Source organism: Williamsia sp. Y712 (assembly GCF_059445525.1).
In genome coordinates this window covers 56,863-112,722 of sequence record NZ_JCAIUN010000001.1, presented here as the reverse complement: position 1 = coordinate 112,722, position 55,860 = coordinate 56,863, and the positions used below count along the sequence as shown (strand labels likewise).

Genomic DNA, 55,860 nt, shown 5'->3' with positions numbered 1-55,860 from the left:
TGACAAAGTCACTCGCGCGTGAGCTGGCCCGCAAGCAGATCCTCGTCAACGCGCTGGCGCCGCTGGCGGCGACGCCGATGACCAAGACGATCCGCACCAACGAGAAGTTCGCCGAGACCATGCTCAACCGGATCCCGCTGCGGCGCTGGGCGGAACCGGAAGAGATCGCAGGCGCATTCCTGTTCCTCGCCTCTGATGCCTCATCGTTTGTTACCGGCCAGGTCTTGCCGGTTGATGGCGGCATGGTGATGTGATGACAAACGCTGACCTTTCGGCGACACCTGACCAATCGGGGGCAGCTGACCAACCGGGCGCCGGTGAGTCGGTTGGCCCGCTCGCCGGTGTCACGGTGGTGACCCTCGAGCAGGCGATCTCGGCCCCGATGTGCACCAGGACCCTCGCAGATTTCGGGGCCCGGGTGATCAAGGTCGAGAACCCGAAGGGCGGTGACTTCGCCCGTCATTACGACGACGTGGTGAAAGGGCAGGCAGCCCACTTTGTCTGGGCCAATCGCGGTAAGGAATCGGTAACCCTCGACCTGAAGTCGGAGGCCGGGATCGATCTACTGCATCGGCTACTCGACCAAGCCGATGCGCTGGTGTCGAATCTGGCACCCGGAGCCACTGCACGGCTCGGGTTGTCGGGGGACGAGCTGGCGCAGCGCCATCCGAATCTGGTTGCGGTCGAGATCGATGGGTACGGCAGCGGTGGTCCGTTGTCGCACAAGCGGGCCTACGACCTGCTGGTGCAGGCGGAGGCAGGCGTCTGCGCCGTGACCGGTTTTCCGGGACAACCGGCGAAACCCGGTCCGCCGGTGGCGGATGTCTCGACCGGCCTCTATGCCGCGCTGTCGATCATCGCGCTGCTGTACTCGCGGGACCGGCGCATTGCGCAGGGCAAGGGTTCCGCCGAGGTCAAGGTGAGTCTCTTCGACACCGCGGCCGAGGTCATGGGCTATCAGCTGAACTACACCCGCCATTCGGGGATCGACCAGCAGCCGTTGGGCATGAGTTCGCCCGCGGTGTCGCCGTATGGTTCGTACGCCACCGCCGACGGGCAGACCGTGGTCCTGGGCACCACCAATGACAGTGAGTGGCAGCGTCTGGCGCGGGAGATCATCGGGCGCGACGATCTTGCGGACGACCCCCGTTTCGCCAACAACAGTGGCCGGGTGGCGAACCGGGAAATTCTCCAGGAGGCCGTCGGGGCGTGGTGCGGGAAGCACGATCTGGCCGAGATCCAGCAGATCGCGGACAAGGCCGGGATCGGTAACGCGCGGTATAACACGCCCAGTGAGGTGATCGCGCACCCGCAACTCTCCGAGCGCGACCGGTGGCGCGACATCGATACGCCGAACGGACCGATCGCGGCGTTGCTGCCACCGCCGATCATCTCCGGTTTCGATCCGCCGATGGGCGCGGTACCGGGTCTCGGTGAGCACACCGAGAAGATCCTGGCCGATGTGGGCGTCGGCGAGGCCGACCTGGTCGGATTACGAGCACAGGGTGCGGTTGGTCCGGCGTATGAACGCTGAGCCAGAACTGCTGTGCGCTGACCGCGACGGTGTCCGCACCCTCACCCTGAATCGACCGCATCGCAAGAATGCGATCAGCCGAGAACTCTGGATTGCGTTGCGTGAAGCGCTGATCGCCGCGGGTGATGATCGCAGCGTCCGGGCCCTGGTGATCACCGGTGCAGGCGGGGCGTTCTGCTCGGGCGCCGATATCGCCACCCCGGACCCGACGCATCCCACGTACAAACTGCGGAACCTCACCGCAGTTGCCGAGTTGTTGCACAACCTCCCGATGCCGACGATCGCCAAGGTCGACGGGGTGGCCGTGGGTGCGGGCTGGAATCTGGCGCTCGGCTGCGATTTCGTGGTCGCCACACCCGGATCGACGTTTTCGCAGATCTTCGTCAAACGCGGACTGTCGATGGATCTCGGCGGTTCCTGGCTGCTGCCCAAACTCGTCGGCCTGCAACAGGCCAAACGACTGACGATGCTTGCCGACACGATCGATGCAGAAGAGGCCCGCGCACTGAACCTCGTCACCTGGGTTGTCGCCGCATCCGAGCTCGACGGATTTGTCGACGATCTCACCGGCCGACTCGCCTCCGGCCCGCCGATTGCACTGGCACAGACCAAGGCTTTGCTCAACGAGGGCGCCGATCGCACATTGCACGACGCGTTGGCCAACGAGGCCCGGGCGCAGGCGGCCAACTTTGCCACCCGCGATGCCCAGGAGGCGTTTGCTGCCTTCAGTGCGCGGAGAACACCGGAATTCACCGGCCAGTGGGCTGTGCCCAGGCCGTCATCGTCAGAACACCGAAGTGGAGAAAAGTAGATGCGCGAAGTTGTCATCGTCGAGGCGGTTCGTACCGCTGTCGGAAAGCGGAACGGTGGGCTGGCCGGCGTCCACCCCGTGGATCTTTCGGCTCATGTACTCATTGCGCTGGCCGAGCGCAGCGGGGTGAACCCGGAGATCATCGATGATGTTGTCTGGGGCTGCGTTTCGCAGGTCGGCGACCAGTCCAGCAACGTCGGCCGGTACTCGGTTCTCGCGGCGGGATGGCCGGAATCGATCCCCGGCGTCACGATCAACCGGGCGTGCGGATCGAGCCAGCAGGCCCTCGACTTCGCGGTGCAGGCTGTGATGTCGGGCCAGCAGGACGTGGTCGTGGCAGGCGGAGTCGAGGTGATGAGCCGGGTGCCGCTGGGCGCGGCTCGATCCACCGGCGCACCGTACGGCCCCAAAGCCCTTGGCCGCTATGAGGGTTTTGCCTTCAATCAGGGGATCTCGGCAGAAAAGATCGCCCAGAAGTGGGGCTTCGACCGAACCTCGGTCGACGAGTTCTCGGTGCTCTCGCATGAGCGGGCCGCAGTGGCGCAGGATGCCGGTGCATTCGAAAGTCAGATCGTCGCGACCCCGACCGACGACGGTGTCGTCACCGTCGACGAAGGAATTCGCCGGGGGAGCACGGTCGAAAAGCTCGCGAACTTGAAGCCCGCGTTCTCCGAAGACGGAGTGATCCACGCCGGCAACTCTTCCCAGATCTCCGACGGCGCAGCCGCATTGCTGGTGATGACCCCGGAGAAGGCGCGCGAACTCGGCCTGAAGCCGTTGGTGCGGTACACCGCGGGCGCCGTTGTCGGCGACGATCCGGTGCTCATGCTCACCGGCCCGATCCCGGCCACCGCGAAGGTCCTCGCCAAGGCAGGCGTGAAGCTCTCCGAGGTCGGTGTGTTCGAGGTGAACGAGGCATTTGCCCCGGTCCCGATGGCCTGGCTCGCGGAGACCGGAGCCGATCCGGCCCTGCTCAACCCGCTGGGTGGCGCGATCGCTCTTGGCCACCCGCTCGGTGGCTCGGGCGCGATCCTGATGACCCGCATGATCAACCACATGCGCGACAACGGGATTCGGTACGGACTGCAGACCATGTGTGAGGGCGGCGGCACTGCCAACGCCACCCTCGTCGAATTGGTTTCGTGAGAGAGGAAGCGAAATGAGACGCGGAGTATTCACCGAGGACCACGAGGAGTTCCGGGCGCTGGCGCGCGACTTCATCGGCAAGCGCATCGTTCCGGAGTACGCGGCCTGGGAGAAGGTCGGTCAGATGCCGCGCGAGATCTTCGCCGAGCTCGGATCGCTGGGCCTGCTGGGTATCGCGATCCCCGAGGAGTTCGGGGGCGCAGGCCTTCGCGACTACCGTTACAACGTCATCCTCCAAGAGGAGGCGGCACGAGCGCTCGTCACCCTGAGCACCGTCCGGACCCAACTCGACGTGATCCTCCCGTACTTCCTCGAGTACGCCAACGAGGACCAGCGAGCTCGCTGGTTCCCTGGACTCGCCAAGGGCACCCTGTTGTCGGCGATCGCGATGACCGAACCGGGTACCGGCTCCGACCTCGCAGGCGTCACCACCAATGCCGTCCTCGAGGGCGACGAGTACGTGCTGAACGGGGCGAAGACATTCATCACCGGGGGTTTGCTCGCCGACCTGGTGATCGTCCTGGCCCGGACATCGACCGATCCGGACAACCGTCGCGGTGGATTGTCACTGTTGGTCGTGGAGGACGGCATGCCCGGATTCGAGCGCGGCCGGGTGCTCGACAAGATGGGCTGCAAAGTCCAGGACACCGTCGAACTGTCGTTCGACAACGTCCGGGTGCCGGTGGCGAACCTGCTCGGTGAGGAAGGCAAGGCGTTCGGATATCTCGGCCGGAATCTGCCACAGGAGCGCATCACGGTGGCCGTCGGATCGATTGCCCAAGCGCGGGCGGCCGTGGCGACCACCATCGAGTACGTGAAGGAACGCAAGGCCTTCGGTACGCCGGTTGCGTCGTTCCAGAACACCAAGTTCGAACTCGCGGCCATGTCGGCCGAGATCGAGGCCGGACAGGCGATGGTCGACCGGGCTGTCCTCGATCTCGTGGACGACGAACTGTCCGGTTCAGACGCCGCACGGGTGAAACTTTTCTGTACCGAAGTTCAGGCACGGGTCGTCGATCGTTGCCTGCAGCTCTTCGGTGGCTACGGATACATGACCGAATATCCGATCGCACGGCTCTACCTCGACGCCCGGGTCGCACGCATTTATGCAGGTACCAGCGAGGTCATGAAGGTGATAATCGCCAAGTCGCTCGGTCTGTGATCTGCAACCCAGATCAAATTTGATGAGACCCTTGTCACAAGGCGGAATCCAACCTACTATCTGTTCAGTTGGTTGGCTGTAGCGAAGGAGATCAGTGGCGCGCGATCGGCCGTATGAGGCACTTCTCGTCAAAGGCGAGGAGCGCAAGCGACAGATTCTCGAGGTCGCTCAGCGGTTGCTTGCCCGCAATGGGTGGCGAAACACGACTCTGTCGCAGATCGCCACCGAAGCCGGCGTCAGCTCCGCCGGTTTGCTCCACCATTTCGAGTCCAAAGCGCAGCTCTTGCATGCGGTACTCGAGATGCGTGATGCCGACGACGACCAACATGCTGATCGCGCAGGCGATCTGCTGGATGGGATCGTGAGGGTCGCCGAGCGATTCGAACGATCCCCGGAATTGATAGGAACGTTTGCGGTTCTCCAGATGGAGAACCTCGAACCTGATGCGCCGCTGCATGATCGCCTGCTCGCCAGGTATCACGCCGCAATTGACACCGTTGCCGCTGGTATCCGGCGCGGGCAGGTCGATGGTCGATACCGGACGGACTTCGATGCAGATTTGAAGGCCGTCGAAATAGTCGCCTTTCTCAACGGGATGGAAACATCATGGCTGCTGGATCAATCAATTCCACTGACGCAAGTGTTCAGGGAGTACGCACGATCGCTGGCGAAGGACTTCGAGCGGGTGACGAGTTCGTGAAGTACCGCCTGGTGGTCGTTGCGCCCACGGCGAACGAGGTCATCAAGTACGCGGGCGGTCTGGTGTTCGACCGCGGTATGGCCGGCTGGGACGTCACGGTGCTGGTGCAGGACGATCCGACCGCACGGGCCCTGCAGATCCTCGGCGCGCAGACGGTCGACTTCGAGGCGGCCTTCGAATGGCGTGGACTCGGCTTCCATCCGCAGGCCGTGGTCACCGCGGGTTCGCTCTACGAGCGCGATGATCGGGTGCGCCAGGGTGTGCAGCAGATCCTCGAAGACGGTGAGACCGAGGTGACCCTGTGGGGAGATAGCCTGCCATCGGAACTCGACAGCCGGATCGGAACGGTGCGGCACCGCCTCAGCGTCGCCGCCAGGGCCTTCAAGGCGCAGGCGCTCGCAGCAGCGTCTCTGCCTGCCGACGCCGTTGGACTCTCCGAGGTGTTCCGCTGCGGAAAGACCCATTCGTGGGAGGGTCTGTCGGATCTCGTTCCGGCCTGACAACCCCGAACTCTGACCTGGGCCCTGACACGTATGTGTTGGGGCCCAGGTTTTTTCGCGGTTTCAGTGCACTCTGTTCAGGCCAGATGTAGCGCCGGTGGCGCCTTGGTGCGTAACTTGTTGCCCAAGAAGGATTCTGAGTGCGCGACATCTGTTGCGGAGGCTGCCGTGGCCGAGAGCGCATGCCGCTTGAAAGCGCGGGCCGCGTTGCTGAGTTGATGTTCGACCGCAGTGACGTCGTCGCGGTCCACCGCGGGCCGAGCCGGACCCCACAACATGGTGTTGGTGTCACCCTCGTCGAAGGATTGACGAACGGCCTCGCGGAGCCGGGTGTTGCGGACGCACAGGTCGCCGGCGATCACGACCTTCTGGGGCCAAGGCGTGTGGCGACGTGACGCAAGTGCCGGCTCGAGATCCATCGCAAGGGCTGTGTCCACGTCGAGGATCCGGGTGCCGAGTATCTGCAGCGGTCGCGGATCGGCCTCCGGCGGAACCAGGACCGTGACAACCCAGCCCGCCATGATGTGGTCGAACAGCAGGCCGCCGGCATGCTCGACGAGATCGGCAGTGGTGGTGCCCAGGACGGCCAGCCGGTACGGCAGGTCGCGGCTTCGAGCTCGCAGGCGCTCCTGCTTCACCAGCCGGACAGCGTCGACGAGCTGATCGTTGGTGGCGAAGGCGGGCACCACCGTCATCGTTGCCCGTACGGGTGTCGACGACGGCGTGGGCCGCCCGGCTGCTCCGCTCACGAGAACATTGTGGCCACCGAACCGATTCGATGGTTGTGGTTTCGCCGATTCGATGTCCGATCGGCGTGAGGTGCCACCGCCATTACTTTCCGGCCTTCCGGAAGTCCCAGCTGACGATCTTCTCCGGGACAACTCGAAGCCAGGCATGCCGTCCGTCGTAACCGAACCTGCCGCCGGCGTACTTCGCGCCGAATGCTGCTTCTGGGGCGATGAGCTCTTCGACCGGCTCACCGGTCCTCGGCACTTCGCCGACCGGGGTTGCGTTGCCGATGATCTCCACGCCACACAGATCGGAGAAGTCGTCGCCCGAGTCCACGAGCACCGACACCCTCCGGTCGCGAACGATGTCGGTCCAGCGCTGACTTTTCACAAGAGAATTGAGCCACAGCACCTGGCCGTCCCAGACGTACCAGAGTGCTGAGATGTGCGGGGCGCCGTTCATGCCGCTCGTTGCCACCCGGCAGGTGCGGTTCTCGTTCAGGAACACCTCGCGTTCCTCCGGTGTCATGGCGATGCGTCGCCCGCGTTTCTGCTCCCGCAACTGGTCGCTCAAGGTTCGCCCTCTCGTGGATGTTCTTGTGGTGCAGCCGGTTCAAGGAAAGATGACAACCACTTTGTCGGCGGCACCCGGGGTGGATGCGGTGGACAGGGCCTGCTCGACATCGGTGAAGTCGAACTGGTCGCTGACGATCACCGCAAACTTTTCCCAGTGGTCGGCGATCTCCGCTGCGACCTGGAAAATCTCATCGGGGTAACCCATCGCGGTCACGATGTTGATCTCAGCGCCGAGGAGGAAACCGAAGTCGACCTCGACAGGCGCTTTGTGCACGGCGACGATGCCCACGGTGGCGTTCTGTTTGGCCGACTGCATCGCGATGTGCAGCACCTCGGGAACTCCGGCGGCATCGAGGTAGATGTCGGTGCCTGCGCGGGGTTTGCCGGTTGCGGTGGTGCCCGGACCATGTAGTTCGAGTAGTCGAGTTCCGACGTCTTCGGTGGCGGAGTTGATCACCGCATCGGCGCCAACCGCGAGCGCCTTCTCCAGTCGCGACGGGAGAATATCGGCCACCACAACGTGTTTCGCGCCGCTGAGTTTGTATCCGATCACCGCGCCGAGTCCGATGGGCCCGGCACCGAAGATCAGGACGGTGTCGCCGGGTTTGACGCCGGTGCGGTTCACGGCATGGCGGGCGACCGCCATCGGCTCATTGAGCGCGGCAACGTGGAACGGGACCTCGGGTGGCACGACCGCGAGATTGCCTCCGACTTCAGCCCGCTCGACCAGGACGTATTCCGACAGGGCGCCGACCGGTCCACCACCACCCATCATGCCGGTGCCGTCGGCCATCGGGTTGATCACGACATGGTCGCCGACCGTCAGACCGACCACCAGTTCTCCGACCTCGACGATCTCTCCGGCCGGTTCGTGCCCGAGCGGGGTTTTGCCCTGCAGCGGTGGGATACCGCCGATCTCGATGTAGAAGCCGTCCGAACCGCAGATTCCGCACGCCCGCATCTTGATCAGGACATCTTCGGGTCCTGGACTGGGGATGGGTATGTCGATGATCGCGGTGGTACCGACGCCGGAAACGATGACCGACTTCACCGGGTGACCTTGACGAGTACTTTGCCGATCGCCTGACCGTCGGCGACCAGACGCAATGCCGAGGCTGCCTCGTCAAGGGGGTAGGTCGCGCCGATGTGGGGGACCGCAGTGCCCTTGACCAGGAGTTCGGCGAGTTCGTCCTCATTGCGGCGGTACTCGTCCGGCGGCAGATCCTGGAACTGGAATCCCAGCACGTGCACCCCTTTGACGAGGATGAGGTTGAGCGGGATCCGCGGAATGGTGCCGGAGGCATAGCCGATCGTGACAAAACGTCCGCCTCGGCCCAGCGCCCGCAATGCGGGTTCGGACTGGTCGCCACCGACAGGGTCGATGACCGCGTCGGCGCCGCCGGGGACCAGTTCGCGTAGCGCGGTCCGCAGGTCGGCGTTTCGGTGGTTGATCACGGTGGTGGCGCCGTAATCCTTGGCAACGGCGAGCTTTTCGTCCGAGGACGCGACGGCGGTGACGGTGGCGCCGATCGCGACGGCGAGTTGCACCGCCGCCAGTCCGACGCCGCCCCCGGCACCGAGGACGATCACGTGGTCACCCGATTTCACACGGGCCACCGAGCGCAACGTGTGGTACGCCGTGCGGTGTGCGACACCGAAGGCGGCCGCCACCTCGTCGGAGATCGACTCCGGGATCTTCTTCAGTCCGGCGGCTTTTGCACACACCTCTTCGGCGAACGCACCCACGATGCCTGTCCCGGCCACCCGGTCGCCGACGGCCACCGATGTGACATCATCGGCGACCTCGGTGACCTCACCGGCGAATTCGCTGCCCGGTACAAACGGCGTGGGGACCTTGACCTGGTATTCCCCGGCGATCACGAGTACGTCCGGGAAGTTCGCCGCGGCGCAGGCAACTGCGACTCGGGCCTGGCCGGCTTGCAATGTCGGCGCGGGAATATCCTGCACCTCAACGATTTCCGGAGGACCAAGTTCCCGGCACACGGCGGCGCGCATCTGGTTCTACCGTCCCTGCCAGTTCGGTTCGCGCTTTTCGATGAACGCCATGGCGCCTTCTTTGGCGTCGTTGCTGCTGAAGACGATCTCCTGGTGCCGTGCCAGACGGACCTTTGCGGCCGCGGCGTCCGATACCGAGAGCCGGACCAGTTCCTTGCAGGCCGTCAGGCTCAGCGGAGCGTTGGCCGCGACACGCTCGGCATATCCGATCGCTACGTCGAGCACGTCTTCCTGCGGTGCAACAGCATTGACCAAACCGATCTCGTAAGCACGCTGCGCCGTGATCAGATCACCGGTCAGAGTCATCTCCAATGCGATGCCCATCGGGATGCGGGTTCCGATCGTGGTGCCACCGCCACCGGGGAAGAGGCCGCGCTTGACCTCGGGTAGCCCGAACTTCGCTGCCGTCGACGAGACGATGATGTCGCAACCCAGCAGCAGTTCGAGGCCACCACCGATCGCGGTGCCGTTGGCGGCGCCGATCACCGGGATGGCGAGGTCGCCGGAGGCGAGGCGGCTGAAGCCTTCGGATGTGAAGTCGCCACCTTCGGCGAATGCCCGCAGGTCCATACCGGCGCAGAAGGCGCGGTCGCCGGTGCCGGTCAGGACGATGGCGCGGATCTCCGGATCGGCCTCGGCTTCCAGCGCCGCCGTACCGATGCCGCGAAGTAGACTGCCGGTGAGTGCATTTCGGGCTTCGGGGCGGTTGAGCCGCAGGATCAGGACGGCGCCGCGCCGCTCTGAGATGAGCTCGTCGGTTGTTGTGCTCATGATTTGTAGTCGCTCGATTCTGCGAACTCGGCGGCCGAACGCATCAGGGTTTCGATGACCGGACCGTAGGCCTGCAGCTTGATGTCGTCACCGGCACGTTGGAAACCCTGCTCGAGGACGATGGCGAGCTTCCACTTCGCCAGCACCAGGTAGTAGTCCAGATCGTCGACCTGGCGGCCCGACACCTTGGAGTAGTGGTTGATCATCTCATCGCGCGACGGCATCCCGGACAGGTCGACATAGCTGGCCGTGGCGGCCTCAGGTGCATTGGTGTCCTCGGGCCAGCCCTGGACCATCCAGGCCAGATCCAGCTTCGGGTCGCCGACGGTACCCATCTCCCAGTCGACGATCGCGGCGAGCTGTGCCGGAGCGCCCTCTTTGTACATCACATTCGCAAATTGGTAGTCGCCGTGCATGATTCCGGGGATGAAGTCGAGCGGCTTGTGAGCGTTCAGCCAGGCGGTGGCCTCGCTCATACCCTCGAGTTCACGGGTTTTGATCCGGTCGAAGAACCGGGTCCACCGCGACACCTGGCGCTCATGGAAGCCGTCGGGCCGGCCCAGATCGCCGAGGCCCTGGGCCTTCCAATCGACCTTTGACAGCAGCGCGATACCCTCGGCCAGCTGATATGCCAGGCCTTTTCGCAATTCGAGGTCGGAGGTGAACGGTTCCTTCCACTGCTTGTTGTCCATCGGCGACCAGCCGTCGACGTAGCCCATCAGGTAGAACGAGCGCCCCAGGACCGAGGTGTCGGAGCAGGCAGCGATCGCCTTGGTGTGCGGAACCTCGGTGCCGTCAAGGGCTTCGATGATTCGCCATTCGCGCATGATGCCCTCATCGCGGTTGGCAGGCGCGGCGGGCGGCGGCATCCGGATCACCGAAACATGTTCTCCGCGAGTGAGCTTGTAGATTTCGTTCTGCGTTCCGCCGGACAGGAACTTGGCCTCGAGCGGTTCACCTTTGCCGAGTCCGGCCTGGTCCATCCAGTCCGCGAGCTTAGTCAGGTCCATCAGAGGTTCCCCACTTCGAGTTCGAGAAATTCGGCGTATTTGGCTTTGGCTGCAGCTTGTTTGCGAGGGATCCACTCGGTGGGCCACAGATCGTCGGTGGCCTTGTAGTCGCGCAATACCTGCTTGGCGACGGTCATCTTGTGGACCTCGGTGGGGCCGTCGGCCAGGCCCATCACAGCGGCGCCGTGCACCATGGTCAGGAAGGGCATCTCGTTGGTGACACCGAGGGCGCCGTGTACTTGCATTGCCCGCCAAGCGATGTCGTGCAGGACCGTGGGCATGACCACCTTGGCGGTGGCGATGTCTTTGCGGACCTTCTTGTAGTCGTTGTACTTGTCGATCTTCCAGGCCGTGTTGAGGACGAACAGCCGGAACTGTGCCAACTGTGCGTACGAGTCGGCGATGTAGCCCTGGATGAACTGCTTGTCGGCCAGAAGGCTGCCCGCGGTTTCGCGGCTGAGGACGCGTTCGCACATCATGTCGATTGCCTTCTGGGCCAACCCGATCGTGCGCATGGCGTGGTGGATCCGGCCACCGCCGAGGCGGGTTTGCGCCACTGCGAATGCCTGACCTTCGCCGCCGAGCAGTGCGCTGTCGGGGACGCGGACGTTGTCGTAGTGGATCAGGGCGTGGGTGCCTTCGTCCATCGGCTCGCCGAACAGTCCGACGTTGCGTTCGATGATCACGCCCGGGGTGTCGGTGGGGACCAGGAACATCGACATGCCCTTGTACGCGCTCACGTCGGGGTTGGTGACAACCATGACGATGAGGAACGACGCGGTCTTGGCGTTGGACGAGAAGTACTTGTAGCCGTTGATGATCCAGTGATCGCCGTCGCGGACCGCGCTGGTCTTGAACTGCGTCGGATCGGCGCCGGCCTGCGGCTCGGTCATCGAGTAGCTCGAGAAACATTCGCCGTCGAGCAGTGGCTGCAGGTACTGCTTCTTCTGGTCCGGGGTGCCGTAGTGGGCGATGATCTCGGCGTTGCCCGTGTCGGGGGCCTGGCAGCCGAAGACGATCGGAGCCCACGAGGAGCGGCCGAGGATCTCGTTGAGCAGGGCCAGCTGGAGCTGGCCGTAGCCCTGACCGCCGAGGTCTGGGCCGAGGTGGGTCGCCCACAAACCCTGATCGCGAACCTGCTGCTTGAGAGGGTCGATCGCCTTGCGACGTCCCCCGTCGAGCGGGACGAACTGCATATGTGGCCACGCGTGATCGAGTGGTTCGACTTCTTCGCGGACAAATTCATCGGCCCAGTCCAGTTTCGCCTGGTACTGCGGGTCGGTCTCAAAATCCCATGCCATGGAGGCCTCCTCGTTCCGTGTGAGAATATCATTCTGGCGAGACGGAACACAATTCTTATTAGTGTGAAGATCGTTCCGAATAGGGTGTCCAAACGGAAGGCGGTTACCACCAATGAAGGCTGAAGACCTGTTTCACGTCGGAATCGTGACGCACGATCTGGAGGCGACCCAGGCGCAGTTGTCGTCGCTCCTCGGCTATCAGTGGGGCCCGGAGATCGGGGCTCCCATCGAGGTCACGCTGCCCACCGGGGACGTGACGGTGGACGTCAGATGCGCCTACTCGATCACCACCCCGAGGCTGGAGGTGGTGCGCAGCATCCCGGGCACCTTCTGGGAACCGGCCGAAGGCGCAGGCATCCACCACGCCGGTTACTGGTCCGATGATGTGGACGCCGACGTCGCCGAACTGGTGGGACACGGCTACGTCACCGAGGTGACCCGCAAGGGTCCGGACGGTTCGACCTTCTTCGCATTCCTGCGCAGTGACACCGGTTTTCGGATGGAACTCGTGACCCGCCTGGCGGAGCCGTCGTTGCAGCAGTGCTGGGCGGTGCGCTGATGGGCACTGTTGGTGTGGTGACCGGTGCCGGACGGGGCATGGGCCTGGACTGTGCGCGCCGGTTGACCGGCGTGGTCGACACGCTGGTGCTCGTCGATCTCGATGAGGCAACGGTGAAGGCCGCGGCGCAGGAACTGTCATCGGCCCAGGGGGCTGTCGTCGAACCGCATGTCCTCGACATCACCGATGCCGACGGTGTGCAACGGCTTGCCGATCGCGTTGCCCAACTCGGGACCCTGCGGGCGGTGGCCCACGTCGCGGGCATTTCCCCGACGATGGCGGACTGGCGCCGGATCTTCACGGTCGATCTGGTTGCGACCGCAAGGCTTGCCGACGTGTTTCGGCCGCTGACCACGGCGGGGACGGCATGGGTCTACTTTGCGTCGATGGCCCCTGCCATCGGCGGGGTCGAGATCGATGCCGCCACCGCGGAGATCCTCGACCACCCGCTCGAGCACGACTTCCTGGATCGGATCCGGGAGAGCTTCGGGCCGACGATCGAGCATCCGGGCGCGGCGTACGCCGTGGCCAAACTAGGGGTGAAACGGTTTGCGCAACAGGAAGCGGTGCGTTTGGGGCCACTCGGCGGTCGCGTGAACTCGGTGTCCCCGGGGCTCATCGACACCCCGCAGGGCCGTCAGGAAGCGGCCGACAATCCCCGGATCACCGAGTGGATCGGGACGACGCCGGTGGGTCGACTCGGGCAGGCGGCCGAGCTCGCGTCGGTGGTCGCGTTCGCGCTGTCGGACGAGGCGAGCTTTCTCAGTGGTACCGACCTGCTTGTCGACGGCGGACTGTGTGCCGCCGTGCGCGGTCCCGGTTCGCGCTGACCGTCGCAGTCGAAAACAATTGAAAGGTAACAAGTTATGGCAAAGGGTATCTACTACGTCGAATCCCGGCCGGCATCGCAGGCGGTCGACGCCGAGTTCAACCATTGGTACGACGAGGTCCATCTGCCCGAGATGATCGCGATCGACGGAATCATCTCGGCCCGACGATTTGCGCCGGTCACCGATGACGGACCCTACGTTGCGATCTATGAGCTGGAAGGCGATGACCTGCCGACGATTCTCGAGGCGATGATGGCCGCGGCGCGGGCGGGTGCGCTCACGTTGTCGGACCTTTCGCAGAAAGACCCGACACCGACCAGGCGACTGCTCGAGGTCACCACCGAGTACCCACCGACGGATGGGCATTAATCTTGATGCTGTGGACAAACAGATGAGCGGGGACGCGGCCGACGATCTGGCGAGCCGGATCGCCGAGCGCAGCCTGGCCAAGCGGGGTGCCAACTATGCGGCCGAGGTGCGCCGGTTGCTCGATGCCGCGCTCAGCGTCATCCAGGAGCGGGGTACCGAGTCCCGGCCACGGGTTGCCGACATCGTCTCTGCCGCCGGTCTGTCGAATGAGGCCTTCTATCGGCACTTCTCGTCGAAGGATGCGCTCGTGGCGGCGTTGCTGGAGGACGGTACCGCACGCTTGCGCCAGTACGTCGCTCATCAGATGAGCAAGGAGCCGAGCCCCGAGGGCAAGGTCCATCGTTGGGTCGAAGGTGTGCTCGCGCAGGCGATCGGGGATACCGCCGATTCCACCCGCGCGGTCTCCTGGAATGCCAGTGGTCTGGCCGGTGACAGCATGGGGGGCGCGGTGTCGGCCAACGGCCCGATGGCGTCGTTGCTGACCGAACCGTTTGCCGAACTCGGCAGTACCGACCCCGATTTCGATGCGTTGCTCGCCGCCCATGCCACACTCGGCATGCTTGCCGACTACCTGTGGCGACGTGTCGAACCCACGCAGGCAGACATCGCCCGCATCTACGAGTTCTGTCTGAGGGCGGTCACCCCTGCGGCGTAGGTCGCAGGCTGCGCAGGAATAGTTCGACCGCGGCACGGATGTGCCGGTCCTGCTCGGTGGTGTCCCGGACGATGCCGAACGACGCCAGTCGCGACTGGCCGCCGACCATGCCGAGGAAGAGTTCGGCGAGCACACCCGGGTCGTCCGCTTCGATCGAACCGGTTGCGGTGTGCCGAACGAGTAGGTCGACGACGAACTGCTTGCGCGGCCAGAAGCCGCTTCCGTATGTGCGACGGGCGATTTCGGGATAGCGCGAGGCGTGGGCGATGGCTATCTGCTCCAGCTTGATCATCGACGGATTCGTCGCACGGCGGATGGCTGCACGGGCAACGGCCGTCAGTGCCGCTTCGAGGTCGTCCGGATCGGGCGCCGGAGGCTCGGGCTCCGGCCAATCGCGTTGCTGCAGTGCCCACCCGAGTACCGACCGGAAGACATCCTCCTTGGTGGGAAACCGGGCGTAGAGCGAGGGCTTGGTGGTTCCGGCCGCGGCGGCGATCGCGTTCATCGACGTGCCCTCGTAGCCGTGCTGCAGGAACTCCTCGAGTGCGCACTCGCGAATTTTGCGATCGAGTGCGCCTGCCTGGGCTTTTGTCGGACGGCCGCCGCGGCTGCGGGTTGGGCCGCCGGGTGGTGTGTCGGAGTTGGTCGACGTCACCAGGGAAAGTCTGCCACCTCTGGCCCTGGACAGAAAACTTTACCCGCAGGTATGGTTAATGAAACGGGTTCCCACACCCCCTCACTTTTCACATTCCACGGAGGCAGCAATGTCAGTGACCACGAGTCCGCGAGATGTCGTCGAGCAACTCGATGCCCGTTTCCAGGAGCGCCGCGAGCAGGTTCCGGTTCTGAGGCAGCGTGCTGACGCCGAAGGCATCACGCAGATCCGGGCCCGAGAAGACCTCATCCCGCTGCTGTTCCCGCACACGACGTACAAGAGCTACCCGGAATCGCTCATCGCGAAAGGTAAATGGTCGCAGATGAATCGGTGGCTCGACTCGCTGTCGACGCACCGGGTTGCAGATGTCGATGTCGACGGGGTCGAAGACGTCGATGGCTGGATCGGCCGCCTCGAAGCCGCCGGACACATGGTGTCGAGTTCCAGTGGCACCAGCGGCAAGGGTTCCTTCCTCAACAAGACCAAGACAGACCTCGACACAAACGCGACCAACATGCTCGACTGCCTGACCGATCTCGGGCTACCCCCGCAACAGATCTGGAACTTCATCCCGGTTGGTCCGGAGACCAGCCTCACCGCACACGTTGCGCTCAAGGACATGCTGGCCGCGGCCTACGGCAGGCCGGATGGTATCGCGATGCCGCCGAGCACCGCCCCGGCCGGACACCACAAGTACATGGCGCTGCTGCAGGCGATGCGCCGGGCCATGGCCGACGGCACCGCCGCGCCGGATGAGATCGCCGCATTCGAGGCGAAAGCCGCACAGCGCCAGCAGAAGAACGAAGACCGGTTGCACTACCTCGCCGAGCAGATTCTCGCCCGTCGCTCCGAACGCTTCTTCTTCAGCGCGCAGTTCCCGAATCTGTTCCGGCTGACCGAGATCCTGAAGGAGATCGGCGGCAAAGACGGTGACATCACCGGTGAGAATGCGCTGACCACCGGTGGTGGCCTCAAAGGGATGTCGTTGCCGGATGACTACCGCGAGCAGATCTACCGGATGCTCAACATCGATCCGAGCCGCTTCCTGCACTACTACTCCATGCAAGAACTCAATCAGCGTCTGCCGAAGTGCCTGTCCGGGCGATACCACGTGCCCGCCGAGGTGGTCCTGTTCGTGCTCGACAAGAACGGTGAGACCTTCGCGCCTGCCTCGGACGGGCAGGTCGAAGGGCGTGCGGCGTTCTTCGACACCACCGTCGACGGGCGCTGGGGCGGAACGATTTCCGGGGACAAGATCATCGCCGAACTCGATGGCTGTCCCTGTGGACGCGCCGGCACCACGGTCCTGGACCAGATCGCCCGCTACTCCGATCTCAAAGACGACGACAAGATCACCTGCGCCGGCACCATGGATGCCTACGTGCGCGGATTCATCGAGGACTGAGGACCGATCACGTGACCACCACATTGAGCCCGACCAAATCCAAGATCCGGGTACCGCACTTTGTTCGGGGCAAGCTGATCTGGGGTGAGGACAACGAGTATCTCTCCAGGGATTTCGGCGTTCCCTTCGTCACCCCGAAGATCGAGTTCAACGAACTGTTCGTGCCACGTACCGAGCAGGGACCGGCCTTTGACATGCCGGTGTCGGAGATCATCGACTTCCTGGTCGAGACGGCCTCCCACCTGTCGCTGGAGAAGAACGAGTACCTGCAGGAATCGCTGGAGATGACCCTGCAGGTCAGTGCCCTGCCCCGGCGCATCATCGAGAACACTTTTGCCAGGCCGGGACAGTTCCTCACCAGGGAGGCGATGGAATACCGGCTGAAGAAGACCTTCGGAAGCCTCGAGGTGCTCGACGGCTGGGTGGAGAACACCGATCCGAACGGAAGCGTCAGCCGGATAAGGGCTTTCCCGCCACGTCTGGTGCACATGTTGGCGGGCAACTCGCCGAGTGCGGCAATGACGTCGATCGCTGACGCCGCACTGACCAAGGCCGTCAACGTGTTCAAGATGCCGTCGGCCGATCCGTTCACCACCGTCGCGGTATTGCGCACCATGGCCGACATCGCCCCCGATCATCCAGTGCTCCAATCGATGTCGGCGGTGTACTGGAGGGGCGGTGACGAGAAGGTCGAAAGTGTCCTCTACCGGTCGCAGTACTTCGACAAGCTGGTCGCCTGGGGTGGCGGCGCCGCGATCGAGAACGCGGCGAAATATGTGGGTCCCGGTTTCGGGCTCATCTCTTTTGATCCCAAGGTGTCGATGTCCGTCATCGGCCGGGAGGCGTTCGAAACCGAGGAGACCCTGCTCGAGGTCGCGGAGCTGGCCGCCAAGGACGTCACGATCTTCAATCAGGATGCCTGCCTCGCCGCCCGGCACATCTGCGTCGAAGGGGACATCGAGCAGGTGGATCGCTTCTGCGAGCTGCTCCATGAACGTCTCGGTGTTGACCGCGATTTCGCGTCGGCCGTCGGACCGAAGCCGGCCTCCGATATCCGGGAGGCCGTGGAGGGGATGCGCTTCCTCGAGCCCGAATATCGGGTCTGGGGTGAATTCGACGGCCGCGGACTGGTTGTCCGATCGCCGGAGATGGTCGACTTCCATCCCACCAACAAGACTGTGAACGTCATCCCGGTGGACAGCATGCGCGACGCTGCGGCGTTGGCCACAGTGGCCACGCAGACCGTTGGCGTGTACCCGACGAATCGAAAGGCCGAGATCCGTGATGATCTGGCCACTGCTGGCGTGCAACGTCTGGTGAAGCTCGGAAGTGCCATGAAGGGCAGTATGGGTGGCCCCCATGACGGTATGTACCCGTTGCATCGATTCGTGAACTGGGTGGTGGACGACGATGCCTAGCGGGGTCGAGGGTTCCGGCGCTGCGATGCCCGTGCGGATCCTGGGCAGATCGGGCCTGCGGGTCAGTGAGCTGTGTCTGGGGGCAATGACATTCGGAACCGACTGGGGTTTCGGCTCCGAGGAGCAGGCCTGCGCCGAGATCTACAACGTCTTCCGGGAGGCAGGCGGCAACTTCGTCGACACCGCCAACGTCTACACCAACGGGGCCAGCGAAGAGATCCTCGGACGTCTGGTTGCCTCCGAACGAGACAACGTGGTGCTCAGCACCAAATACACGCTGCCGACGGACAAAGACGACCCGAACTCGGGTGGCAGCCATCGAAAGAGCCTGCGTCGCAGTGTCGAGACAAGTCTGCGACGCCTCGACACCGACTACATCGACCTGTTGTGGGTGCATGCCTGGGACCAGTGCACCCCGGTCGAGGAGACCCTGCGCGGGCTCGATGACCTGGTGCGGTCCGGCAAGGTCCTTTCCATCGGCGTGACCAACACCCCGGCCTGGGTGGTCGCTCGCTCGGCGGCGATCAGTGAACTGCGCGGGTGGACATCGTTCTGCGCCATGCAGGTCGAGTATTCGCTGGTTGCGCGGACTCCCGACCGGGAACTGATGCCCATGGCGCGTGAGCTGGACATCGCGGTCTGTGCGTGGAGTCCGCTGGCGCGTGGGTTGTTGGCGGGCAAATCCTCGGACGACGGTCCGGCGAAGTTGTCGCCGTCAGGTCAACGGGCCGTGTCGGTGGCGAAAGAGATCGCTGCCGAACTCGACACCACACCCGCACGGGTGGCGCTGGCGTGGGTGATGCGCCAGGGACTGATGCCGTCGATCGGGGCGAGAACCGTTGCGCAGCTGAGAGATAATCTGGGCGCCCTGGCGGTACGGTTGGAACAGACCCACCTCGATCGGCTGGAGACGGCCACCCGGGTGCGGCTCGGATATCCGCACGATTTTCTCAACAAACGGCGTGCGGTCTTCACCCCGACCAGTTAGAAGGACCTGACAGACGTGCAAAAACTCGACCACTGGATCGGCGGCGCCAACGCGGCGCCGTCGGCAGGCGAATACCTTGGTGTCACAGATCCGGCGAGCGGCAATGAGGTTCGCCGGATCGCAGCCGGGAACGCCGCAGACATCTCCCTCGCGGTCACCGCGGCCGAATCGGCTGCCGAGGCCTGGCGTCAGGTCCCGGGGCTGGCCCGCGCCCGGTTGTTCTCCGACCTCGCACGTGCGATGCGCGACAACGCAAAGGAGCTCGCGCAGCTGGAGATCAGCGAGACCGGCAAACCCGAGGCGGTGGCACTGGGCGAGGTCGAGGGCTCGGCCACCTACTTCGATTTCTATGGGGGCCTGATCGGGATGCCGGTCGGTGAGACGCTGGACGTGGCACCGGATCAGCATGTCTACACCCGGCGTGAGCCCTTCGGCGTGGTCGGTGTGATCACGCCGTGGAATGTGCCGCTCAACCAGGCGGCGCGAGCCTGCGCTCCTGCGCTGGCTGCCGGAAACACGGTGGTGGTCAAGCCGTCCGAGTACACATCGTCGACCACTGTGCGGCTGGCGCAGTTGGCGTCCGAAGTGGGTTTTGCGCCGGGAGTGTTCAATGTGGTGCTCGGCAACGGGCGTGATGCCGGTGCCGCGGTGGTAGAGCACCCGTCGGTGGCGAAAGTCGCTTTCACCGGGTCGGTTCCGACCGGCCGGGCGATCGGCAAGATCGCGGCCGAACGCATCATTCCGCTCACCCTCGAATTGGGTGGGAAGTCGGCCAACATCATCTTCTCCGATGCGGATCTCGATGCGGCCGTTGCCGGTTCGCTACAGGCCTTCACCGCCAACGCCGGCCAGGTCTGTTCGGCCGGCACCCGATTGCTTGTCCACCGCTCGGTCCATGACGAGGTGGTGCGCAGACTGGTCGACCGCGCTGCGAACGTGCGAGTGGGCCGCGATATCGGCCCGCTGATCACCCGAGATCAGTTCTCGCGGGTGCAGGAGTATTTCAAGGTCGCCGAAGCCGATGGGGCCCACACCGCATCCGGCGGCACGGTATCGACCGTTGCCGGCGAGACCGGCGGGTTCTACATCGACCCGACGATCTACACCGGTGTCGACAACTCGGCACGGATCGCCCGCGAAGAGATCTTCGGTCCCGTCGTCGTGGTGATTCCATTCGACGACGACGCCGAAGCCGTTGCGCTGGCCAATGATTCCGACTACGGACTGGTTGCCGGGGTGTGGACCACGGACGTCTCCCGCGCATTGACGGTGAGCGACCGTCTCCGGGTTGGTCAGGTGTTCGTGAACACCTGGTCTACGGCGTCGGTCCAGACTCCGTTCGGTGGCTGGAAAAACAGTGGCTACGGGCGCGAAAAAGGTGTTGAGGCGCTGCATCATTACAGTCAGGTCAAGTGTGTGACCATCAAACTCTGACCCCCTGCGCGCGTGCCGGTGATCATCGGCACGCGCGGCCCGAGGGGGTGGTGGCGAGAGGATCAGCGGAGAACGGTGCCGCCGTCGACGTTGACGACCTGGCCATTGATCCAGGAGCCGTCGTCGGACATCAGATAGGCCACCATGCTCGAGACGTCGCGAGCTTCACCCAACCGGGTGCTGCGGTTGCCACGCAGCATGCCCTCCAGCATCTTTGGGTCGGCCCCCTGCTTGATCTCGTCGGTCAGGATCAGGCCAGGGGTGATGGCGTTTGCCCGGATCCCGTCCTTGCCCCAACCCGAGGCGACGTGGCGGGCAAGGGCATTGATCCCGGCTTTGGTTGCGGAGTAGGCCGGTCTGCGCGCATCGCCGGTGAACGCGGCGATCGAGGACGTGTAGACAATCGAGCCGCCACCGCGTTTGAGAAGTTCCGGGATGCTGTGCCGACTGACCAACATGTGGCCACGGAGGTTCACGGAGATCGTCCGGTCCCAGACATCGAGATCGATGTCGACGACGTTGGAATCCTTGGTCACCGATGCCATGTCGCCGGCATTGATGTGTACGGCGTCGAGTCCGCCGAAGGTTGCCACCGCAAACGCGATGAGCTCCTTGACCGAAACGTCGTCGGCGATGTCGAACTGCGCGGCAACCGCCTGGCCGCCCGCGGCGTTGATCGCGGCGGCGGTCTTCTCGGCGCCGTCTGAGTTGAGGTCACCGACAACTACTTTCGCGCCTTCTCGGGCCAATCGCTGTGCCGAGTCGGCCCCGAGTCCGGTGGCGGCCCCGGCCACCACGACAACTTTGTCCTGCAGTCCCTGCATCAACTGGCTCCCTTGTGAACATGCGCATGAGAATAACGATCTAAGTAATCAGAATGCTATTCTCATGGCATGAATGCAACCCCGGAACCCGCTGCCGATCTCGCTGAATTGTTCTCGTTGAAGGGCAAAGTAGCCCTCGTGACAGGTGGCAGTCGCGGTCTCGGCCGAGAAATGGTGCTGGCCTTTGCCTGGGCCGGGGCCGACGTCGTCATCGCCAGTCGCAAGCTTCCTGCATGTGAGGAGACGGCTCGCGAAGTGGAGGCGCTCGGCCGAAAGGCGTTGCCGGTGAGTGCTCACGTGGGCAAGTGGGAAGACGTCGACGCACTGGTGGAGACGGCGTATGCGCACTTCGGCAAGATCGACATCCTGGTCAACAATGCTGGTTTGTCGCCGGTGGCCCCGTCTTCGGAGGAGACGAGCGAGGAGCTCTTCGACAAGGTAGTCGCCGTGAACTTCAAGGGGCCGTTCCGACTTGGTTCATTGGTCGGTCGTCGGATGGCTGACGGTGACGGTGGATCGATCATCAACATCTCGTCGTCAGGTGCACTCTTTCCGGCACCGAAATTCGGTCCTTACGCCGGGGCGAAAGCGGCGCTCAACACATTGGCGGGCGTCTTCGGTCGCGAATACGGCCCGAATGTACGGGTCAACACGATCTCGGCCGGACCGTTCCTGACCGATATCTCGAAAGGGTGGGGCGACGATGCGCGTACCGGTTTGCGCAGTGCGGCTGGGCGTCCGGGCGAGACGTCGGAAATCGTGACCACTGCCCTCTACCTGGCCAGCGCAGCGTCTACCTTCACCACGTCGTCGTTGATCCGGGTCGATGGCGGGTTGTACTGACCTTTACGTGCTGTCCGATCATTGGCCAAAAGACGCAGGTCAGCCAGGCTGTTCGACCATTCCTGGTTAACCTTATAAGGATAAAGTTTCAAACTGCTCCGCTCCGGTACTCGTCGGGGATAGGCTCCGCGCTACCGGGGGGCCACGATCGAGGAGGAACAGTTGAAACCGCATCGCATGCTCGTGGCCGTGTCGGCCGCCGCACTGCTTGTTGTTGCCGGATGTAGTAGTGACCGTGGAAGCGGCGACGGTGACGAGGGTGGAGGTGGTGGTGGAGGGACCGCGTCTTCGGAGACCGCGTCGAGCGACTTCGGCACCCTGTCCGACGTCTGTCAGGACGGCTCCGCCACCGGATCGCCGACGCAGGGTGTCACCGACAGTGAGATCAAGGTCGGGGTGTTCTCCGATGTGGGCTTCACCAAGAATCCTGAGTTCGTCGAGGCGGCAAAGGTGTTCACGTCCTGGTGCAACGACCTCGGTGGCATCAACGGTCGCACTCTGGTGGCGAACACCCGTGACTCGAAGCTGATGGAAACCCGCCAGCAGATGATCGCCGCCTGCCGCGAGGACTTCGCGCTCGTCGGTGGTGGCAGTGCACTGGACGGGCTCGGGGTCAAAGAACGGCTGACCTGTGGGCTGCCCAGTTTCCCGGGCCAGACCGTGCAGCCAACGGTGACCGGTTCGGAGCTGCAGGTCAGTGCTTCGCCCAGCCAGACCGTGGGCTACGACCCCTACTTCCAGTTCCGGACCTGGCTGATCAAGGATGCCTACCCGGATTCGGCCAATGCAATCGGAATCATCAACGGTGACTCGCCGTTGACCAAAGACATTGGCGCCCAGGCCATCGAATCCACAGAGGCTGCCGGTGGCACCTACGTCTACAACGACCTTTACCCCGCGATGGGTGTCTCGGACTGGACCCCGTACGCACAGTCGATCAAGAGCAAGAATGTCAAGGGACTCCAGTTCTATGGCGATTTCAAGCAGCTGGCCAAGCTCGAGAGTGTGTTGACCTCACTCGACTACAAGCTGGACTGGATCGATACGAACAACAACGCCTATGGCCCGCAGTTCATCGAGCTGGCAGCCGATTCCCTCGACTTCCAGAACAACTACCTCGACATGGGTGGCGTGGCACCGCTCGACAGTGACGAGCCGGCCATCACCGAGCTCAAGGCGCTGTATGAGAAGTACGCCCCGGATGCCGAGATCACGTTGCCCGCCATTCGGGCGATGTCGGCATGGTTGCTCTTTGCCAAGTCCGCCGCGAGCTGTGGCGACGACCTGACCCGCACCTGTGTCTACGACGCCGCGAAGGCTGAAACAGCGTGGACCGGCGGTGGATTGACCGCGCCACAGAACCTGGCGCAGCCTGCTCCGCCGTCGCCCTGCTTCAACGTCGAGCAGGCCACACCCGATGGTTGGGAGGCCGCAGATTTCAAGCCGGACAACGGTCTCTACCGCTGCGACGTCCCCGCCTACAAGTACACGACCGACTACGGCACACCCATGACGCTGGCTGACGTCGGAATGACCATGGCCGACATCAAATAGTACGAAGAACAATCAGCTGGTGCGAACTCGGACTGATCACCGAACAGGTGATCAGTCCGAGTTCTACTGGTCTATAACCGAAGCCGGGGCGTAGTTCGCCCATCCGTGGTCGGGCCAGTTGAACCATCCCGACGAGGCGAGCGTGCCACCGTCGGGATGCAGTGTCGTTCCGGTGATGTACTCCGACAGTCCGGACGCGAGAAAGACCACGCAGTTCGAGACATCGGTGACATGGCCGACCCGGCCCATCGGGATGGCGATCCGGGCGCCGATCGGCGTGGCCATCGCTGGTGTCCCGCCACCGCCGAGTTTGTCCAGGCTGGGTGTCGGCACAAAATCGGGCGCGATGTTGTTGACCCGGATCCGATCCGGGGCAACCTCCACCGACAAGGTGCGGGCGAACTGTTCGACCGCCGCCTTTGCCGCCGAATACACCGCGAACCCGGGTGCCGCACGGTGCGCCTCGATGGTGGTGATGTTGATGATGCTGCCGCCGCGACCGCCGGCCTGCATCCGTGGGATCGCCAGCGAGCAGGCGTGGAACACGTGGTGAAGGTTGGTGCGCAGGAGTGCGTCCCAGCCTTTCGGTTTGCTTTCGGTGAACGGTGTCCGGAAGGTTCCGCCCACGATGTTCACCAGGGTGTCCAGTTGTCCCCAGCGTTCATCCACAGCTGTGAACAAAGCCGCCAGCGTGTCGGGGTCACGGGCATCACCGTGGTGCACGATGGCCTCGTGGCCGCCGTCGGCGAGAGTCTCACGCAACGCCTCGACGGCGCTGGGATCGATGTCGATGACGGCGATCCGAACACCGTTGGCGACGAGGTCGGCGGCGATACTCTCCCCGAGACCTCCGGCGCCGCCGGTGATCACCGCGACGCTTCCTGCGAGGCGGGCGCGTTCTTCGAACCAGGTCATGACAGGTATGTCGATCCGAAAGCGTCGAGGAACTCGGTTGTCTCGCTGTAGGACCCGGCCGGCGGGTGGGAGACGACGATCCAGGTGACGCCGGCCTTCTCGAGCTCGGCAAAATTCTCGCGGTGACGGTCGGCATCGACGGCGGGAGTTGTCAGTCCATCGGCCTGGTAGGAGTAGAGAACGTCGATCGGTTCGGTGCGCCCGGCGGCCGCGGCGGCGTCCCGCACCTCCGAGATCTTGTCGCCCAGTTCGGAACTGGATCCCAGCGCGGGGGTGCGGGCCGTGGTGCTGAGTTCTGCTCCACCGGACATCGGCATCCAGCCCTGTGCCCGCTCTGCAACGCGGCGGCGGCTCAGTTTGGAGTTGCCGCCGACCCAGATCGGGATCGGATCAGAGACCGGACGGGGCAGGGACCTCACATCACGCGCGTTGAAGTGCTTGCCCTGGTAACTGAATGGCTCGCCACTCCAGTGCAGTGGGAGTACGTCCAGGGCCTCGTCGAACAACTCGTTGCGTTCGTTGATGTCGACACCGAGTGCAAAGAACTCGCTCTTCTGGTACCCGGTGCCCAGGCCCAAGATCAATCGTCCGCCGGACAGCGTGTCCAGTGTCGACGCAGACTTGGCCAGCAACAGCGGATTCCGGTAGGGCGCGACCGCAAGATAGGTCAGGACCTTGATCCGCGTGGTGGCGGCGGCGACAAAGCTCAGCGCAACAAAGGGATCCACCGTCTGATGTCCGCCGGTGGCGAGCCACTTCGCTCCGGGGATCGGATGTTCACTCACCGAGAAACCGTCGAACCCGGCCTGCTCTACCGCAACCGCGACATCGGTCATCGGTCCGGCGGCGAAGAGGTCGGCGTCGGGGCCGCTGGGTTCTGGATAGTGGAAGATGTAGCGCATCGGTCACCTCATGAACTTCTGTTGTGGACTAGCTCGGGTCGTCGGTCAAAGGATGAGGCTGTTGTGCCCGTCCCAGTAACTTTCGCGGAGTCGGCGCTTGTACAACTTGCCGTTCGGGTCACGCGGCAGTTCGGCGACGAAATCGACACTGCGCGGGCACTTGTAGGTGGCGAGTTCTCGTTGACAGTGGGCGATCAGCTCGGCTGCCAACTCGTCGCGGGCGGCATCTGGATCAACCAATTGCACAACGGCCTTGACCGATTCGCCCATCTCGTCATCGGGTACCCCGATGACGGCGACATCGGCGATCGCCGGATGAGATGCCAGGATGTTCTCGGTTTCCTGCGGATAGATGTTCACTCCACCGGAGATGATCATGTGGGCCTTGCGGTCGGTGAGGTACAGATACCCGTCTTCGTCGAGATATCCCATGTCGCCGATGGTCCGCCAGCCGTGGGCGTCCACCGCGGACGCGGTCTTCTCCGGGTCGTTGTGGTACTCGAACGGGCGCCCGCCTTCGAAGTACACATCGCCGGCCTCACCGGCAGGCAGTTCGTTGCCGTGCTCGTCGAGGATGTGGCAGGGCTGCATCGGCCGACCCACCGAACCCGGATGCGCAAGCCACTCGGCGGCCGTGATGGCGGTGGCCCCGACATCTTCGGTACCCGAGTAGTACTCACTGATGATCGGCCCCCACCACTCGAGCATCTGCCGTTTCACCGCGACCGGACATGGTGCGGCCGAATGCATCACACCACGCAGACTCGACACGTCATACCGCTCCCGATCTGCGTCGGGAAGCCGGAGCATCCGGACGAACATGGTGGGTACGAATTGCGCGTCGGTGACGCGGTAGCGCTCGATCAGTTCCAGGCATCGTCGTGAGTCGAAGCTCTCCATCACCACCACGGTTGCTCCGCCACGATGCCATGACATCGAAAAGACCAGGGGCGAGGCGTGATAGAGCGGCGCGGGGGACAGGTACACGACGTTGTCGCCGGAACTGCGATCGATCACGCCCTTGGCGATGAGCACCGGGGCCGACGATGGGTCACCGAATGACTTGCCGTCGACCGGCTTCCGAACCCCTTTGGGACGACCGGTGGTGCCCGATGAGTACAGCATCTCCCGGCCCTCGAGCTCCTTGTCGAGGGGTGCCCCGGAGGTGGCGGCCAGGACGTCCTCGTATGACTCGAAGCCGTCGATCTGCCCGGCGCCGCTGACCTTCGCGCGTAGCCGGGACAGGTCGAGAGCGACGACGACATCGGCGACGGCCTCACTGGCGATCAGTGCCTGCGCGCCGCTGTCGTCGAGGACGTACTGCACCTCGTCGGTACGCAGATGTCGATTGACGGCGGTGTAATAGAGACCAGAACGCTGTGCCGCCCAGGCGATCTCGAGGAACGAGCGAGTGTTCTCCATCAGGATCGCGATGTGGTCACCCGGCTGCAGGCCCCGTTCACGCAGGGCCCGGGCGAATCGGATCGACCGGTCCTCGAGCTGGGCGTACGTGACAACCTCGCCGCTGCGGCCCATCACGATGGCCGGCGCACCCGGTGTCAGTTCGGCGTGATGGCTTGGCGTCATCTGCATACGAAACGGTCCTTACGCGGTCGGATCAGGGTTTGACGGCTCCGAATTGGTCGCCGATCACTTCGTCGATCAGTCCGAGCTGTCCACCGAGTTCAAGGGCGACGGCTCGGACAACGGTTACGTCTTTGCTGACGAACGCGCCCACCGCTTCACTGAACGCGGACACCGATCCGCGGGCCGAAACCCCGTCCAGCGCACGGCTGCTGGAGCTGCCGTGGGGGAGCGAACTGAGCAGGGTGGATTCGTCGACGCCGAGTTCGGCTGCGAGGCGAACTCCTTCACGAAGCAATCCGACCTGCGCCGCGAACAATGCGTTGTTGACCAACTTGACCCGCTGGCCGTTGCCGATGGCCCCGACATGCAGGGCCGGTTCGGCATAGGTCTGCAGGGCCGGACGGATGCGGTCGATGGCCTCGGAGTCGCCACCGAGGAAGACCGTGAGGCCTCCGGCCGCGATGTTGTGTGGACCGCCGCTGACCGGGGCGTCGACGACGTGCACGCCAAAGGGGGTGGCGCGCTCCGTGATCAGCTCTGCAGTGACCGGGCTGCCAGTGGTGTGCAGAACCAGCACCGAGCCCGGCGGCATCGCGGCGATCAACGGACCCTGGAGGCAGATCTCACGCACCTGGTCGTCGGTGAAGACGCAGACGATGACGATCTCGGCATCGAAGCCGACTTCGCTGATGTCGGAGACTGCCTCGGCACCCGCTTCGGTGACGTCATCACGTGCCTGGTCATTGCGGACCAGGGCACGCACCTGATGCTCGCCGCCGACAAGACGCCGGACCATGGGCAGTCCCATCCGGCCGGTGCCGACAAATCCGATACGCATCATGACTCCTGTCGTGGGTGGTTCATCTGGGCCAGCGTGGCGTCGGCCGCGGTCAGGACGGAACCCACGGTCGCGCCTGCGGCCTCGGCGATGTCGGCGACGAGCGTGACGTCCTTGCGGAGCAGTTCTCCGGCGTGCATGGCGATCCGGTCCAGTGACCCCGCGGTGTCGGTGATCCGGTTCAACGCGAAGCTGTTCGACGACCCACGCGCGAGGACCTCGGCGAGCCGGGTGGGGTCGACGCCGAGGGCTTCCCCGAGGGCCAGGGTGCTCGACGCCGTCGACAGGTTCGCGCTGAACAGCAGATTGTTGAGAAGCTTGGTGACCTCGCCGGCTCCGATGCCACCGAGGTGGACCACGGGATCGGCATAGGTCTCGAAGACCGGCCGGACGCGGGCGACGACCTCGTCGTCACCGCCGACCATCACCAGGAGTGTGCCTGCGGCGGCGCCCATGCCACCACCACTGACCGGTGCGTCGACGAACGCGATACCTTGCTGCGCAGCCTTGTCCGCCAGTTCGCGGCAGGTGTCCGGGTGCACCGTCGAGTGCACTGCGATGACGCCACCGGCGCTCATCCCGCGCAGGATGCCCTGCGGCCCGTCGACGACCTCGCGGACGTCGGCGTCGGCGACAACGCAGACGCAGGCCAGATCGCTGGCGGCACCCAATTCGGCGGGGGTACCCGCGAACTTCGCCGCGGTGTCGCCGTACGGCTCGAGCGATTCCGGCCGCCGTGCCCACAATGTGGTCTCGTAACCGGCCTCCACGATCCGGCGGGCCATCGGCCCGCCCTGGCTGCCGAGGCCGATGAATCCGACTCGCATCGATACTCCTTTTGTTCGAAAGTGACTAGTGTCCGGGACGTTTCGCATCGTCGATGCACTCTTCGACAAACGACAGGATGTTCAGGTGGTAGGCCCTCGCGGTGTACCCCAGACTCAGGTTGTGGCCGCCGTCGAATTGTTGTTCAACCACCACCCGGGGGGAGTTGCTGAACAGCGCGCCGATGTCGTGCAACGCGTCGGGATCCTGGCGCCACACGTTCTCGAACTCACCGGAGGTGAAGTGCACCGGAACCCGGACCTGTGCGGCCCTGTCCGGGAACGTGATCGTCGGCCAATCCCGGACCACCTCGTACTCGTACTTGGGGCCTGCTGCCGAAATCGCGGCGCCACCGGATAGTTCTGCCGGATAGAGACGTGCGGGGTTCCAGAGCAGTTCGCGTACTCCGGCACCATCGGGCTTTTTGTCACCGTTGCGTCGGGGCACCAGCACCTTGGCGGCCTGGGGCTGATGCTCGAGACCGGTTCCGGAGACCTCGAGACCCAGGAGGTCTCCTCGTGGGTTGGCGGCAGCCATGCGGACACCCAGCTCGGATCCCACCGAATGGGCCAAGATGAAGGTGCCGGCTCCGCACGGGCGGGTACCGAGATGCGCCTCTATCGCCGCGTAAGCCCAGTCGACACGTTGCTCCGCGGTGGTGAACCGGCCGCCGAATTCGTACGACGCCTCGTAACCCGGACGATCCAGTGCCAGAACGGTATAGCCGTTCGCGGCCCCGGCCCGAAGTAGTGAATGCCGCGGAAACCCGGGGCAGTCGTAATAGGCCGCCTTGGACGCGCCACCGTGCAGCGCGATGATGACACCACGCGGATCAGGCGCAGCCAGAAGCAAACCGGACGAGGGGATGCCGTCGACGTCGACGATCTGTGTGACCGGCACGTCGCCGCATGCGATGGTCGTCGTCTCTGTGATGGTCATTGGGCCGACCTCAAGAGCATCACGCCGCCGGGTGTCAGGCCACCACTGCTGGCGATCGCGGTCTTGGCACCCGGCACCTGGCGGGCACCACCTTCACCGCGTAGCTGGGTGATCGCCTCGGCGATCAGACCCATACCGTGCGTACGTCCATGTGAGAGCTGACCACCATGCGTATTGACGGCGACCTCGCCGCCGATGGCGATGTTCTTGCCGCCGTCGAGGAAGTCTTTCGCCTCGCCAATCTCGCAGAAACCCAGTGCTTCCAGCCATGACAGGCAGTTGAAGCTGAAGCCGTCGTACAGCTGAGCGGTATCGATATCGCTGGGCCGCAACGAGGTTCGTGACCACATGTGGGCCGACGGGCCCAGGACCTGTGGTTCGTGCGTCAACGTGCTCTGGTCCCACTCGATCCGCTCGAGGATCTGGGTGCCCACCGCCTCGACGTACACCGGGGGCTTCGCCAGGTCGGCCGCGGCGTCTTTGGCCGAAACGATGACGGCGATCGACGCATCACAGGGCACGTCACAGTCGTAGAGGCCGAACGGCGTTGTGATGGTGCGGGCCGACAGGTAGTCGTCCATGGTCATCGGGTCGCGGTAGATGGCAGTGGGATTGAGTGCGGCGTTCTTTCGCTGGTTGAGGGCGATCCAGCCGAGCGTCTCGCGGGTGGTGCCGTACCGGTGCATGTGGCGCTGGGCGTTCATCGCCAGCGTGTGCGAGGCGGACATCGCGCCGAACGGCATGATGTAGCCGTTCACCCGACCTCCACCGGCGTGGGAAAGCTTGCCCTGCTTCATCAATTCGCTGTGGGTGGACTCCCACAGGGTCCGGTAACACAGCACGTGGGTGGCAAGTCCGCTGGCCACGGCCATCATCGCGGCGATGACCGATCCGCCGGGACCAAAGGTCTCGATACCGCCGTTGTACCAGGTCGGATGGATACCGAGGGCGGCCTCGACGGACATCACGCCGCCACCTTCACCGAATCCGCCGACATTGCCTGAGCCCGGGTAGCTCGCGATGCCGTCGATGTCGGCCATCGTCAGACCGGCATCTGCGACTGCGCGTTCGCAGGCGGTGATGGTCAGGGCCAGCGGTGAAATCATCAGGCGCCTGCCGATCTCGGACATCCCGACGCCGGTGAGGGCGACCTTGTCCTCGAACTTCTCGGTGGTGGCCATCGGACGGACGTGCTTGTGGAAGTCTTCGGGTTCGATCTCGTCGCGTGGGGCCGCGGCGGGCTGGGCGGCCTGCTCGGCGGCGGGCCGGAACAGCGGGAACCAGACGTCCTCGCGGTTCTCGAAGACGACCTCCATGCGCATGCCGAGTTCGAGGTCGGCAGGGTCGCATTCAACGGTGTTGGTGGTCAGTCGAATACGGGAGTCTTCTTCGAGAGCGACCTGGGCGATCACAAATGGGGTCGGCATGCCCGGCAGCGGGAATCGTTCGTTGACGGTGAACCCGATGAGAGTGGCGTAGCCCGAGACAACCCGGGGTGCGAGCTCCCGCCCGCGGCAATGGCGGCAGACCGGCTGTGGCGGATGGATCAGCGACGAGCAGCTCTGACATTCCTGAATACGTAATGTGCCATCGGAACCCGAAGTCCAGAAGAACTCGTTCTCGCTGGTGAGTGACGGCAGGGGACGTCCTGTCGATTCGGCCACTGTGCCTCCTAGTTGGAACTACGACAGTGACCGCCACGCCTGCATCAGCGTGGCGGCCCCTGTACGCGTTCTTCGTGTTCTGCGCTGTCAGATCGTTTGTGCTGAGCCGACTATCCGGCTGATTGGGCGCGCGCTTTCGCGATGACCGCAGGCTCTGCCAGACGGGTGTCGTCGATCAGCTTCTGCAACCTGACGAGGGTGGCGTCGAAGCCGTCACCGACCCGCTCGCCCGGGGTGAAGTCCGCAGGCAGATGACGCATGCCCTGGATGACACCGATGGTGTCGTAGTGCACGGTCGCCTCCGGATCGCACTTGTAGTCCGGCATCCGGTCGAGAACGGCCAGCAGCATCCGCTTGAAGACGGTCCGGGCGACATTGGAACCGGCGCAGCGATGCAGACCGAGTCCGAAGCTGTAGTGCCGGTTGGCACCACGGTCGAGGATGACCTCGTTGGGGTCGTCGAACACCTCGGGATCGCGGTTGGCCATCGCCCAGGAGAGCCACAACCGGTCGCCCTCCTTGAACTCCTTGCCCTCGATCTCGATGTCCGCGCCGACGGTACGTCCGTCACCGGGGGCCGGGGTGTAGTAGCGCAGGAATTCCTCGGTGGCGGAGTCGAGCAGCTCGTCCCGGTTGTCGCTGAGCGTCTTACGCGCTTCGGGATTCTCCGAGAGCCATTCGAGTGCATGCGCGGTCAGGGCGGTCGTGGTGTCGAAACCGCCGCCGATGAGCAGACCCAGGTTGCCGAAGATCTCCATGTCCGGCAGCGGCTCGCCGTCGATGCGCGCCTCGGCCAGTGCATTGATCAGTCCGGGACGCGGATTCGCCTTGATCTCGGCGAGATTGGTGAACAGGTCGATGCCCATGGTCCGGTGCATCTCGTTGACCCGCGCGATGTCCGGGGAGTCCGGCGGAGTGTAGACGGCGGCGTGCACCGGCTCGTTGTACAGCGTCCACTTCTCGAGCGGGATGCCCATCATGCCCAACGTCAGGACTGCGGGCACGATGTTGGCGAGCTCGTCGACGAAGTCGATCCGCCCCGACTCGATCTTCTCGTCGAGGCAGGCGTGCACGACCTCGTCGATGAACGGGATCCAGGCCTTGACCGCAGCCGGTGACAGGTACGGGTTCAGGACGGCGCGGTAGTTCTTGTGATCGGGATCGTCCATCTCCAGGATGCCGCCACGGATTCCGTTGGCGCGCTCCATGGTCGGGATGGCAATGCCCTTGTAGCCGGACCTGGTGCCGGTGACGTCGTGGTCGGTTGACACCACCGGGCAGCGGGCCAGCTCGAAGACCTCTTTGTTACCCGCGGCAACCCAGTGGCCGCCGTAGGTGTCACTCCACGCAACCGGACACTCCGATTGCATCTTCTCGGTGACGGCCTCGAATTGATCGCGATAGCCGGGGGAATGTCTTTCGAACTGGAAGCGGGGTGTTTTGCGTTCGTCTTGGGTGACGTCCTCAACGGTCATGGGCGCCGTCCTTTCGGGTGTGCGGGGCAGTCGAATACCAGGGAGGGGTGTACTACTCGGTGATGGTGATTGCTCGTTCCGGGCACGATGCGAATGCCTCGCGGACACTCTTTTCGTGCTCCGCCGGTACATCTTCGGTGATCGCCGACGCGTGTCCGTCGATGTCGTTCAGTTCGAACGATTCGGGAGCGATCATCGCGCAGAGCGTGTGTCCCTGGCACTTGTCTGAATCGACCTGCACCTTCACGTGTGTCTCCTCGAGAGTTGTTGTATAGCGGGCTGGGGCTGGGGGTTTCGGATCAGAAGTGAACGCCGTACCACTTCAGGTAACCGCCGCCGTCGACACGCTGCTGCGTGCCGGTGACATAGCGGGATTCGTCTGACGCGAGGAACAGGACCATGTTGCTGATGTCGAGCGGCTCGACGAACGGGATCTTCATGGCCTGCTGCACGCCGAACGCCGGCTCTGCGTCCTCGCGCTTCGGGTGCTCGAGGTCCGGACGGAAGGAACGGTACATCGGTTCGCTCTGCAGCATGTCCGTATTGCAGTTCGTCGGATGAACCACGTTGGCGCGGATGCCTTCCGGGGCGATGTGCAGCGCGAGATTGTGGATGAACTCGGTCAGTGCGCGCTTGGAGTAGACGTAGGCGACTCCGCCCGGATCCTTTCCGGGGACGTCGACCTTGCTGGTGTCCATCAGTGCCGCGGTGGAACCGGTGGCGATGATCGAGGCACCCTCTTTGAGGTGGGGCAGGGCTGCGGTCACCGCGTTGATGGTGCCGACCAGGTTGGTGTTGATGACGTCGGTGAACGACTGCCACCGGGGCTCACCCTTCATGCCGGCGATACCCGCCTGCGCGACAACGATGTCCAGCCGGCCGAGCTCGGCGACACCCTGATCGACCGCAGCTTTCATCTGGGCCGCATCACGGACGTCGGCCTGTACCGTGACGATTCGGCGGTCGTGCTTCTCGACGAGTCTTGCTGTCTCTGCGAGGTCTTCCGGAGTGGCCATCGGGTACCCGATGGTCTCGAAGTCGGTGCAGATGTCGACAGCGATGATGTCGGCGCCCTCTTCGGCGAGACGGACAGCGTGACTGCGCCCCTGCCCTCGTGCTGCTCCCGTGATGAACGCGACTTTGCCCTCTACACGACCCATGATGACTGCCCTTTCGATTTACTTCTGCTGCTGGAACCATCGACAACGGCGGGTGACGCCGGTGCGTACTACCTATGTGTTGCGTCCGCCGTTCACGCCCAGGATCTGGCCGGTGATGTAGCTGGCGTCCTCGGAGATCAGGAATGCACAGGCGGCGGCGATGTCTTCGGGCCGTCCGACCCGGCGTACCGGAGTCCGCAGGATGTGATCTTCGACGGTGCCGCCGAGACGCTTCTGACCTTCGGCGCTCCGCAGGAGCGGGGTGTCGACGAAGCCAGGCGGTACCGCGTTCACGGTGATGCCGACCTGGCCGAGTTCGAGTGCCAGCGACTTGGTCAGTCCGTTGACGGCCGACTTCGACGAGACATACGCGGCCATGTACGGCTGGCCCGAATGTGCGCTCGACGAGGAGATGTTGACGATGCGGCCCCACTTGGCCTTCAGCATGTCCGGCAACGCGGCCTGGATGCAGTGGTAGGTGCCGTGCAGGTTGACTTCGTGGATCTTCTTCCACTCGTCGAAGTCGAGGTCGACGAAGCGGCCGAAGCTGTCGATACCTGCGGCGTTGACCAGTACGGTGACCGGACCAAAGGTGTCGCGCACCTCCGCGAGCGCGGCGTCGATCTGCTCACGGCTGGTGATGTCGACGGTGTACGTGTTCTTTTCTTCGCTCGGCGTCCGATCGAAAGAGGCGACGTTGTAGCCGTCGGCGACCAGGCGCTCGACCACGGCGTGGCCGATCCCGGAGCTACCGCCGGTGACCACTGCAGTTTTCACGCCCATGCTTCAGATCCGCCCATCGTTGTCCGGTGCATCTCCCGCTCGGAGCTGGGGTCGTAAGGCAGCGCACGGTGCAGCATTCCGGTGTTGTCCCAAATGACGACGTCACCGACCTGCCACTCGTGGCTGTAGCTGAAGCGGTCCTGGGTGGTCCAGGTCAACAGCTCGTCGAGCAGTTCGCGGCTTTCGACAGGATCCATTCCGACGATGTACTCGGCGGTGGCACCGATGACCAGCGACTTGCGGCCGTCCTTGCGATCCCAGACCAGTGACGTGTCGTGTGTCTTCTGAGTCCGCCAGCCGGCGAGCACTTCGGGGCTGGGGTCCGGATCGACGAGCCGCTGGGCGGCTTCGAAGCTGTGGTGCACGCGCAGACCTTCGAGACGCTTCTTCTCTGCCTCGGGGAGTGCCTCGTATGCGGCATATGTATTGGAGAAGGCGGTACCGCCGCCGACCATCGCCACATGCTTGCAGGTGAGCATCGTGGCCTTGGACGGGATGTCGTTGCAGGTGTCGTCGATGTGCCAGAAGAGAGTGCCCTTGAGGTACTCGGCCGAGCGGGACTTCTCAGGGTTGAGTGAGACGACAAAGACCTCCTTGCCTGCCGGCGCCTGCACCGGTCCGAGCTTGCGGCTGAACGTGACCTGGTCCTCGTCGCTCAGGTCCAGTCCGCGGATCAGGAGGACACCTCGCCACTTGAGCGCCTCGAGGCACTGGGCGGTCACGATGGGGTCATTCAAGTCTTCTACGCCGTGGACCTGAACGCCGAGGGCGGGGCCGAGGGCTGTTGTCTCAATCACAAGAATCTCCCTTTCTATTTGTGAGAACGATACTCTCGAAATGTAGCAGTCGGCAAGAGTTTGATGCGTTTGGGCTGCGGCTATTGTCCGTTTGCCCGGTCCCGGATGGGGCTGCCTCGGGGTAGGCGTTGCCAGGAAATGTTGCTACAGTCCGTTTAAGACGAATGTGGCGTTGGTCATATTTGAGAATGAAGTTTTCACAGATTTTGAGGAGGCGCAATGCCAGCCCAGGAAACAGTGGCGACCGATGGAGGACTCGACGTGAAAGGTGGCGGAGTCCGCAAACGTCTGCTCATCGGTGGAGAGTTGGTGGCGATGGACAAAGAATTCCCATCGCTGAACCCGGCCACTGAAGAGGTGTACGGCTATGCCCCGGATGCCGGTGTCGACGAGGCGAATGCGGCCATCGCTGCCGCCCGCCAGGCGTTCGACCACACGGACTGGTCCACCAACACCGAGTTCCGCATCAAGTGCCTCGATCAGCTGCACCAGGCGATGCTCGACAACCTCGAGGACCTTCGCGAGCTGACCATGGCCGAGGTCGGTGCCACCCGGATCCTGACCCACGGCAACCAGCTCGAAGCGCCGATCGGCATCGTCAAGTACTACGCGGACCTGCTCCGTACCTACCCGCTCACGGAAGACCTCGGCGAGGTCGAGCTGAACGGCAAGCGTCACCGTCGTTGGGTGGAGAAGGAAGCGGCCGGTGTGGTCTCGGCCATCGCCGCCTACAACTACCCGACCCAGCTCGCACTGGCGAAGCTGGCTCCGTCGCTGGCCGCCGGTTGCACCGTGATCCTGAAGGGTGCCCCCGACACCCCGCTGCTCACGCTGGCGCTCGGCGAACTGATCGCCAACCACACCGACATCCCGGCCGGCGTGGTCAATGTGCTCTCGTCCACGGATATCGCCGTCGGTCAGGTCATGACCACGCACCCCGACGTCGACGTCGTCACGTTCACCGGCTCGACTCCGGTCGGCCGCCAGATCATGTCCGCCGCCGGCGACACCCTCAAGAAGGTGTTCCTGGAGCTCGGTGGCAAGTCGGCCCTGATCGTTCTCGAGGACGCCGACCTGCAGACCGCTGCCCAGTTCGCGGCGTTCAGCATCTGTTCGCATGCCGGTCAGGGCTGTGCGCTGACCACCCGTCTGCTGGTGCCGCGTCACAAGCAGGATGAGATCGTCGCGGCGGTCGCGGCGATGATGGCGCACATCTCCTACGGCGACCCGACCAACCCGAAGATCTACATGGGTCCGCTGATCAGCGAACGTCAGCGCGACAAGGTCGACGGCATGGTGAAGCGGGCCGTCGAAGCCGGCGCGACACTGGCCTTCGGTGGCGAGCCCGTGAGCCCGGGCTACTTCTACAAGCCCACCCTGCTGGCCAATGTCGACCCGTCCAGCGAGATCGCCCAGGACGAGGTCTTCGGACCCGTGCTCGCCGTGATCCCGTTCGATGACGAAGAAGATGCGGTGCGGATCGCCAACGACTCGCAGTTCGGTCTGTCCGGTGGAGTCCTGAGTGCCGATGAGGATCGGGCCATCGCGATCGGTCGCCGGATCCGGACCGGCACCTTCAGCATCAACGGCGGCAACTACTTCACCCCGGACGTCCCGTTCGGTGGTTACAAGCAGTCGGGACTCGGCCGTGAGATGAGTGCTGCCGGCTTCGAAGAGTTCTTGGAGATCAAGGCGTTCGCGGCTCCGGTGGTGAGTGCATGAAGCCACTAGAGGGCATTCGCGTCCTCGAGGTCGCGATGTACGGGTTCGTCCCGTCCGCCGGTGCGGTTCTTTCGGACTGGGGCGCCGAGGTGATCAAGATCGAGCACGCGGTGACGGGCGATCCGCAACGCGGACTGCGCCAGACCGGCACGATGGTCGTCGTGGGCGACCCCAACCCGAACATCGAGCATGCCAACCGTGGCAAGCGGAGTCTGGGCCTGGACATGTCCAAGCCCGAGGGCAAGGAAGTCCTGACCGAGCTGGTCAAGAAGGCAGATGTCTTCCTGACCAGTTTCCTGCCCGACCACCGTGCCAAGTTCGGGATCGACGTCGACGACATCCGGGCGATCAACCCGAAGATCATCTACGCCCGTGGCAGTGCGTTGGGTCCGCGCGGGCAGGAGTCCGATCGGGGCGGCTACGACATGACCGCCTTCTGGTGCCGTGCCGGTACGGCCGCAACCATCACGCCTCCGGGGACCGAGGGCATGATCGCTCCTCCGGGACCGGCCTACGGCGACACGATCTCCGGGACCAACCTGGCCGGTGGCGTCGCTGCCGCGTTGCTCAAACGTGAGCGGACCGGTGAACCGTCGGTGGTGGATGTGTCGCTCTTGGGCAGTGGCCTGTGGGCGATGGGCCATGGCGTCGCATTGTCGGCTCATCTGAAGGAGCCGATGGTCGCACCGGTTCCGGGTGTGCACGGTTCGCCGGTGAATCCGCTGACCGGTGTGTACGAGACGGCCGATGGCCGGTACATCTCGTTCATCATGATGCAGCCGTCGAAGTTCTGGGCGGATGTCTGCCGGCATATCGACCGGCCGGAACTCATCGACGATCCGCGATTCGGCACGGGCAAGGACATCTCCGCCAATACCGAGGCCGCGGTGGCGATCCTGCGTGAGGCGATCAAGGGTCGCACGCTCGAAGAGTGGACCGTCCGCTTCGGAACGCTCGCCGGTCCGTGGGCTCCGGTGCAGGATTCGCTGCAGGTGTCGTCCGACGCGCAGGTCCGGGCCAATGACTACCTCGTCCAGGCCGGTGAGATCGAATTGGTCTCCACTCCGGTGCAATTCGACGTGGAAGCCACGCAAACCACTGCGGCCCCGGAGTTCGCCGCTCACACCGATGAGATCCTCCAGGAAATCGGACTCGACTGGGATCGCATCATCGAACTGAAGACCGCCGGCGCGGTCACCTAGGTAAATCGGGAGATCAACATGCCTTACATCGCCTCTATCGGAACGTACCTGCCGCCGTGGGGTACCTCGGAACATCGCATCGCCGGTGACGATGAGGATGCCATCACGATGGCGGTGGAGGCGGGGCGGGCAGCACTGTCCAAAGGGGGTGCGGTCGACTCGGTTGTCCTTGTCACCCGTGACCTCCCTTTGCTCGAAAGCAGTAATGCTGCAGTGCTTCTCGCCGGGCTTGATCTCGATCCCGAGCTCGAGGTGACCGAGCGTCTCGGTGGCGCGCCGGCAACGCTTGATGCGTTGAGCTCGGCGCGCCAGCGAACGCTGGTCATCGGTGTGGATCTCGATCCGGCCGGAGCGGCTGCCGCGCTGACCTCCGATTGTGGTCTGCACGTACGTACGTCGGCCCGGGTGGCGCGCAGCCTCCCGGTCCGCACACGCAATTCCACCGGCGTGATCCATGACTACGGTGATCCGCGACTGCTGCACGATCGCGGTCTGGTTGCCTCGCTGGCCGCGGCATGGCTGGATCATCCGACAGCCGTTGCCGGCGTTGACCACAAGCACGCAACCGAACTGAGCCCCGGATTCTCGGCACACCTGCCGACGGTGGGTGCCAGTTCAGGTCTGTTCGCCCTCGCGGCGATGGCCGAGTCGGAGACGACCGGTCCTTTGGCGGCCGTTGAACAGGCGAGCCTTTCCGGCATCACAGTTGCGGCCGGGTCGGTGGCACTTCACCGCCGTGAGCCAACTGCCCGGCCCAAGATCGAGACAACGTACATCCCAGGGAACGAGATCCCGATCTCGCTGGCGGCGTATGAACGGGCCTTCGAGGCGAAAGTGCGTTGGGAGGCAGGCAGACATGCTGGTTCCGACCAGCTCGACTTCCCGCCTCGCTACCAGGTCTCCGACGATTCTGCCTTGCAGACCGACTACGAACACGTACCGCTGCCGCGGACCGGAACCGTCTACACAGGTGTCACGGTGTATGTGCCGGTGCCAGGTCTGAAGACGCCGTATTCACTGGTGATCGTCGAGCTCGAAGACGTGAATGTGCGAGCACTGGTGAAGGTGACAGGCGCGGATCCCGGTTCTGTGGGGATCGGTGATCGCGGACGATTGGCTCTGCGCCGGGTGGCCATGCGGTCGGGAGTTCCCGACTACGGCTACGCATTTGAACCAGAACTTGTTGTGGAAGGAGCAGCGGTATGAGGAAGGTTGCAGTTGTCGGCGCGGGTATGACCCCGTTCGCCGAACACTTCGCTCACGGAATCAAGGACCTGCTGCCGATGGCCTACGCCGAGGCGGCGGCCAGTGTTGACAAGGGCATCAACAAGAACGACCTGCAGGCCGCCTGGTTCGGTGCGATGGGTACCACCGACGGCTTCCCGTCCGGCATCCTTGCCGATTCCCTCGGCCTGCCCGACATCCCGGTCACACGTATCGAGAACTCCTGTGCCACCGGCAATGACGCGGTCCGTAATGCGTTGTACGGCATTGCCTCCGGCGCGTTCGACGTCGCACTGGTGATGGGTGCCGACAAGCTCCGCGAGACGGCCTCCAAGGACATGCTCTGGGAGTGGGAGGCGACGTCGCGGGACATGGCGTGGGACTACCCGCTCGGTCTTGTTGCCCCCGCGGGATTCGCCCTGCACGTGAGCCGCTACCTCCACGAGTCGCCCGCGACCCGCGAACACATGGCGATGGTCGCGGTGAAGAACCACCGCCAGGGTGTGAACAATCCCAAGGCGCGCTTGCGATTCGAGATCACCATGGAGCAGGCACTCGAGGCCCCAACGGTGGTGACTCCGTTTGGTCTCTACGACTGCGCGCCTCAGAGTGACGGCGCTGCCGCGTTGATCCTGGTCTCCGAAGACGTCGTCGACCGTTACACCGACCGGCCCGTGTGGGTCCGCGGTGTCGGTCTCGGGCTGGATTCGGTGATGCACCAGCACAAGACAGATATGACGACGTTCCCGGCCACGGTTCGTGCGGCCAAGCAGGCGTTCTCCATGGCCGGGATGACACCGGCCGACGTCGACGTCGCCGAGCTGCATGACTTCTTCACCGGCGTCGAGATCATGAGCTACGAGGATCTGGGCTTCGCTGACCGGTTCGAGGGCTACAAGCTGCTCGAGGCCGGCGACACCTCCGTCGGTGGTTCGATGCCGGTGAATCCCAGTGGAGGCCTGAAGTCGAAAGGCCATCCGCCGGGCGCCACCGGTGTGGCGCAGTGTGTCGAGTTGTTCGACCAGCTGCGCGGCAACGCCATCAATCAGGTGGACGGTGCCAAGGTCGGCCTGGCACACAACCTCGGTGGACCCACCGCCGTTGCCGCCGTGACGATCCTCGAGGGACCAGACTCGTCCCGTTAGGTGTCGGCCACCACGCTGTGAAGTTGTCAAAGAGCTTGCAGTGCAGAGCCATCTGCGCTGCTTGGGGTACTTGGAATATGCCGTCATGAGGTCTGGCGGTCCGGGCTTGGTCGTTCTAGGCGGCGATGGGCTCGGAGGTCAGGGTGCGGCGGGCATGCGATCTCAGCGGTGTCTTGCTCGCGTCGTCGGGTGACACAAACCAGGGGTGTCCGTCGTGGCCGATGAAGACTGTCCACCTGCGGTGGTGAATGTATCGGTGATGTCGCCGGCACAACAGAACGGTGTTGGTCAGGCTGGTGGTTCCGCCGTTGCGCCAGAAGTCGATGTGGTGGGCATCGGTGTAGCCGGCGGGGCAGCCGCAGCCTGGGAATGCGCAGCCGTGGTCTCGGGCGATCAGTGCTTTGCGGATCGCCGGGGTTACGGTGCGGTGCTCGCGTCCGACATCGAGCGGTACGGAATTGTTGTCGAGCAGGATTTTGGTGATGACTGAATCACAGGCGACCATCTGCGCGGTGGGTGCTGAGGCCGGTCCGGTCCATTCGAATGCAGGCGCTATTGCCGTTGGTGTGGCGTTGCCGAGTCCGCGCAGCTGTAGCGCTTGGAGGTATTCGGCTGTCACTGTCACCGTCACGTGGGGTTTCACACCGCCGCTGCTGGGCCGGTTTTCTTGTCCGAGATAGGAATCCAACAGTCGTTCCAGGGCGTCGGCCCGGATTTGGGCGTTGTTACGTGGGTCTGGTGATCCGTCTGGTTCGGGTACTGGTGTGGATAGTGGTTTCAACGCGACGGCAAGTTTCTCGCCCACGAGGTTGTCCAGGTCGAACACTCCGTGGGTGCGGCCGTCGTCGCCAGTCGTGAACGAGAACTCATTCAGATCGTGATTCTCGGCATCGGGGACTTCTTTGTCCGGCGGCGACAACACGATCGCCATATGCCGAGCCCGCGCAGAGACCGCGGCCGGTGTCGCCAACAGCGCTTCGGTCAGGAGTCCACGCACACAATCGGTACGATCAATGTCGGGTAGGTCAGGGTTTCGCCGTTCAATGTGGTTCAGCCCCTTCACGATAGAGTCGACATGCTCACCCGATAGTGCTCCGTCCACACCATAGGCCGCCACCGACGGAATGGCACCGAGCGCCTTGCCCACCCGTACGTAGCGATGGGCCGCCACCGGCGCCATCCCTTCCTTCTGTAGCAACCTCGCGGTGGATCGCTCGCCTGACTTCTGCGCCAACCCACGCTGATCGACTTCACCGACCAGCCGAAAAAGTATCTGCTCCACAACATGATTGAGTCGAATAACCGCCACCGTGTGTGATGACACTTGTGCATCATCCCCGGCGACCAAAGCCGCATCCCCTGCCAGATCAGACAATCTGGCGAACATTCCCCCGAAGTCCATGACTCAATCATACGGAGCAAATCCTGTTCGCACAAGCTTTCGAACAATCCAATAATGTTCCACTGCAATACCTTTCGCGATCCTCAGGTTCACGACCGGCCAGTCTATCGAAGTGGTCTGACAAGGAGTGGTGTCCCTGGCCGGGCTGCTTTCTGGGCGCGAGTCGATGTGGGGACGGGCGACGAACCTGTACTGCTGGTTGTCAGGGGATTATCTTGCGAGTTCGGAGGTCGGTGAAGATCTCTAGGAACATTGCTTCGGTGTCGACGTAGCGGTGGAACCCGAACCGTCGTGCTTTCGATCCATCGGCGAAAAAGTCGTAGTCCCAACCGAATACGAAGTCGCCGAACTCCCACGATGAGACGTCGGAGTACGGGGTTTGAGCCAGTTTGTGTTCCCTGACGAGCTCGTCCCATACCGGCTCTTTGTCTGCCATTGCCACAGCCATCGACATCGGGAGTGGGGGCGCGACATCCATGTCGAAGAACGCCGCGATCTTGGGCCACATCTCCTGCCAGCGAAAGAGATCGCCGTTGTTGATGTTGAACGCTTGATTGGCGCAGCCGGGGCTGGTGGCGGCCCAGGCCGTTGCTTCGGCGAGTAGCCCGGCGTCGGTCATCTCGATCAAGCTGGTGTACGCACCGGGCTTTCCGGGGAAGCGCAGCGGGACGCCCAACTTCTTCGAGATGGTCGCGTAGACGGCGATGACCAGTGCGAGGTTCATCGGGTTGCCCAGTGCGAATCCGGATACCGCGGATGGTCTGATCGCTGACCAGGTCCAGCTCTTACCTGCTTGTCGGTGTTCGAGGAACTGCTGCTGGTCGACGTTGAACTCCGGCGGCATGTGCGGCGGATCGCTCTCGCGGGCAGGTGTTTTGAACGGTCCGAGATGGGCCCCATAGACCTTGTATCCCTGCATCAGGCTGACGTGCTCGAGTCCACGCGCGATCGGTTCGATGGCGTCGAGAGTGTTGACCAGCATCGCCAGGTTGGGCGCTACCAGCTCGGCCCAGGTCGGGCGGTCCTGATAGGCGGCGTAGAAGACGTGCGTGACCGAGTCGAGTCCGCTCAGTGCAGCCGTGGTCTGGGATGGATCGAGCAGGTCGACTGCGATGTGTTTCACCGGTCCGGAGTCCGTGCCGCCTCGCCGAGAAAGTCCGATGATGTCCCATTCGCCGGTTGCTGCGAGGTGGTCGATCAGGTTTCCACCGATCACACCCCGGGCTCCGACCACGAGCGCCACTTTGTTGTTCTGCGTCATCCCGACCTCCATTGGTATATCGCGATGTTGCGATATGGCTAGTCAACCACATGTATCGGGATATTGCGATCTAACGGTAGGCTGTTCCATGTGGACGAAGCATCGACGGGTACGGCATGGGATTCAGCGTTCAAGGCGCTGTCGAATCCCGCGCGTGTGCAGATCCTGCAGTGGCTGAAGGACCCGGGTAGCTTTCCCCCTCAGCTCGCGCCTGCCGAGGAGATCGGAGTGTGCCTCAAGCACATTCAGGCGAGGGCGAAGGTATCGCAATCCACGGCGTCGCAGTACATGGCCGCACTCCATGCGGCTGATCTGGTGACCACCACACGGATCGGCCAATGGACGCACTACAAGCGAAACGAGCAACAGATCGCGAGGCTTGCCGCGTTCATCGAGCAGGGGTTGTGAGAACTTCCGCACGGTCAACAGTCCGATTGCACGCTCGTCGGGAGTCCGGCAAGTGTTACTGGATGCCGCTTCGGATCTGTCTGAGCATGCGTTTGACGATCAGTCCGTGTGTTCCGGAGCTGATGACGAACCGTCGATAGCCCCAGCCGAGCACTCCAGGAAATGTCGCATAGGAGCGGGCGCTGACCACTGAGCCATCCGCGTCGCCGCTCACCGTGAAGCGCAATAGATAGCGGGAGAAGCGGTGGCGACCGGCCAGCGTGATGTGGTCGCCCGGTACGGATTCGGTCACCGCGAATCCGGGGATCGTGGCGCCGACATCGGGGATCGTGCCCGAAGCACGCCGCGGATCGGTACCCACCAGACGCGCGAACCGGGTGTTGGTGCCGAGTTGTGTGCGGGCAATCCAGGCAGTCAGTGCTTCCCAGGCTGTCGACACGGGTGCGTCAATGGGCAACCGGTGTTCGTCGATCAAAGGCAGATCTGTGTCCATCGGGCGGTCCTTGCGATGGGGCGTGTCAGGTCAGAGTAGCGACCCGGACGTCATCGCAGAAGGTCCTTCACAACCTTGCCGGTTGCGTTGGTGGGTAGCTCGGTCAGGAACTCGATCGACCGCGGGACCTTGAAGCCTGCCATGCGCTCGCGACTCCACGAGATCAGATCGGCCTCGGACACGGCCTCTTTGGCAACGACGAACGCCTTACAGACCTCGCCGAGCCTGTCATCGGCCACACCGATGACCGCGACCTGTGCGACCGCCGGATGTTCGAGGAGGAAGCCTTCGATCTCGGCGGGATAGGCGTTGAAGCCTCCGACGATGAACATGTCCTTCTTACGGCCGATGATGCGCAGTCGGCCGCCATCGTCGAGGCTTCCGAGATCTCCGGTGTGAAGCCATCCGTCGGAATCGATGGCTTCGGCGGTCGCCGCCGGATCGTCGAGGTAACCCTGCATCACGTTGTACCCGCGGATCAGGACTTCACTGTCGTCGGCGATGCGCAATTCGATTCCATCGCAGGGTGTTCCGACGGTGGTGGCTATCTGTTCGAAGGTGTCGCCCGCCCGTGATGCGGTCGCTGTGCCGCCCTCGCTCAGCCCGTAGCCGGTCATGATGGTCTCGAAGGGGAGGTCATTCTTGATCCGGCGGATCAGTTCGACGGGGATGTCGGCCGATCCGGTGACAGCGGCCCGCAGTGAGGACAGGTCGCGGCTACCGTCGTTGGCCGCAAGCAGCGACTGGTAAAGCGTCGGGGGACCGGGAAGCATCGTGATCTTCTCGCGCTCAACGAGGTCCAATACCGCATCGACGTCGAGAACCGGCACGGGAAAGATGGTGGCGCCACGGATCATCGACGCGATCATGCCTGCCTTGTAGCCGAACATGTGGAAGAAGGGGTTGACGACGAGATAGCGGTCACCTTCGCGCAGGTCGGCGAGGTCGCACCACTCGGAGAACAGCCGCAGTGTCTGCCGGTGGTTCATCATGACGCCCTTGGGGCGCCCGGTGGTACCCGATGTGTACATGATGTCGGCGATGTCGTCGCCGCTCACCTCACGCTCGAAAGGCTCACCGCTGGACAGGAAATCGGACTTGAGGTCGATGACGGGAACACCTTCGGGCCCGCCGTACTGCACCCCGAGAAAGCCCTGCTGCACCAGCAGGAGCTTGGCGCCGCTGCGCCGGACGATGTCGTCCGCCTCGTCGGCCTTGTAGCGGGTGTTGACCGGCACCAGTACGCCGCCGGCGGTCAGCAGTCCGAAAACAGCGATGACCCACTCTGCCGAGTTGGGTGCCCAGATGGCGACCCGGTCGCCTTTGTCGATGCCCGCTGATGCAAAAGCTCCGGCTGCCTTCCGAACCCGTTGTGTGAGTTGACGGAAAGTCAGCCGGAGCGGTCCGTCGACGATCGCTTCGTTGTCACCGAAGCGATCGCCGACGGAGAGGACCATCTGCGGGATGGTCTCCCAGGTCATACCTTGAGCAACCTCGCCATGTTTCCGCCCATGACCAGCTTCTGATCCTCGAGGGGCAGGTGCTGGATGTGGTTGATGTACGTGGTCGGTTCGGCCAGGCCCTCGGGATGCGGGTAGTCGGACCCGAACAGCACGCGCTCGGCGCCGATGAGGGCGGTGAGCTTGCTGAAGTCTTCTTCCCAGAAGGGGCTGACGTGGATGCTCTTCTTGATCGCAGCCACCGGATCCTGCATGCCGAAGCCCTCAGGAGCCTTCTTGTACACGTCCGCAAGGGTCTGCAGCACGTGCGGCAACCAGCTGGCACCGTTCTCGATGACCGCGATGCGCAGCTCCGGGAACCGGAACAGGGCGCCGTGGCAAACCCACGAGGCAACGGTGTCCTGGATCGGGCGCCATTCGCTGACCATGCGGAAGGCGTTGGTCACGAACGGGAGCATCTCGTCCGAGGTGCCTTCCCAATCCTGGTTGTAGCGGGCGTAGCCGCTGTCCGACGAATGCTGGGTGACCAGCACGTCGAGCTCGACAACACGCTTCCAGAAGGGGTCGAACTCGGGAAGGGCGAACGACCGCGGGCCCTTGTATCCGGGGACCGGAGCGGGACGGACCAGGATGGCCTTGGCGCCGCGCTCGACACACCACTCGAGCTCTTCGATGGCCTTGTCGACGATCGGCAAGCTGATCACCGGGACGGTGAAGATGCGGTCCTGGTAGTTGAAACCCCAGGTCTCGTACAGCCACTGGTTGAGCGAGTGGACCACGGCGTGAATCAGTTCCGGGTTGTCACGCATGCGCTCTTCGATGAGGCTGGCGAGCGTCGGGAACATGAGCGTGCGGTCGATCTGCAGCTCGTCCATCAGCTCCAGACGTGCGGCCGGCTCGCGGAACGCGGCAGGCGACTTGATCGGCTTGCCGAAGATCTCGCGCTTGCTCTTGCCTTCGGGGTTGCCGTTCTTGAAGTAGTCCTCCATGGCACCCGGACGTGCGACGACGTCGAACGTCGGGTTGGGGATGTATTCACTGATCTGTCCACGGATGGCGATCTTTGTCCGGCCGTTGACCTGGACGTACTGGATCGCATTTTTGTACTTCTCCGGAAGGAACTTGGTCAGCGCCTCCTGGGTCTCGTACAGGTGGTTGTCCGCGTCGAACAGCGGATACGGCAATGCTTCGGGCATGAGATCCTCCATTTCCTCTTGTGAGAACCATATTCTCTTTATCTGGATGTCGCAATATCCGTGCGCACCTGAAACTTTTGAACTTTTCCGCTGGCGGTGCGAGGAAAATCGTCGGCCTGATGCAACTCCTCGGGCCACTTCTGCTTGGCCAGGCCGATCTGATCGCAGTGTGCGCGGACTTCGTCCATCGTTGGCATGGAATGGCCCGATTTGAGTCGAAGGACCGCGGCGGCGTGCTCGCCGAGCCGGGCATCGGGGGCGGCGACCACCACCGCCTCGGCAACTGCAGGCATACCCATCAGCACTTCCTCGACCTCCAGGGCGCTGATGTTCTCCCCGCCGCGAATGATGAAGTCGGCCTTGCGATCTGTGATCGTCAGGTAGCCGTCTTCGTCGATCACCCCGACGTCACCGGTGCGGTACCAACCGTTTTCGTCGAAACTGCGTTCGGTCAGGTCCGGATCGGTGTAGCCGATGCAGAGATCGGGTCCGCGACTGAAGATCTCCCCGTCGTCGCCGAGCCGGATCTCGGCGCCAGGCAAGACATTTCCGTCGGTGAACAGGCGCTTGTCGATGGGGGCGTTGTACATCGAGCCGACAATGGACGGGTGCTCGGTGCTCCCGTATGAGCGGAAGACGGTGATGCCGAGGTCCTCGAGTCGCGTGGTGACCGCCGCCGGTACCGACGACCCGCCCAATCCGGCGTATTTCATGAAGGGCAGGTACTCGTCGGTGAAGTCGGGGTGGTCGATCAGGCTGGTCACGAAGTAGGTGGCGCCGCCGCCGACGGTCAGGCCTTCTGTCTTCATCAGGTCCATCGCCTGCACGGGGTCCCACGCGTCGGTGAGGTTGATCGGACTGCCGTCGAGGACCGGGATGAGGAAGGCGTTGACCATCCCGATGAAGTGGCCGACCGGCGCGGCGGTGAGCTGGCTGCCGCGATCGGGCGGATACCACGCACCGAGCTGCCGGGTCTCGAAACCAAGGGTGCGATGGCTGTGGATCACGCCCTTGGGTGAGCTGGTGGTGCCTGATGTGAAGGCGATCAGTGCAGGTAGCGCGGCGTCTGTCTCGATGATCCCGCGCATCGGCTCCTCGGCAAGGAGGTCGTCGAAGTCCCGGCCAACCACCCCGACGATCGGCACGTCGGCACTGAGCTCGGGGGAGAACTCGAGACGACCGAACTTCTCTGCGGCGATGAACACCTTGGGCTTGATCGCGCCGAGGATGTAGCCGACCTCTTTGCGCCCATAAAAGTGGACAATCGGAACCACCGTGGCGCCGAGGAACGACGATGCCCAGAATGTTGCCGCGGCTTCCATCCAGTTGGGGAGTTGGAATGCGACGACGTCACCCGGTCCCACGCCACGGTCCCGCAAACCGGCGGCAAGTCGTCGGGCAACCAGCTCGACATCGGCGAAGGTCCCCGTCCACGGTCGGATCGCCGAATGGATCCGGAACTCGACATCGGGTGCGGAAGCGAGCCCCGCTGCGAGCAGTTCTCCGATTGTCTCGTCGGTCCACCACCCCTGCTGCTCGTATCTGGCCACCAGGTCGGCGGGGATGGTTCGCATGTCGACAACTCCAATACAGCTCTGATCCGAGTCCGGGTACCGAACGACGGCCGGGGGGCGCGGTCGGCCGGGTGAGGCGATCAACGGCCGACGTTGGTGATGATATTCTCACAACTGAAGAATGCCAATCTCATTGATGGAGAATCTCCCATGGTTGAACTTGAACTCAACGAAGGTCTGGCGGTCATCACGATCGATCGCCCGCAGGCCCGCAACGCGATTGCGCCGGAAACCATGGATCAGCTCGAGACGGCTCTTGATGAGGCGAAAGGGGCTCAGGCCCTGGTCATCAAGGGTGGTGGCGACAAAGCGTTCGTCTCCGGCGGAGACCTGAAACAACTGAGCGCCCTGCGGACCATCGAAGAGGCCGAGGCGATGGCGTGGCGGATGCGCGGGATCTGCGATCAGATCGCCGCGTTCCCGGCACCGGTTGTCGCGGCGTTGAACGGGCACGCACTCGGCGGTGGAGCCGAGGTTGCCGTTGCCGCCGATATCCGTATCGCTGCCGACGACATCAGGATCGGCTTCAACCAGGTGACGCTGGCGATCATGCCGGCCTGGGGTGGCGCAGAGCGACTCGCGCAGCTGGTCGGTAAGAGTCGGGCCCTGCTGCTCGCCGGGGGTGGAGCACTTCTCGGTGCCGCCGAGGCCGAGCGGATCGGACTGGTCGACCGGGTGCTGCCAAGGGCGTCGTTCGATGAGGGCTGGAAGACCGTGGCCAGGTCGTTGGCCAACAATTCGTCGGGTGACATCAAGCGCGTCATCGGCGGCGCAACCCCCGATGAGGCGGTTGCGGCGTTCGCACGCCTGTGGGTTGCCGACGAGCACTGGGCAGCCGCCGATCGGGTCATGAACCGCAAGCGCTGACACGTCTGTTCGAAATGGCCGTCCGGTTGTCCGGGCGGCCATTTCGCGTTTCTGTACCGACCGGTGCTAGGCATTTGCACAGCATCCGTCGATATTGTGGACAACGGCGCGCTAACATGTCGTGAGCCAAATGGCTGCTGTCAATGATGCGGAGGTCGAACCCGATGGCATCGCCCCGCAGACTGGGCGCCCCGGACGCAAAGAATCGTGCGGTGCTGCTTGCTGCCGCAGAGCGTCTGATGTTGGAGAACGGCTACGCCGCAGTGAGTTCGCGGCGGGTGGCCGACGAAGCGGGCCTCAAACCTCAGTTGGTGCACTACTACTTCCGCACCATGGACGAGCTGTTCCTGGAACTGTTCCGGCGTCGGGCCGAGCAGGGCCTCGAGGTACAGGCTTTAGCGCTCAAATCCGAGCAGCCGTTGTGGGCGCTATGGGTGTTCAGTACCGATCCGGCCGGTGCGACATTCACGATGGAATTCATCGCATTGTCGAACCATCGCAAAGAACTTCGAGCCGAGATCGTACGGATCTCTGAACAGTTCCGCAGCGAGGCAAGCGCCGGTATCGAGGAAGTGCTGCGCAGATATGGGGTCGATCTCGACCAGATGCCGGCAGTGGCGGCAGTCGTGTTGATGACCAGTATCTCGCGGGTTGTGGTCATGGAAGACACTCTCGGCGTCCGCGAAGGGCACGCGGAGATGATCGAGGTTGTCGAGAATTATCTCCGCCAACTCGAGGGTGAACCGAGTCCTGAGCTGCAGGAGGTCCTGCAGCGCCGTCGTTGACGGCGCTGCGTTCTACGCGAGTGCCTCGAGGCTGTCGTCGTCGACGAACACAAGACTTCCGTCGTTCAACAACACAGCGAAGCGCTTCGGGCTGACCTTGAGTCCGTCACCGAGATCGACCGTGGCCTCGGGGAGAATGCCGAAGTCCTCGACGATGGTGCCTTCGCGAGTGTTGTCGTCTGTGGTGACGTTGACCTGCGCTCCAACGCTGAGTGCCTTGGACACTTCGGGAGCATCCTTATCAGCAGCAGTCGATTGTCTATTTCGCATGCATACATTAGATCAGTAGATTCCCGCTGTTGGTACATCGGAGTTGCTGAACTGCTCATTCGGCATTGCGATATCTGAATACACGAGTTGTATTAACGGCTTCGATTACGCCCGAATCCCCCCGCGCAAAGATCGCGTAAAGATCGTGAATGCGGGCGTATGAAGGTCGTCAACGGTGGGTTCGATGGCCCTTTGGTCGGCGCATGCTCAGGACACACGCCGGGCTCGATGGAGTAGCCCGGCATCTCTCCAGGAGTGGTCGTGTCAGATCTCTGTTTCCTGCTGGCGATCGGCGGCGGGTTTCTCATATGCGCGCTGGTTCTACGCACCGTCGCTGCGAGAACACGCCGGTGACCGCCGACGGAGCAACCAATGTCGTGTTGCTGATCCTCGCCGTGATCGTCGTGCTGTACCTCTTTGCCGCCCTCATCTTTCCCGAAAGGTTCTAAGGCGTGAACTCCTCTTTGGCCGCCGCGTTCCAGGTCGGGGTGGTGGTCTTCGTACTCGCGGCGGCATATGTGCCCCTCGGCGACTACATGGCCCGGGTGTTCTCCGGCGCCCGCGATTGGGCGCCTGAACGATTCATCTACAAGATCGCCAGGATCGATCCCAAGCGTTCCCAGACGTGGACCGGCTACGCCACCGCGTTGATCGCGTTTTCTTTCGTCGGCATCGTGTTCCTCTACCTGCTGCAACGACTACAAGGTGTCCTGCCCTGGAGCGACGGCCGTGATTCCGTCTCACCCGCGATGGCTTTCAACACCGCGATCTCCTTCGTCGCCAATACCAACTGGCAGTCCTTCTCACCCGAAGTGGTGATGAGCAATCTGACGCAGATGGTCGGGCTGGCAGTACAGAACTTCCTGTCTGCGGCTGTCGGGCTGGCGGTTGCCGTTGCACTCATCCGCGGCATCATCGCAAAGAAGGGTGACGGCCAGCTCGGCAACTTCTGGGTCGACATGACCCGTGCGGCGCTCCGAATCCTGTTGCCGCTGAGCATCATCGTCGCGACCATTCTGCTCACCCAGGGTGCCATCCAGTCGTTCAAGAGTGGCTTCGACTTCATCGGTCTCGACGGGTCGAGTGGTTCGAGTGTGGTCGGTCCGTTCGCGTCGCAGGAAGCCATCAAAGAACTCGGCACCAACGGAGGTGGCACGCTGTCGGCCAACTCCGCTCATCCGTTCTCGAACCCGACGCCGCTGAGCAACATCGTCGAAGTCCTTGCACTGCTGATCATTCCGGTCTGTTTGACGCGTACCTACGGCACCCTCGTCGGTGACCGTCGCCAAGGTCTGACGATTCTCGGAGTGATGGCGGTGATCTGGACCGGCATGTTGGCCATCGTGTGGGCCTTCGAATCGCGTACCAACGGTATTGCGGCGCAGGCGGCCGGCGCCATGATGGAAGGCAAAGAGCAGCGATTCGGAGTGGCGGGGTCGGCATTGTTTGCGGTCTCGACCACCGGAACATCCACGGGCGCGGTGAACTCCGCGCACGATTCGTACTCCGCTGCCGGTGGCGGCGCGCTGATCTGGAACATGCTCCTCGGTGAGGTCGCACCAGGTGGTGTCGGTACCGGGCTGTACGGAATGCTGGTACTTGCGATCATCGCGGTGTTCGTTGGTGGCCTGCTGGTCGGCCGGACCCCACAGTTCCTCGGCAAGAAGATCGGTCAGCACGAGATCACCATGGCGGCTTTGTCGATCCTCGTGATGCCTGCGCTGGTACTGACCGGAACCGCGATCACGGTCATCTTGTCGTCAACCACCGGATTTCAGGGCAACAGCGGCGATCCGGGTTCGCCCGAGTCGATCCACGGTTTCTCTGAAGTGTTGTACGCCTACGCTTCTGCCGCCAACAACAACGGCAGCGCCTTCGGTGGCCTCACCGTGACCAGTGACTGGTTCCAGACATCGCTGGGCTTCGCGATGCTCCTCGGCCGATTCCTGCCGATCATCTTCGTTCTTGCGCTCGCAGGTCTGCTGGCATCGCAAAAGCCCCGGCCATCCAGTAGCGCAACACTTCCCACACATGGCCTCCTCTACGGCGGCCTGGTCACCGGCACCGTACTCCTTGTTGCCGGGCTCACCTTCTTCCCCGCGATGGCGCTGGGACCAATAGCAGAGGCATTGTCATGACCGCATCGGTGGCGGAGCGTTCCACACCCGTCGACATCGCAGACGATGATCTGGCAGGCAGCGGAGCATTTGATCCGCGGCAGCTGATCACCTCGGTGCCACAGGCACTGCGCAAACTCAATCCCCGCGATCAGGCGCGCAACCCGGTGATGTTCGTGGTCTACATCGGCGCGATCGTCACCACCTTTCTTGCGGTGTGGCAGCCGTCGTGGTTTTCCTTCGCGGTGGTGTTTTGGCTCTGGTTCACGGTCCTGTTCGCCAACCTGGCCGAAGCGGTTGCCGAAGGCCGTGGCCGGGCGCAGGCGGCAAGCCTGCGCAAGGTCAAGCAGGACACCATGGCCCGCAGGCTCGAGGCGGACGGGAGCATCACCGAGATCTCCGGTAGCGCACTGGTCATCGGCGATCGGATCGTGGTCGAGGCAGGCGAGGTGATCGCAGGCGACGGCGATGTGGTCGAAGGTATTGCCACAGTGGATGAGTCGGCGATCACCGGCGAATCTGCCCCGGTCATCCGGGAATCGGGTGGCGATCGATGTGCGGTGACCGGTGGCACGGTTGTGCTGTCGGACAAGATCATCGTCAAGATCACCACCTCGCCCGGCGAGTCGTTTGTGGACCGGATGATCGCGCTGGTCGAGGGGGCATCGCGCAAGAAGACACCCAACGAGATCGCCCTCGACATCTTGTTGTCCAGCCTGACCATCATCTTCCTGTTGGCGGTGGTTGCAGTCGGCCCGATGCAGGAGTACGCGGGCCAGACCCCGGATGCGGTCAAGCTCATCGCATTGCTGATCTGCCTGATCCCGACGACCATCGGTGCTCTGCTCTCGTCGATCGGTATCGCCGGTATGGACCGGTTGGTGCAACGCAACGTGCTCGCGATGTCGGGCCGCGCGGTGGAGGCCGCAGGCGACATCGACACGCTGCTGATGGACAAGACCGGAACGATCACCTTTGGCAATCGTCGTGCCACCTCGCTAGTCGCCGCGCCGGGGGTGACCACGAAGGAACTCTCGTTGGCCGCATGCCAATCGAGTCTCTCTGACGACACGCCAGAGGGGCGCAGCATCGTCGACCTCTGCCGAGACGAGTTCGGCCTCGATCCGGCGTCGATCGATATCGAAAGCAGAGGTTCTCGAGAGGTCATCGCCTTCACCGCCCAGACCCGGATGAGCGGGATGGATCTGCGAACCGGCGAAGGTGTGCGTCAGATCCGCAAGGGGGCAACTGATTCGGTACTCCGGTGGGTGGCCGACAACGGCGGTGTACCGCCGACCGAGGTGTCCGATGAAGTCGACCGCATTGCCGGTGCCGGTGGAACCCCGTTGGTCGTCGGAGTGCGGGCCGGGGATACAAAAGCGCGTGTCCTGGGTGTCATCGCCCTGTCCGACGTTGTGAAACCCGGTATGGCGCAGCGCTTCGCGCAGCTGCGGGCGATGGGCATCCGGACCGTGATGGTCACGGGTGACAACCCGCTCACCGCCAAGGCCATCGCCGCAGAGGCTGGAGTCGACGACTTCGTGGCCGAGGCGACTCCCGAGGACAAACTGGCACTGATCCGCAAGGAACAGGCAGGCGGGCGACTGGTCGCGATGACCGGTGACGGCACCAACGACGCACCCGCACTGGCACAGGCCGATGTCGGTCTGGCGATGAACACCGGTACGTCGGCAGCAAAAGAGGCGGGCAACATGGTGGATCTGGATTCGGATCCGACCAAATTGATCGACGTGGTGGCCATCGGCAAGCAGCTGTTGATCACCAGAGGGGCGCTCACGACGTTCTCGCTTGCCAACGATCTGGCGAAGTACTTCGCCATCCTGCCCGCCCTGTTCACCGGCATCTATCCGCAGCTCGACAAGCTCAACATCATGGGTTTGCATTCGGCGCAGTCGGCCATCACCTCGGCGGTGATCTTCAATGCGCTGATCATCGTGGCGTTGATCCCGTTGTCGTTGCGGGGTGTTCGTTACCGGCCCAGCTCGGCGTCGAAGTTGCTGGGCCGCAACCTGTTGATCTACGGACTCGGTGGTGTGGTCACGCCGTTCATCGGAATTTGGCTGATCGACCTGGTGGTCCGCTTTCTCCCGGGAATGGGGTAGTTGAACATGAACTCTGTGTCGACATGGATACGGCAGTGTGTGGTTGCCGTCGCGGTCCTCGCGGCGATGACGGTGATCCTCGGCGTCGCCTATCCCACCGTGGTGTGGGGGATTTCAAGAGTCACCTCGACCTCTGCGGAGGGCTCAAAAGTGGAGGACAGCAACGGTTGTGTGGTGGGGTCGAGTCTGATCGGAATCGACCCGCAGGCCGAGGAGGGCCAACCCGACAAGTTCCTCCATGCTCGCGTGCTGGGATCTGCTGACGACCCGATGGCACCCGGCGACCCGGCCGCCTCGGCTGCCAGTAACCAGGGACCCGGCAGCACCAAGCTCGCGGGATGGGTCGACGAGCGCAGGCAGATCATCGCCGCCAGGGAGAACGTCGGACCGGCGCAGGTGCCGGTCGACGCCGTCACCGGATCGGGATCGAGTCTGGATCCGCATATCAGTGAGGCCTACGCACAGCTCCAGATACCGCGGGTGGCCCGTGAGAACGGGAAGTCTGTGGATGAGGTCGAGCGGGTGGTCGCCGATAACACCAACGATCGCCAGCTGGGATTCCTTGGCGAGCCGACCGTCAACGTTCTCGGTGTCAACATCGACCTGGGGCTGACCGCTCCGGCCTGCGACTAAGATCGCTGCAGTGACTGCCGGCAAAGAGACCAGGGGACGACTCGAGGTATTCCTCGGATGCGCACCTGGTGTGGGTAAGACGTACGAGATGTTGGCGCAAGCCCACGCACTGGTCGGCGAAGGTGTGGATGTGGTGGTCGCGGTGGTCGAGTCGCATGGGCGCTCGGTCACCGCGGCCATGACCGACGGCCTCGAGATCATCCCCCGTCAGAAGGTCGAGTATCGCGGCACGGTCCTGGAAGAAATGGACCTCGACGCCGTGCTGGAGCGCCGTCCACAGGTGGCGCTGGTCGACGAGTTCGCC

The 55,860-nt window shown here is 63.6% G+C and carries 57 protein-coding genes (2 of these 57 cut by a window edge); 29 read left to right on the top strand and 28 right to left on the bottom strand.

Going from position 1 to position 55,860, the window contains the following annotated elements; genetic code table 11:
• The 7 genes from AC1D75_RS00565 to AC1D75_RS00535 all read left to right on the top strand — a co-directional run.
• A protein-coding gene (locus tag AC1D75_RS00565) for an SDR family NAD(P)-dependent oxidoreductase (protein WP_495513398.1) crosses the window boundary here: on the top strand, positions 1 to 254 show its final stretch. Its footprint begins 514 nt before the window's first position; 254 of the gene's 768 nt are visible here — the last part of the coding sequence; its start codon lies beyond the left edge, outside the window; it ends in the stop codon at positions 252 to 254.
• Positions 254 to 1,534, top strand: a complete 1,281-nt coding sequence (locus AC1D75_RS00560) for a CaiB/BaiF CoA transferase family protein (protein WP_495513397.1) — start codon at positions 254 to 256, stop codon at positions 1,532 to 1,534. The genes AC1D75_RS00565 and AC1D75_RS00560 overlap by 1 nt, the downstream gene beginning before the upstream one ends.
• Positions 1,524 to 2,345: an enoyl-CoA hydratase/isomerase family protein gene (locus AC1D75_RS00555; RefSeq protein ID WP_495513396.1), complete on the top strand. Its 822-nt coding sequence runs from the start codon at positions 1,524 to 1,526 to the stop codon at positions 2,343 to 2,345. The genes AC1D75_RS00560 and AC1D75_RS00555 overlap by 11 nt, the downstream gene beginning before the upstream one ends.
• A complete protein-coding gene (locus AC1D75_RS00550) occupies positions 2,346 to 3,491 on the top strand; it encodes a thiolase family protein (RefSeq protein ID WP_495513395.1) in 1,146 nt (381 codons plus the stop codon).
• A gap of 13 nt (positions 3,492 to 3,504) precedes the next feature.
• Positions 3,505 to 4,653 carry an acyl-CoA dehydrogenase family protein gene (locus AC1D75_RS00545; protein WP_495513394.1) on the top strand — a complete coding sequence of 383 codons (1,149 nt, stop codon included), beginning with the start codon at positions 3,505 to 3,507 and terminating at the stop codon, positions 4,651 to 4,653.
• Positions 4,654 to 4,747: 94 nt separating this feature from the next.
• Positions 4,748 to 5,353, top strand: a complete 606-nt coding sequence (locus tag AC1D75_RS00540) for a TetR/AcrR family transcriptional regulator (RefSeq protein WP_495513393.1) — start codon at positions 4,748 to 4,750, stop codon at positions 5,351 to 5,353.
• Positions 5,350 to 5,853, top strand: coding sequence for a hypothetical protein (locus tag AC1D75_RS00535; RefSeq protein WP_495513392.1), 504 nt, complete (start codon positions 5,350 to 5,352; stop codon positions 5,851 to 5,853). Before AC1D75_RS00540 ends, AC1D75_RS00535 begins: the two co-directional genes overlap by 4 nt.
• A gap of 77 nt (positions 5,854 to 5,930) precedes the next feature.
• Here the strand turns inward: AC1D75_RS00535 and AC1D75_RS00530 are convergent, their stop codons facing one another.
• The 7 genes from AC1D75_RS00530 to AC1D75_RS00500 all read right to left on the bottom strand — a co-directional run bounded on the left by AC1D75_RS00530 (position 5,931) and on the right by AC1D75_RS00500 (position 12,255).
• Positions 5,931 to 6,602, bottom strand: coding sequence for a hypothetical protein (locus AC1D75_RS00530; RefSeq protein ID WP_495513391.1), 672 nt, complete (start codon positions 6,600 to 6,602; stop codon positions 5,931 to 5,933).
• A gap of 82 nt (positions 6,603 to 6,684) precedes the next feature.
• On the bottom strand, positions 6,685 to 7,143 hold the full coding sequence (locus AC1D75_RS00525) for a pyridoxamine 5'-phosphate oxidase family protein (RefSeq protein ID WP_495515932.1): 459 nt from the start codon (positions 7,141 to 7,143) through the stop codon (positions 6,685 to 6,687).
• Positions 7,144 to 7,194: 51 nt separating this feature from the next.
• Entirely contained in the window at positions 7,195 to 8,208 is a 1,014-nt protein-coding gene (locus AC1D75_RS00520) for a zinc-dependent alcohol dehydrogenase (protein WP_495513390.1), read from the bottom strand.
• On the bottom strand, positions 8,205 to 9,173 hold the full coding sequence (locus tag AC1D75_RS00515) for an NADPH:quinone oxidoreductase family protein (RefSeq protein ID WP_495513389.1): 969 nt from the start codon (positions 9,171 to 9,173) through the stop codon (positions 8,205 to 8,207). The genes AC1D75_RS00520 and AC1D75_RS00515 overlap by 4 nt, the downstream gene beginning before the upstream one ends.
• A gap of 6 nt (positions 9,174 to 9,179) precedes the next feature.
• Positions 9,180 to 9,944: an enoyl-CoA hydratase-related protein gene (locus AC1D75_RS00510; RefSeq protein WP_495513388.1), complete on the bottom strand. Its 765-nt coding sequence runs from the start codon at positions 9,942 to 9,944 to the stop codon at positions 9,180 to 9,182.
• Positions 9,941 to 10,954, bottom strand: coding sequence for a phosphotransferase family protein (locus tag AC1D75_RS00505; protein WP_495513387.1), 1,014 nt, complete (start codon positions 10,952 to 10,954; stop codon positions 9,941 to 9,943). The genes AC1D75_RS00510 and AC1D75_RS00505 overlap by 4 nt, the downstream gene beginning before the upstream one ends.
• Entirely contained in the window at positions 10,954 to 12,255 is a 1,302-nt protein-coding gene (locus AC1D75_RS00500) for an acyl-CoA dehydrogenase family protein (protein ID WP_495513386.1), read from the bottom strand. The genes AC1D75_RS00505 and AC1D75_RS00500 overlap by 1 nt, the downstream gene beginning before the upstream one ends.
• A gap of 112 nt (positions 12,256 to 12,367) precedes the next feature.
• Between AC1D75_RS00500 and AC1D75_RS00495 the strand changes: the two genes are divergently transcribed.
• The 4 genes from AC1D75_RS00495 to AC1D75_RS00480 are packed head-to-tail and all read left to right on the top strand — an operon-like array spanning position 12,368 to position 14,668.
• On the top strand, positions 12,368 to 12,814 hold the full coding sequence (locus AC1D75_RS00495) for a VOC family protein (protein WP_495513385.1): 447 nt from the start codon (positions 12,368 to 12,370) through the stop codon (positions 12,812 to 12,814).
• Positions 12,814 to 13,644 carry an SDR family oxidoreductase gene (locus AC1D75_RS00490; protein WP_495513384.1) on the top strand — a complete coding sequence of 277 codons (831 nt, stop codon included), beginning with the start codon at positions 12,814 to 12,816 and terminating at the stop codon, positions 13,642 to 13,644. Before AC1D75_RS00495 ends, AC1D75_RS00490 begins: the two co-directional genes overlap by 1 nt.
• A 36-nt stretch (positions 13,645 to 13,680) precedes the next feature.
• A complete protein-coding gene (locus AC1D75_RS00485) occupies positions 13,681 to 14,013 on the top strand; it encodes a hypothetical protein (RefSeq protein ID WP_495513383.1) in 333 nt (110 codons plus the stop codon).
• A 22-nt stretch (positions 14,014 to 14,035) separates the two neighbouring features.
• The gene (locus tag AC1D75_RS00480; RefSeq protein WP_495513382.1) at positions 14,036 to 14,668 is read left to right on the top strand and encodes a TetR/AcrR family transcriptional regulator; all 633 of its coding nucleotides are present in this window, start codon (positions 14,036 to 14,038) and stop codon (positions 14,666 to 14,668) included.
• On the opposite strand, the gene AC1D75_RS00475 is transcribed toward AC1D75_RS00480, so the two are convergent.
• Positions 14,652 to 15,323 carry a TetR/AcrR family transcriptional regulator gene (locus AC1D75_RS00475; protein WP_495513381.1) on the bottom strand — a complete coding sequence of 224 codons (672 nt, stop codon included), beginning with the start codon at positions 15,321 to 15,323 and terminating at the stop codon, positions 14,652 to 14,654. The two genes, AC1D75_RS00480 and AC1D75_RS00475, sit on opposite strands and share 17 nt — an antisense overlap.
• A 109-nt stretch (positions 15,324 to 15,432) precedes the next feature.
• On the opposite strand from AC1D75_RS00475, the gene AC1D75_RS00470 reads away from it, so the two are divergent.
• The 4 genes from AC1D75_RS00470 to AC1D75_RS00455 are packed head-to-tail and all read left to right on the top strand — an operon-like array spanning position 15,433 to position 20,568.
• Positions 15,433 to 16,728, top strand: coding sequence for a hypothetical protein (locus AC1D75_RS00470; protein ID WP_495513380.1), 1,296 nt, complete (start codon positions 15,433 to 15,435; stop codon positions 16,726 to 16,728).
• An 11-nt stretch (positions 16,729 to 16,739) separates the two neighbouring features.
• Entirely contained in the window at positions 16,740 to 18,146 is a 1,407-nt protein-coding gene (locus tag AC1D75_RS00465) for an acyl-CoA reductase (protein WP_495513379.1), read from the top strand.
• Entirely contained in the window at positions 18,139 to 19,134 is a 996-nt protein-coding gene (locus AC1D75_RS00460) for an aldo/keto reductase (RefSeq protein ID WP_495513378.1), read from the top strand. Before AC1D75_RS00465 ends, AC1D75_RS00460 begins: the two co-directional genes overlap by 8 nt.
• A 15-nt stretch (positions 19,135 to 19,149) precedes the next feature.
• Positions 19,150 to 20,568 carry an aldehyde dehydrogenase family protein gene (locus tag AC1D75_RS00455; protein WP_495513377.1) on the top strand — a complete coding sequence of 473 codons (1,419 nt, stop codon included), beginning with the start codon at positions 19,150 to 19,152 and terminating at the stop codon, positions 20,566 to 20,568.
• A 62-nt stretch (positions 20,569 to 20,630) separates the two neighbouring features.
• Here the strand turns inward: AC1D75_RS00455 and AC1D75_RS00450 are convergent, their stop codons facing one another.
• The gene (locus tag AC1D75_RS00450) at positions 20,631 to 21,392 is read right to left on the bottom strand and encodes an SDR family NAD(P)-dependent oxidoreductase (RefSeq protein WP_495513376.1); all 762 of its coding nucleotides are present in this window, start codon (positions 21,390 to 21,392) and stop codon (positions 20,631 to 20,633) included.
• A 69-nt stretch (positions 21,393 to 21,461) separates the two neighbouring features.
• Here AC1D75_RS00450 and AC1D75_RS00445 point away from each other — a divergent pair, with 69 nt between their 5' ends.
• Together AC1D75_RS00445 and AC1D75_RS00440 are read left to right on the top strand one after the other, a co-directional pair.
• Positions 21,462 to 22,235, top strand: coding sequence for an SDR family NAD(P)-dependent oxidoreductase (locus AC1D75_RS00445; protein WP_495513375.1), 774 nt, complete (start codon positions 21,462 to 21,464; stop codon positions 22,233 to 22,235).
• 177 nt (positions 22,236 to 22,412) lie between these two features.
• Positions 22,413 to 23,789 carry an ABC transporter substrate-binding protein gene (locus tag AC1D75_RS00440; protein ID WP_495515931.1) on the top strand — a complete coding sequence of 459 codons (1,377 nt, stop codon included), beginning with the start codon at positions 22,413 to 22,415 and terminating at the stop codon, positions 23,787 to 23,789.
• 63 nt (positions 23,790 to 23,852) lie between these two features.
• Here the strand turns inward: AC1D75_RS00440 and AC1D75_RS00435 are convergent, their stop codons facing one another.
• The 12 genes from AC1D75_RS00435 to AC1D75_RS00380 form a co-directional block, all read right to left on the bottom strand.
• Positions 23,853 to 24,704 carry an SDR family NAD(P)-dependent oxidoreductase gene (locus tag AC1D75_RS00435; RefSeq protein WP_495513374.1) on the bottom strand — a complete coding sequence of 284 codons (852 nt, stop codon included), beginning with the start codon at positions 24,702 to 24,704 and terminating at the stop codon, positions 23,853 to 23,855.
• Positions 24,701 to 25,606, bottom strand: a complete 906-nt coding sequence (locus tag AC1D75_RS00430) for an LLM class F420-dependent oxidoreductase (protein ID WP_495513373.1) — start codon at positions 25,604 to 25,606, stop codon at positions 24,701 to 24,703. Before AC1D75_RS00430 ends, AC1D75_RS00435 begins: the two co-directional genes overlap by 4 nt.
• A 45-nt stretch (positions 25,607 to 25,651) precedes the next feature.
• The gene (locus AC1D75_RS00425; RefSeq protein WP_495515930.1) at positions 25,652 to 27,193 is read right to left on the bottom strand and encodes an acyl-CoA synthetase; all 1,542 of its coding nucleotides are present in this window, start codon (positions 27,191 to 27,193) and stop codon (positions 25,652 to 25,654) included.
• A 31-nt stretch (positions 27,194 to 27,224) separates the two neighbouring features.
• On the bottom strand, positions 27,225 to 28,031 hold the full coding sequence (locus AC1D75_RS00420; RefSeq protein ID WP_495515929.1) for an NAD(P)-dependent oxidoreductase: 807 nt from the start codon (positions 28,029 to 28,031) through the stop codon (positions 27,225 to 27,227).
• Positions 28,031 to 28,858 (bottom strand): NAD(P)-dependent oxidoreductase, encoded by an 828-nt coding sequence (locus tag AC1D75_RS00415; RefSeq protein WP_495513372.1) that lies wholly within the window; start codon positions 28,856 to 28,858, stop codon positions 28,031 to 28,033. Before AC1D75_RS00415 ends, AC1D75_RS00420 begins: the two co-directional genes overlap by 1 nt.
• Before the next feature lie 25 nt (positions 28,859 to 28,883).
• Positions 28,884 to 29,795 carry an alpha/beta fold hydrolase gene (locus tag AC1D75_RS00410; RefSeq protein WP_495513371.1) on the bottom strand — a complete coding sequence of 304 codons (912 nt, stop codon included), beginning with the start codon at positions 29,793 to 29,795 and terminating at the stop codon, positions 28,884 to 28,886.
• On the bottom strand, positions 29,792 to 31,459 hold the full coding sequence (locus AC1D75_RS00405; protein WP_495513370.1) for a thiolase C-terminal domain-containing protein: 1,668 nt from the start codon (positions 31,457 to 31,459) through the stop codon (positions 29,792 to 29,794). The genes AC1D75_RS00410 and AC1D75_RS00405 overlap by 4 nt, the downstream gene beginning before the upstream one ends.
• A gap of 110 nt (positions 31,460 to 31,569) precedes the next feature.
• On the bottom strand, positions 31,570 to 32,934 hold the full coding sequence (locus tag AC1D75_RS00400; protein WP_495513369.1) for a cytochrome P450: 1,365 nt from the start codon (positions 32,932 to 32,934) through the stop codon (positions 31,570 to 31,572).
• A gap of 52 nt (positions 32,935 to 32,986) precedes the next feature.
• Entirely contained in the window at positions 32,987 to 33,181 is a 195-nt protein-coding gene (locus tag AC1D75_RS00395; protein ID WP_495513368.1) for a ferredoxin, read from the bottom strand.
• Positions 33,182 to 33,233: 52 nt separating this feature from the next.
• Positions 33,234 to 34,094, bottom strand: a complete 861-nt coding sequence (locus AC1D75_RS00390) for a mycofactocin-coupled SDR family oxidoreductase (protein WP_495513367.1) — start codon at positions 34,092 to 34,094, stop codon at positions 33,234 to 33,236.
• 72 nt (positions 34,095 to 34,166) lie between these two features.
• Positions 34,167 to 34,871 (bottom strand): SDR family NAD(P)-dependent oxidoreductase, encoded by a 705-nt coding sequence (locus tag AC1D75_RS00385; protein ID WP_495515928.1) that lies wholly within the window; start codon positions 34,869 to 34,871, stop codon positions 34,167 to 34,169.
• Entirely contained in the window at positions 34,868 to 35,674 is an 807-nt protein-coding gene (locus tag AC1D75_RS00380) for a TauD/TfdA dioxygenase family protein (protein ID WP_495513366.1), read from the bottom strand. The genes AC1D75_RS00385 and AC1D75_RS00380 overlap by 4 nt, the downstream gene beginning before the upstream one ends.
• A 219-nt stretch (positions 35,675 to 35,893) precedes the next feature.
• Here AC1D75_RS00380 and AC1D75_RS00375 point away from each other — a divergent pair, with 219 nt between their 5' ends.
• Genes AC1D75_RS00375 through AC1D75_RS00360 form a run of 4 tightly spaced genes read left to right on the top strand, consistent with a single transcriptional unit; the run spans position 35,894 to position 40,967 of the window.
• On the top strand, positions 35,894 to 37,396 hold the full coding sequence (locus AC1D75_RS00375) for an aldehyde dehydrogenase family protein (RefSeq protein WP_495513365.1): 1,503 nt from the start codon (positions 35,894 to 35,896) through the stop codon (positions 37,394 to 37,396).
• Positions 37,393 to 38,598, top strand: coding sequence for a CaiB/BaiF CoA transferase family protein (locus tag AC1D75_RS00370; RefSeq protein WP_495513364.1), 1,206 nt, complete (start codon positions 37,393 to 37,395; stop codon positions 38,596 to 38,598). The genes AC1D75_RS00375 and AC1D75_RS00370 overlap by 4 nt, the downstream gene beginning before the upstream one ends.
• 18 nt (positions 38,599 to 38,616) lie before the next feature.
• Positions 38,617 to 39,804, top strand: a complete 1,188-nt coding sequence (locus AC1D75_RS00365; protein WP_495513363.1) for a Zn-ribbon domain-containing OB-fold protein — start codon at positions 38,617 to 38,619, stop codon at positions 39,802 to 39,804.
• Complete coding sequence (locus AC1D75_RS00360; RefSeq protein ID WP_495513362.1) at positions 39,801 to 40,967, top strand: thiolase C-terminal domain-containing protein; 1,167 nt, start codon at positions 39,801 to 39,803, stop codon at positions 40,965 to 40,967. The genes AC1D75_RS00365 and AC1D75_RS00360 overlap by 4 nt, the downstream gene beginning before the upstream one ends.
• Positions 40,968 to 41,082: 115 nt before the next feature.
• Here AC1D75_RS00360 and AC1D75_RS00355 read toward each other — a convergent pair whose 3' ends face one another.
• Both AC1D75_RS00355 and AC1D75_RS00350 read right to left on the bottom strand, forming a co-directional pair.
• On the bottom strand, positions 41,083 to 42,369 hold the full coding sequence (locus AC1D75_RS00355) for an HNH endonuclease signature motif containing protein (RefSeq protein ID WP_495513361.1): 1,287 nt from the start codon (positions 42,367 to 42,369) through the stop codon (positions 41,083 to 41,085).
• Between the two features lie 202 nt (positions 42,370 to 42,571).
• On the bottom strand, positions 42,572 to 43,630 hold the full coding sequence (locus AC1D75_RS00350) for an SDR family oxidoreductase (protein ID WP_495513360.1): 1,059 nt from the start codon (positions 43,628 to 43,630) through the stop codon (positions 42,572 to 42,574).
• A gap of 90 nt (positions 43,631 to 43,720) precedes the next feature.
• On the opposite strand from AC1D75_RS00350, the gene AC1D75_RS00345 reads away from it, so the two are divergent.
• Positions 43,721 to 44,038, top strand: coding sequence for an ArsR/SmtB family transcription factor (locus AC1D75_RS00345; RefSeq protein ID WP_495513359.1), 318 nt, complete (start codon positions 43,721 to 43,723; stop codon positions 44,036 to 44,038).
• Between the two features lie 55 nt (positions 44,039 to 44,093).
• Here AC1D75_RS00345 and AC1D75_RS00340 read toward each other — a convergent pair whose 3' ends face one another.
• Genes AC1D75_RS00340 through AC1D75_RS00325 form a run of 4 tightly spaced genes read right to left on the bottom strand, consistent with a single transcriptional unit; the run spans position 44,094 to position 48,761 of the window.
• On the bottom strand, positions 44,094 to 44,531 hold the full coding sequence (locus AC1D75_RS00340) for a hypothetical protein (protein ID WP_495513358.1): 438 nt from the start codon (positions 44,529 to 44,531) through the stop codon (positions 44,094 to 44,096).
• 50 nt (positions 44,532 to 44,581) lie between these two features.
• Positions 44,582 to 46,012, bottom strand: a complete 1,431-nt coding sequence (locus tag AC1D75_RS00335) for a FadD3 family acyl-CoA ligase (RefSeq protein ID WP_495513357.1) — start codon at positions 46,010 to 46,012, stop codon at positions 44,582 to 44,584.
• Positions 46,009 to 47,187 carry an amidohydrolase family protein gene (locus AC1D75_RS00330; protein WP_495513356.1) on the bottom strand — a complete coding sequence of 393 codons (1,179 nt, stop codon included), beginning with the start codon at positions 47,185 to 47,187 and terminating at the stop codon, positions 46,009 to 46,011. The genes AC1D75_RS00335 and AC1D75_RS00330 overlap by 4 nt, the downstream gene beginning before the upstream one ends.
• 38 nt (positions 47,188 to 47,225) lie before the next feature.
• Complete coding sequence (locus AC1D75_RS00325; RefSeq protein ID WP_495513355.1) at positions 47,226 to 48,761, bottom strand: AMP-binding protein; 1,536 nt, start codon at positions 48,759 to 48,761, stop codon at positions 47,226 to 47,228.
• A gap of 150 nt (positions 48,762 to 48,911) precedes the next feature.
• On the opposite strand from AC1D75_RS00325, the gene AC1D75_RS00320 reads away from it, so the two are divergent.
• Complete coding sequence (locus tag AC1D75_RS00320; RefSeq protein WP_495513354.1) at positions 48,912 to 49,628, top strand: enoyl-CoA hydratase/isomerase family protein; 717 nt, start codon at positions 48,912 to 48,914, stop codon at positions 49,626 to 49,628.
• A gap of 164 nt (positions 49,629 to 49,792) precedes the next feature.
• Positions 49,793 to 50,413 carry a TetR/AcrR family transcriptional regulator gene (locus AC1D75_RS00315; RefSeq protein ID WP_495513353.1) on the top strand — a complete coding sequence of 207 codons (621 nt, stop codon included), beginning with the start codon at positions 49,793 to 49,795 and terminating at the stop codon, positions 50,411 to 50,413.
• 12 nt (positions 50,414 to 50,425) lie between these two features.
• On the opposite strand, the gene AC1D75_RS00310 is transcribed toward AC1D75_RS00315, so the two are convergent.
• The gene (locus AC1D75_RS00310) at positions 50,426 to 50,638 is read right to left on the bottom strand and encodes a hypothetical protein (protein WP_495513352.1); all 213 of its coding nucleotides are present in this window, start codon (positions 50,636 to 50,638) and stop codon (positions 50,426 to 50,428) included.
• Between the two features lie 353 nt (positions 50,639 to 50,991).
• Between AC1D75_RS00310 and AC1D75_RS00305 the strand changes: the two genes are divergently transcribed.
• The 5 genes in view from AC1D75_RS00305 to AC1D75_RS00285 are tightly spaced (at most 10 nt apart) and all read left to right on the top strand, a layout consistent with a single transcriptional unit that may run on beyond the window.
• The gene (locus AC1D75_RS00305) at positions 50,992 to 51,132 is read left to right on the top strand and encodes a potassium-transporting ATPase subunit F (RefSeq protein ID WP_495513351.1); all 141 of its coding nucleotides are present in this window, start codon (positions 50,992 to 50,994) and stop codon (positions 51,130 to 51,132) included.
• A gap of 3 nt (positions 51,133 to 51,135) precedes the next feature.
• A complete protein-coding gene (gene kdpA / locus AC1D75_RS00300; RefSeq protein ID WP_495513350.1) occupies positions 51,136 to 52,821 on the top strand; it encodes a potassium-transporting ATPase subunit KdpA in 1,686 nt (561 codons plus the stop codon).
• The gene (gene kdpB, locus AC1D75_RS00295; protein ID WP_495513349.1) at positions 52,818 to 54,923 is read left to right on the top strand and encodes a potassium-transporting ATPase subunit KdpB; all 2,106 of its coding nucleotides are present in this window, start codon (positions 52,818 to 52,820) and stop codon (positions 54,921 to 54,923) included. The genes kdpA and kdpB overlap by 4 nt, the downstream gene beginning before the upstream one ends.
• 6 nt (positions 54,924 to 54,929) lie before the next feature.
• Complete coding sequence (locus AC1D75_RS00290) at positions 54,930 to 55,556, top strand: potassium-transporting ATPase subunit C (protein WP_495513348.1); 627 nt, start codon at positions 54,930 to 54,932, stop codon at positions 55,554 to 55,556.
• Positions 55,557 to 55,566: 10 nt separating this feature from the next.
• Positions 55,567 to 55,860 carry the start of a DUF4118 domain-containing protein gene (locus AC1D75_RS00285; protein WP_495513347.1) on the top strand. It continues 2,241 nt past the right edge of the window, so the window shows 294 of its 2,535 coding nt (coding positions 1-294); the start codon lies at positions 55,567 to 55,569; the stop codon falls past the right edge of the window.

Coding starts and splice junctions, on each gene's coding strand:
- AC1D75_RS00340 (WP_495513358.1), bottom strand. CDS start 44,531: ATGGACACAGATCTGCCTTTGATCGACGAACACCGGTTGCCCATTGAC.
- AC1D75_RS00425 (WP_495515930.1), bottom strand. CDS start 27,193: ATGACGCCAAGCCATCACGCCGAACTGACACCGGGTGCGCCGGCCATC.
- AC1D75_RS00420 (WP_495515929.1), bottom strand. CDS start 28,031: ATGCGTATCGGATTTGTCGGCACCGGCCGGATGGGACTGCCCATGGTC.
- AC1D75_RS00290 (WP_495513348.1), top strand. CDS start 54,930: ATGAACTCTGTGTCGACATGGATACGGCAGTGTGTGGTTGCCGTCGCG.
- AC1D75_RS00430 (WP_495513373.1), bottom strand. CDS start 25,606: ATGCGCTACATCTTCCACTATCCAGAACCCAGCGGCCCCGACGCCGAC.
- AC1D75_RS00415 (WP_495513372.1), bottom strand. CDS start 28,858: ATGCGAGTCGGATTCATCGGCCTCGGCAGCCAGGGCGGGCCGATGGCC.
- AC1D75_RS00410 (WP_495513371.1), bottom strand. CDS start 29,795: ATGACCATCACAGAGACGACGACCATCGCATGCGGCGACGTGCCGGTC.
- AC1D75_RS00390 (WP_495513367.1), bottom strand. CDS start 34,094: ATGGGTCGTGTAGAGGGCAAAGTCGCGTTCATCACGGGAGCAGCACGA.
- AC1D75_RS00505 (WP_495513387.1), bottom strand. CDS start 10,954: ATGGACCTGACTAAGCTCGCGGACTGGATGGACCAGGCCGGACTCGGC.
- AC1D75_RS00305 (WP_495513351.1), top strand. CDS start 50,992: ATGCGCGCTGGTTCTACGCACCGTCGCTGCGAGAACACGCCGGTGACC.
- AC1D75_RS00315 (WP_495513353.1), top strand. CDS start 49,793: ATGGCATCGCCCCGCAGACTGGGCGCCCCGGACGCAAAGAATCGTGCG.
- AC1D75_RS00470 (WP_495513380.1), top strand. CDS start 15,433: ATGTCAGTGACCACGAGTCCGCGAGATGTCGTCGAGCAACTCGATGCC.
- AC1D75_RS00335 (WP_495513357.1), bottom strand. CDS start 46,012: ATGACCTGGGAGACCATCCCGCAGATGGTCCTCTCCGTCGGCGATCGC.
- AC1D75_RS00555 (WP_495513396.1), top strand. CDS start 1,524: ATGAACGCTGAGCCAGAACTGCTGTGCGCTGACCGCGACGGTGTCCGC.
- AC1D75_RS00360 (WP_495513362.1), top strand. CDS start 39,801: ATGAGGAAGGTTGCAGTTGTCGGCGCGGGTATGACCCCGTTCGCCGAA.
- AC1D75_RS00330 (WP_495513356.1), bottom strand. CDS start 47,187: ATGCCCGAAGCATTGCCGTATCCGCTGTTCGACGCGGACAACCACCTG.
- AC1D75_RS00545 (WP_495513394.1), top strand. CDS start 3,505: ATGAGACGCGGAGTATTCACCGAGGACCACGAGGAGTTCCGGGCGCTG.
- AC1D75_RS00400 (WP_495513369.1), bottom strand. CDS start 32,934: ATGACCGTTGAGGACGTCACCCAAGACGAACGCAAAACACCCCGCTTC.
- AC1D75_RS00495 (WP_495513385.1), top strand. CDS start 12,368: ATGAAGGCTGAAGACCTGTTTCACGTCGGAATCGTGACGCACGATCTG.
- AC1D75_RS00460 (WP_495513378.1), top strand. CDS start 18,139: ATGCCTAGCGGGGTCGAGGGTTCCGGCGCTGCGATGCCCGTGCGGATC.
- AC1D75_RS00325 (WP_495513355.1), bottom strand. CDS start 48,761: ATGCGAACCATCCCCGCCGACCTGGTGGCCAGATACGAGCAGCAGGGG.
- AC1D75_RS00550 (WP_495513395.1), top strand. CDS start 2,346: ATGCGCGAAGTTGTCATCGTCGAGGCGGTTCGTACCGCTGTCGGAAAG.
- AC1D75_RS00450 (WP_495513376.1), bottom strand. CDS start 21,392: ATGCAGGGACTGCAGGACAAAGTTGTCGTGGTGGCCGGGGCCGCCACC.
- AC1D75_RS00320 (WP_495513354.1), top strand. CDS start 48,912: ATGGTTGAACTTGAACTCAACGAAGGTCTGGCGGTCATCACGATCGAT.
- AC1D75_RS00375 (WP_495513365.1), top strand. CDS start 35,894: ATGCCAGCCCAGGAAACAGTGGCGACCGATGGAGGACTCGACGTGAAA.
- AC1D75_RS00480 (WP_495513382.1), top strand. CDS start 14,036: ATGAGCGGGGACGCGGCCGACGATCTGGCGAGCCGGATCGCCGAGCGC.
- AC1D75_RS00350 (WP_495513360.1), bottom strand. CDS start 43,630: ATGACGCAGAACAACAAAGTGGCGCTCGTGGTCGGAGCCCGGGGTGTG.
- AC1D75_RS00355 (WP_495513361.1), bottom strand. CDS start 42,369: ATGGACTTCGGGGGAATGTTCGCCAGATTGTCTGATCTGGCAGGGGAT.
- AC1D75_RS00560 (WP_495513397.1), top strand. CDS start 254: ATGACAAACGCTGACCTTTCGGCGACACCTGACCAATCGGGGGCAGCT.
- AC1D75_RS00490 (WP_495513384.1), top strand. CDS start 12,814: ATGGGCACTGTTGGTGTGGTGACCGGTGCCGGACGGGGCATGGGCCTG.
- AC1D75_RS00485 (WP_495513383.1), top strand. CDS start 13,681: ATGGCAAAGGGTATCTACTACGTCGAATCCCGGCCGGCATCGCAGGCG.
- AC1D75_RS00515 (WP_495513389.1), bottom strand. CDS start 9,173: ATGCGCGCCGCCGTGTGCCGGGAACTTGGTCCTCCGGAAATCGTTGAG.
- AC1D75_RS00435 (WP_495513374.1), bottom strand. CDS start 24,704: ATGACCTGGTTCGAAGAACGCGCCCGCCTCGCAGGAAGCGTCGCGGTG.
- AC1D75_RS00365 (WP_495513363.1), top strand. CDS start 38,617: ATGCCTTACATCGCCTCTATCGGAACGTACCTGCCGCCGTGGGGTACC.
- AC1D75_RS00445 (WP_495513375.1), top strand. CDS start 21,462: ATGAATGCAACCCCGGAACCCGCTGCCGATCTCGCTGAATTGTTCTCG.
- AC1D75_RS00510 (WP_495513388.1), bottom strand. CDS start 9,944: ATGAGCACAACAACCGACGAGCTCATCTCAGAGCGGCGCGGCGCCGTC.
- kdpB (WP_495513349.1), top strand. CDS start 52,818: ATGACCGCATCGGTGGCGGAGCGTTCCACACCCGTCGACATCGCAGAC.
- AC1D75_RS00440 (WP_495515931.1), top strand. CDS start 22,413: ATGCTCGTGGCCGTGTCGGCCGCCGCACTGCTTGTTGTTGCCGGATGT.
- AC1D75_RS00500 (WP_495513386.1), bottom strand. CDS start 12,255: ATGGCATGGGATTTTGAGACCGACCCGCAGTACCAGGCGAAACTGGAC.
- AC1D75_RS00370 (WP_495513364.1), top strand. CDS start 37,393: ATGAAGCCACTAGAGGGCATTCGCGTCCTCGAGGTCGCGATGTACGGG.